Source organism: Micromonospora sp. NPDC047740 (genome assembly GCF_043204735.1).
GTDB lineage: Bacteria > Actinomycetota > Actinomycetes > Mycobacteriales > Micromonosporaceae > Micromonospora.
On sequence record NZ_JBIDCT010000014.1, the window covers coordinates 168,057 to 224,917 of the forward strand.

Below are 56,861 nucleotides of genomic sequence, written 5' to 3' on the forward strand. Positions count from 1 at the left end.
CACCCCGGTTTCCGCGTACGGATGCGCGGGGTGCGGGCGGGACAGCGACATCGCCATGTCCAGGTAGTCGGCCCCGGCGGCGAACGCGCCCTCGAAGATCGGCATGACGAAGCGCGGGTCGACCGCGTTGAGCACGTGGGTGATCCGGTGCTCGCGGCAGAGCGCGGCGACCGCCTCCGCCGACGAGGCGTCGAGCGGGGCGGCGACGAACCGGGTGTCGTAATCCGCGATGGCCCGGCTGGCCCGGCCGAGGTCGTAGTCGGCGACCACCATCGTCTCGAAGAAGGAGCGGCGGGCGGCGATAGCGACGGCGGCGGAGCCGACGCCGCCGGCGCCGACGAGCAGGATGCGCATCAGGAATCGAACCCCAGTCCAAGACGATCGAGCGTACGGAGCCACCCGTTGCGCCGCCCCTGGCGTGCGTCGGCGCGGGCGAGCGACCAACGGGTGAGGTTGATGCCGGCGGCGCGGAACGGCTCCGGCGGGAACGGCACCGGCTTGCTGCGCACCAGGTCGAGCCGGGTCAGCGGGGTCTCCTCCCCGCCGAGCAGGTCGAGCATCACCCGGGCGCCGAACCGGGTCGCCCCGACGCCGAGCCCGGTGAACCCGGCCGCGTACGCCAGCCGTCCCTCGTACGCGGTGCCGAAGAACGCGCAGAACCGGGTGCAGGTGTCGATCACCCCGCCCCAGCGGTGGCTGAACCGGAGACCCGCCAACTGGGGAAAGGTGGTGAAGAAGTGCTCGGCCAGGGCGGTGAAGGTGGCCGGCCGCTGCGCCAGCTCCGGGGCCATCCGGTTGCCGTAGTGGTAGACCGCGTCGTACCCACCGAAGAGGATCCGGCCGTCGGCGGTGATCCGGTAGTAGTGGAACTGGTTGCCGACATCGGCCAGGCCCTGCCGGTTCGCCCAGCCGATCGCCTTCCGCTGCACGGGCGTCAGCGGCTCGGTCATCAGCGCGTAGTCGTAGACCGGGACCAGCCAGGCGCGCAGCCGGCGCAGCAGCGGCGGGAACGCGTTGGTGGCGAGCACGACCTGCCGGGCCCGGACCACGCCGGGCACCCCGTCCGGGCCACCGGCCGTCGTCGCGCGCAGCGCGCCGCCGTCCCGGCACAGGCCGGTGACCCGGGTGTGCTCGTGCAGGCGTACGCCCAGGTCGAGGGCGGCGCGGCGGAGCCCCCAGGCGAGCTTCGCCGGGTCGAGCAGGGCCACCCGGTCCCGGTCCCACAGCCCGCCGAGGTACGTCGGCGAGTCCACCTCGGCGCGTACCTCGTCGCGGTCGAGCAGCCGGACGTCGTGGCCGTACCGGCGGGCCAGCTCGGCGTCCTCGGCGAGCCCGGCGAGCTGGTACGGCTCGACGGCGACCGCCAGCTCGCCGGTCCGCTCGAAGTCGCAGTCGATGTCGTGCCGGGCCACCGTGGCGGCGACGGCCGCCAGGTTCTCCCGGCCGAGCCGCTCCAACTCGTCGATCTCGCCGGGGAACCGGTCGACGCCGTTGGTCAGGCCGTGGGTGAGCGAGGCGGCGCAGAACCCGCCGTTGCGCCCCGACGCCGCCCAGCCGCAGGTGCCCGCCTCGACCAGCAGCACGTCGCGGTCCGGGTCGGCCTCCTTGGCCAGCAGGGCGGTCCAGAGCCCCGAGTACCCGCCACCGACCACCAGCAGATCGGCGTCGTGCGGACCGGCCAGCGGCGGCAGCGGGTCGGGGCGTTCCGGTCGGTCGAGCCAGTACGGGACGGGCGCGGCGTCGGCCAACGCCCGGCCGGTATGCGGGAGTTTCATGATCCGCTCATCGCTGATGGGCGGGGCGCGACGGGGGCCGCGAGGGCCGCCCGCCGGGCTCGCCGGCCGCGCAGCGAGCTGGCCCCGACGAGCAGCAACGCGATCACGAACATCGCCGTGCCGATGACGTTGACCTGCGGCGGGATGCCCCGCTGGGCGGCGCCCCAGACGTACATCGGGAAGGTGACCGTGGTGCCGGCGTTGAAGTTCGTGATGATGAAGTCGTCGAAGCTCAGCGAGAACGCGAGCAGCGCGGCGGCCACGATGCCGGGCAGCACCAGCGGCAGCGTGATCCGCCGGAAGGTCTGCCACTCGCTGGCGTACAGGTCCATGGCGGCCTCCTCCAGCCGCCGGTCCATGCCGGCGAGCCGGGCCTTCACGGTGACCACCACGAACGACACGCAGAACATCACGTGCGCGATGACGATGGTCCAGAAGCCCTGCGGCACCCCGGCGGCCACGAAGAGGGCGAGCAGCGAGGTGCCCATCACCAGTTCGGGGGTGGCCATCGGCAGGAAGATCAGCCCGTTGATCCCGGCGCGCCCCCGGAAGCCGTGCCGGACCAGGGCGAACGCCATCAGCGTGCCGAGGATGGTGGAGACCACCGTGGCGATCAGGCCGATCTCCATGCTGCGGATCACGGCGTCGCACATGTCGGAGGTGGCGCAGGGCTGCGTCCAGTTGTCCAGGGTGAACTCGTTGAAGTCGTAGGACAGCCGGCTGGACGGCCGGTTGAAGGAGAGGCCGGCGACCACCAGGATGGGCAGCGAGAGGTAGCCGAGGACGAGCAGAGCCGCGCCCATCACCCACCGGTCGGCCAGCCAACGGCGCATCAGAACTCACCTTCATTCGCGACTGCGGGGCTCCGCTGCACTGTGCTCCTCGCGCACATCACAGCACCTCCTCGGTGCCGGCCTTGCGCAGGTAGACGAAGACGATCGCGAGGATCGCCGCCATCAGCAGGAACGACAGGGCCGCACCCTGCGGGTAGTCCAGCCGGACCAGGAACGCCGAGTCGATGACGTTGCCGATCATGTATTGGTTCGGGGTGCCGAGCAGCTCGGCGTTGATGTAGTCACCGGTCGCCGGGATGAAGAAGAGCAGCGTGCCGGCGATCAGGCCGGGCATGGACAGCGGCAGGGTGACCTTCTGGAAGGCCCGCAGCGGGCTCGCGTACAGGTCACTGGCCGCCTCCAGCAGGCGCGGGTCCAGCCGCTCCAGGCTCGCGTACAGCGGCAGCACCAGGAAGGGCAGGAAGTTGTACGTCAGGCCGAGCACCACCGCCACCGGCGTGGCCAGCAGCCGGCCGTCCGGCCCGAGCAGGTGCACGTCCCGCAGCAGCCCCACCACCCAGCCGTTGTCCGACAGGATGGTCTTCCAGGCCAGCGTCCGGACCAGGAAGCTGGTGAACATCGGCGCGACCACCGCGACCAGCAGCAGGTTCTTCCAGCGGCCGGCCTTCTGGGCGATCCCGTACGCCAGCGGGTAGCCCATCAGCAGGGCCAGCACCAGCGCGATCGCCGAATAGAGGAACGACCGGAGGAACTGCGGCCAGTACGCCTGCAACGCGTCCGGGTAGTTGCCGACGGCCCAGGTCATCGCGTACCCGGTGGAGAGGGATCCGCCCGGGTCGTAGAGGCTGGCCGCAGCGAGCTGGAGCAGCGGCAGGGCGAAGAAGACCAGCAGCCAGGCCGCGCCCGGCAGCAGCAACAGGTACGGCAGCGCCGGGTGGCGTCCCCGCCGGGGTGGCGGCGCTGCCGCCTGCCCCGACGAGGTCGGTACGTGGGCCAACGCGCTCACGAGAGCACACCCACCGGCGGCTGGTCGAGCAGCGGGGTGGTCTGGTCGTCCGCACCGGATTCGCGCGGCAGCAGGAACGCGTGCCGCGGGTCCCAGTGCGCCACCACCGCGGCGCCGAGCGGCAGTTGGCCGCCGACCCCGCTGTTGGCCGAGAACGCGGACAGCTCGCTGCCCCACGCCGTCCGCACCAGATACTGGGTGCTCACGCCGACGTAGGACGCGTCGGTCACCACGCCGCCGACGTGCTGGTGGCCGGCGGGCACCTGCTCGGGGCGCTCGACCAGGTGCAGCTTCTCGGGGCGTACCCCGAGGAAGACCGACCCCCGATCGACCCGGGCCCGCCCGGCGGGCACCGAGAAGCGCAGGCCGTGCGCGGTGACCAGCACGTCGTCCCCGCTCCGCCCGGCCGCCTCGCCGGCCAGCAGGTTGGACTGGCCGAGGAAGTTCGCCACGAACGCGGTGGCCGGGTACTCGTAGAGATCGGCGGGCCGCCCGAGCTGCTCGATCCGCCCGGCGTTCATCACCGCCACGGTGTCGGCCATGGTCATGGCCTCCTCCTGGTCGTGCGTGACGTGCACGAAGGTGATGCCGACCTCGGTCTGGATCCGCTTCAGCTCGATCTGCATCTGCCGGCGCAGCTTCAGGTCGAGCGCGCCGAGCGGCTCGTCGAGCAGCAGCACCTGCGGGTGGTTGATCAGCGCGCGGGCCAGCGCGACCCGCTGCTGCTGGCCGCCGGAGAGCTGCGCCGGCCTGCGCCTGCCGTACCCTTCGAGCTGCACCAGCGCGAGCATCCGCTCGACCTGGTCGCCGACGTTGCGGATGCCTCGCCGGCGCAACCCGAAGGCCACGTTCTCGTGGATGTCGAGGTGCGGGAAGAGGGCATAGCTCTGGAACACGGTGTTCACCGGCCGCTTGTACGGCCGCAGCCCCGCGATGTCCCGGTCGCCGAGCAGCACCTGCCCGCTGGTCGGCTCCTCCAGCCCGGCGATCATCCGCAGCGTGGTGGTCTTGCCGCAGCCGGAGGCACCGAGCAGGGCGAAGAAGGAGCCCTGCGGGATGGTCAGGCTGAGGTCGTCCACGGCGGTGAAGACGCCGAACCGCTTGGTCAGGTTGGCCAGGCGCAGGTCGCCGGCCGGTGTCTCGTGCCCCATCGTCCTCACGCCCCGATGACCTTCTGGAACTTGGCCTCGTACTCCTTCTCCCGCTGCTCGTCCAGGGCCATGAAGCCCCGGGCCTTCGACAGCAGTGCCTCGTCGGGGAAGATGAGCGGGTTCTTGGCCAGGTCCGGATCGAGCTTCTCCATCTCGGCCTGCGCACCCTTGACCGGGCAGATGTAGTTGACGTACGCGGCGAGTTTCGCGGCCACCGCCGGGTCGTAGTAGTAGTTGATCAGCTCTTCGGCGTTCGCCTTGTGGCTGGCCTTGTTCGGCACCAGCATGTTGTCCGACCAGAGCATCACGCCGGACTCCGGCGACACGAACTTGATGTTGTCGTTCTCGAAGCCGAGCTGGATCACGTCGCCCGACCAGGCGATGCAGGCGGCGATGTCGCCCTTGTTCAGGTCCTGGGAGTAGTCGTTGCCGGTGAACTTGCGGATCTGCCCGGAGTCGACGGCCCGCTTGAGCTTGGCCAGCGCGTCGTCGAACTGGGCGGTGGTGAAGTTCGAGGGATCGTGGCCGTTGGACTGCAGCAGCAGGCCCATGGTGTCCCGCATCTCGGACAGGGCGGTCACCTTGCCCTTGAGGTCGGGGCGGGTGAGCAGCTCGTCGACCGTACGGATCTCCTTGGTCACCTTGGCGTTGTACGCGAGGGCGGTCAAGCCGGACTGCCACGGGACGGAGAGCTGGCGGTCCGCGTCGAAGGACGCATTGCGCAGCGAGGGCAGCAGGTTGGCCTCGACATTGGGCAGCTTGGCCTTGTCCAGCTTCTGGATCCAGCCGAGCCGGATCATCCGGGCGGCCATCCAGTCGGTGAGCACCATGAGATCGCGCCCGGTGGGCTGGCAGCCGGCGAGCTGGTTCTGCACCTTGCCGAAGAACTCGTTGTTGTCGTTGATGTCCTCGTTGTAGGTCACCTGGATGCCGGACTTGGCGATGAACGCCTCGACGGTGGGCCGCTTGGACTCGTCCTTCTCGTCGACGTCGATGTACTGCGGCCAGTTGGAGAAGGCCAGCTTCTTCTCCGTCGCGGAGAGATCCTCGCTCTTGCAGCCGGCCTCGGTCTGTTGGGCGCCCTTCGTGCCGCAGCCGGCCAGCGTGCCCGCCGTCGCGAGCAGTGCGGCCGACCCGAGGGTGCCGGTGAGCAGACCACGCCGGGTGAGGGGCCGGAGGGGACTACGCATGTGACGACTCCTAAGGGGCATCGTCGGCGGCGGGACGGGGGAGGCGCGCCGGCGGGAGGGTCATGGCGATGGACGACTGATCCTGACATGGTGTGACCTCCCTTACAAGGGATTCCGTTGTTGGATTAGCCAGCGACCACGAAATACGCCAGACTGCGCCCGGGCACTACGCTCAGCGCGAAGGAACCGGACAGGGGAGCGGTCGATGGCCAACCGGCAACTGGAGAACGGAAACGGGGCGCGCCGTGTCACCGTGCGCGAAGGCGCCAGTCACGTTCTGCTCGACGACGTGGCCAAGCAGATCATCGAGCAGCTCCAGGAGGACGGCCGACGCCCGTACGCGACCATCGGCAAGGCGGTCGGCCTCTCCGAGGCGGCGGTCCGCCAGCGGGTGCAGCGCCTGCTCGACGCCGGGGTCATGCAGATCGTCGCGGTGACCGATCCGCTCCAACTCGGCTTCCCCCGCCAGGCCATGATCGGCCTGCGTACCGACGGGGACCTGGAGGCCGTGGCCGACCGGCTCGCCGACTTCGAGGAGATCGACTACGTGGTGATCACGGCCGGCTCGTTCGACCTGCTGGCCGAGGTGGTATGCCGCAACGACGAGCACCTGCTGGAGATCCTCCAGAAGCTGCGCGGCGTCCCGGGCGTGCTGGCGACCGAGGCGTTCGTCTACCTGAAGCTGCGCAAGCAGACCTACAGCTGGGGCACGGCCTGAGCCTCGCCACGACACGGTCCGGGTACGGATTCCGTTGCCATCAACCCAACAGCACGCTAATTCCGTCGCCTAGACGCCACTGGGCTACCGATCCCACTTGCTTCGGCGGCACGGACTGTGGGATAACCGTGGGCAGAGCGGCCGGTTTCACCCCTTGACCGGCCCGAGACCCGATGGGGCTGACATGGCCAACGCCACCGACCACCTCTGGATGCATTTCACCCGGATGGCCAGCTACTCCGCCGGCGAGGTACCGACGATCGTGCGCGGCGAGGGCGCCTACGTCTGGGACTCGCAGGGCCGCCGCTACCTGGACGGACTCGCCGGGCTCTTCGTCGTCAACGCCGGGCACGGCCGGACCGAACTCGCCGACGCGGCCGCCAAGCAGGCCGCCGAACTGGCCTACTTCCCGCTCTGGTCGTACGCCCACCCGAAGGCCGTCGAGCTGGCCGAGAAGGTCGCCTCGCTGACCCCCGGCGACCTGAACCGGGTCTTCTTCACCACCGGCGGCTCCGAGGCCGTCGAGGCGGCGTGGAAGCTGGCCCGGGCCTACTTCAAGCGCACCGGCCAGCCGAACAAGCACAAGGTGGTCAGCCGCTACATCGCGTACCACGGCACCTCGATGGGCGCGCTGTCGATCACCGGCCTGCCGGGCATCAAGTCCGACTTCGAGCCGCTGGTCCCCGGCGGCATCAAGGTGCCGAACACCAACTTCTACCGGGCCCCCGAGCACGGCGACTCCCCGGAGGCGTTCGGTCGCTGGGCCGCCGAGGAGATCGGCCGCGCCATCGAGCGGGAGGGGCCGGACACGGTCGCTGCGGTCTTCCTGGAGCCGGTGCAGAACTCCGGCGGCTGCTTCCCGCCGCCGCCCGGGTACTTCGAGCGGGTCCGGGAGATCTGCGACGCGTACGACGTGCTGCTCGTCTCCGACGAGGTGATCTGCTCCTGGGGCCGGCTCGGCGAATACTTCGGCGCCACCCGGTACGGCTACCAGCCCGACATCATCACCACCGCCAAGGGCATCACCTCCGGCTACGCCCCGCTCGGCGCGATGATCGCCAGCGAGCGGCTGATGGAGCCGTTCCTCACCGAGACCGGCATGTTCGCCCACGGGGTGACCTTCGGCGGCCACCCGGTCTCCTGCGCGGTGGCCCTGGCCAACCTGGAGGTCTTCGCCCGCGAGGACCTGGTCGGGCACGTCCGGGCCAACGAGGACGCGTTCCGGTCCACCCTGGAGAAGCTCAACGACCTGCCGATCGTCGGGGACGTCCGCGGCGACGGCTACTTCTACGGCATCGAGCTGGTCAAGGACAAGGCGACCCGGGAGACCTTCGACGACGCCGAGTCGGAGCGGCTGCTGCGCGGCTTCCTGTCCACCGCGCTCTTCCAGGCCGGGCTCTACTGCCGCGCCGACGACCGGGGCGACCCGGTGGTGCAGCTGGCCCCGCCGCTGATCGCCGAGCAGCAGCAGTTCGACGAGATCGAGCAGATCCTGCGCGCCGTGTTGACCGAGGCATGGGCACGCCTCTGACCGCCGGCTCGGGGTCGGACGGGGCCGGGACTCGCGACCGCGCGGACCGGCCCCGTCCCGCGGCCGCCGGCGGGGACGGCGCGAGCCGGGCCGCCGTCGGCGGCACCGACCGGACCCGGGTACGCCGGCTGCCCGACCTCGCCGTCCACGACCGGGCGGCCCTGCACGCCGTCCTCGACGCCGGCCGGGTCGCCCATCTCGCCATCGCCGACGGCGTCCAGCCGTACGCGCTGCCCGTCGCGTACGCCCGGGACGGGGAGCGGGTGCTGGTGCACGGCTCCACCGGCAGCCGCCTCTTCCGGCACCTCGCCGCCGGTGCCCCGGCCTGCCTCACGGTCACCCTGCTCGACGGGCTGGTGCTGGCCCGCAGCGCCTTCGAGTCCTCGATGAACTACCGGTGCGCCATGGTGCTCGGCTGCCTCGGCGTGCTCGACGGCGCCGAGAAGCTGGCCGCCCTGGAACGGCTCTCCGAGCACCTGTTGCCCGGCCGCTGGGCGCGGATCCGGCCGCCCTCGGCCAAGGAACTGGCCGCCACGCTGGTGCTCGCCCTGCCGCTCGACGAGTGCTCGGTGAAGATCAGTGCCGGGCCGCCCGACGACCCCGAGGACGACCTCGACCGGCCGGTCTGGGCCGGAGTGGTGCCGGTCGTCGAGGCGTACGGGACCCCGCAGCCCGATCCGCGGCTGCGGCACGACCTGCCCCCGCCGGAGTGGTGATGCGCTACCAGGACCTGTCGTACTGGCTGTCCAGCGTGGACGAGCCGCTGACGCCACGCCCCGGGCTGCCCGGCGACACCGACGCCGACGTGGTGCTCGTCGGGGCCGGCTACACCGGGCTGTGGACGGCGTACTACCTGGCGGCGGCCGACCCGTCGCTGCGGATCGTGGTACTGGAACAGGAGATCGCCGGGTACGGCGCCTCGGGGCGCAACGGCGGCTGGTGCTCGGCCCTCCTGCCCACCTCGCTGCCCGCGCTGACCCGCCGGCACGGCCGCGACCGGGCGCTCGCCATGCAACGGGCCATGCACGAGACGGTCCGCGAGGTCGGCCGGGTGGTCGCCGCCGAGGGGATCGACTGTGACTGGCGGGCCGCCGGCACCGTGGTGCTGGCCCGCACGGAGGTCCAACTCGACCGGGCCCGGGCCGCCGTCGCCGAGGCCCGCGAGCACGGACTGGCCGACGACGACCTGGTGCTGCTCGACGCCGCCGCGGCCACCGCCCGCTGCCGGGCCGAGGGGGTACTCGGCGGCACGTACACCCCGCACTGCGCCGCGGTCAACCCGGCGAAGCTGGTCCGCGGACTGGCCCGGGCAGTGGAACGCCGGGGCGTACGGATCTTCGAGCGGACCCGGGTCACGGCGGTGCGCCCCGGCGCGGCGGTGACCCCCGCGGGGGTGGTCCGGGCGCCGGTGGTGGTCCGCGCGACGGAGGGATTCACCCCCGGGTTGCCGGGGCAGCGGCGGGCCGTCGCGCCGGTCTACTCGTTGATGGTGGCCACCGAGCCGCTCCCGGCGGAAACCTGGGCGGAGATCGGGCTGGCCGAGCGGGAAACCTTCTCCGACTTCCGGCACGTCATTATCTACGGCCAGCGCACCGCCGACGGCCGGCTCGCCTTCGGCGGGCGGGGCGCCCCCTACCACTTCGGCTCCCGGGTCCGCCCCGACTATGACCGGGAGCCCCGGGTCTTCGCGGCCCTGCGCCGGGTGCTGGGCGAACTCTTCCCGGTGCTCGGGCCGGCGGCGCCGATCAGCCACACCTGGGGCGGGCCGCTCGGCGTCGCCCGGGACTGGACCGCCTCGGTGGGGCTGGACCGGGCGACCGGCCTCGCCTGGGCCGGCGGCTACGTCGGCGACGGCGTCGGCACCAGCAACCTCGCCGGCCGTACCCTGGCCGACCTGATCCGGGGCGAGGCGAGCGAGCTGACCGAACTCCCCTGGGTCAACCACCGCTCCCCGCGTTGGGAGCCCGAGCCGCTGCGCTGGCTCGCCGTGAACGCCGGCCTCAAGCTCATGTTCTCCGCCGACGAGGCCGAACTCCGCACCGGCCGCCCGTCCCGCCGCGCCGCCGCCTTCTCCCGCCTCCTCGGCCACTAACCCCCACCCCTCCCGCCCCTCCCCCGCCCCGCCCGAACTCGGTGATCATGAGGTTGGCGGCGTTCTTGATCTCCGTCACTGCCGCCAACTTCATGATCAACGGCGCGGCGGGAGGGAGGAGCGGGGCATGCGCAGGGGGCCGCGGGGGCGGGCGGCGGGGGGTGCGGGGTTAGTGGGTGGGGGGGATGACGCGGAGGTGGCCGCGGCGGCCGGTCTGCTGGGGGCCCTGGGCCACCGCCTGGTCGTTCTCGGGGGGGCGGGGCGGGGCAGGGCGGGCAGCCTCGCGGACCGCCTCGGCCAGCGCGACCAGGTCGTCGGTGGTGGGCGGCGGCGGCTCGAACTCGCCCTCGTGCCGGACCACGTCCCAGCCGCGCGGAGCGGTCAGACTCCGGGCGTGCGGCTCGCAGAGGTCGTACGTGTGCGGCTCGGCGAAGGCCGCCAGCGGCCCCACCACAGCCGTCGACTCGTTGTAGACATAGGTCAATGTGGCGACCGCTTGCCGGGGGCAGCCGTTACGGGAGCAGCGCCGTGGTGACCTCACGGCGGCAGGGTATCTCCATTACCGGCTCCGGCGCACCGCTTCGCGTTGCGACACGCCCGTCTTGGTGATCACAATTCGTCCGATCGGATCATCGGCACGCCGCACCAGCGACGCAACGGCGGGCCAGCCGGTGGTGCGGGCTACCCTGTGCGTCATGACGAGTCCGGAAAACCGCCGCCCCGGCTCCGGCCGGCGCACCCACCGCGACCGCCACGGGCGCGGGCTGCGGGGGCGGCTGGTGCCGGCCACCGTACCGCTGGCCCGGACCAAGGCCGAGGTCTTCGACGACCTGGTGCTGGACACGGTCGAGACCCTCGAACGACGATTCGCCAAGGAACTAGCCGGCGTCGAGTTCGCGGTCGAGGACGTCCCACCGGATCTGAACGTCTACGACTCGGACGTGCTGGAGGACGGCGAGGTTCCGCTGGCCCGCCTGCTGCCCGGGCGCCCCGGTCGGCAGGAGGTGCCACCCCGGATCGTGCTCTACCGGCGCCCGCTGGAGTTCCGCGCCATGGATCGCGAGGACCTCGCGGACCTCGTGCACGACGTGATCATCGAGCAGGTGGCGAACCTGCTCGGGGTCGACCCCGACGAGCTGGCCTGAGCCGCGCCCGCGTTGCCGCACCCCGGCCGGCCCCCACCGGCCGAGCTGTCGGCCCGAGCCGGGCGGCCCCCACCGCCCAGGCCCGGTACGCGTCAGGCGGCGACCCGCCGCTTCAGCTTCCGCCGCTCCCGCTCGGAGAGCCCGCCCCAGATCCCGAACCGCTCGTCGTGCCCCAGGGCGTATTCCAGGCACTCCGTCTTGACTTCACACCGCGAGCAGATTCGCTTCGCCTCGCGGGTCGAGCCGCCCTTCTCGGGGAAGAACGCCTCCGGGTCGGTCTGCGAGCAGAGCGCCCGCTCCTGCCACTCCGGCGCGTTTCCGAGCAGGTCGGCCACCTCGAGCTGGCCGTCCATCAGATGCCTCCTTGTCGCGCACCGGCGTCATCGCCGCTGCAACCCCCCACGCGAAAGGCGTGCTTGTCCGCCCGGTCGCAATTTGTTGCGTTCCGTGCGAACAACCCCATTCAAATTACACGCGTGTAATGCGTGCGCCGTCAAGCCGAACTTGATAATGGAGTCGCCCTCCCGACACGTTCCGGTCGGCCATCTCAGCCGTCCGGGCCTCGCAACCTGCCCTATCGATTCAGACCCCGGACGAGTAACGCCTTCTCCGGCGAGTTGTCCGAAGTTTTCTGCCGTGGCGTACCGGAGTGGACACCGACGGAGGCCCCCGGTGGAGGCTCCGGCGGGCCGTACCCGGGCGGCCGTCGCGACACCGTCCAAGATCAGCATTCTGGTGCGCAAAGATAACGCGGCTCCCGCCGTATCGCCCGTCGAGCCCGGAATCGCCGACCGCGCCCCGTCCAGATCGTGGACGGAGCGCGACGGCGAACGGGACCCGGACGATCAGTTCGCCCCCGGCGATGCGCTGGTCGGCCGGACGAACTCGGCGATCGCGCCGCCGGTGACGGAGATCGGGCCGGCCAGCGTCCGGTCGTCCCACCAGACGGTACAGAGACCCGCCACCAGTACCGGTTCGACGGCACTGTGGAACACCCCGTCGCGGATGTGGCGCTCCCGCACCCCCGAGTGGGGTGCGCGACCCGACCCGGCCGGCCCGGCTGCCACGTCGGTGGCGCTGAGCCCGGAGTGACCGCGGCTGCCGCCGCGTCCCGGGGTGAACGCCTGGCCCACCAACGGCACGGGCAGCGACACGGCCCGCTCGGAACGCCCGACGAACTGGGCGAACCGCTGGTCCTTCGAGGGCAGGCAGCCGGTTCCAGAGGTCCATCCTGGACACCGGCACGACGGTCTCGTTGCCGCTGTTCAGCGACGAGATCGGTCCGGTGTGGTAAAGAAAGCTGCTCGGAATCGTGATCTCGGTGGTGAATTCGAAACGACAGGTGACATCCGGATAACCGTCGCCGTCGTTGTCGATGTGAATCCCGTTCCGGACGTCGTCGCCGAACTCGAAGAAGTTCGGGCCACCCGCCGCCGGCATCCACTGGTACGGCCGCCAGCGGAAAAGGTCCGCCGTCAGGCGCCGGCGTGACCGTACGCGGTCGTCCGCTTGCGGGCCGGCCGGCCCGCCGCCGCGGCGATCGCCTTGAGCTGCTCCTCCGTCCGGGCCGAGCCGTTACCCGAGCCGGCCATCCGGGAGATGGCCTCCTCCATCAGCGTGCCGCCCAGGTCGTTGCAGCCGCCCTGGAGCATCGCCACGGTGCCCTCGTCGCCCAGCTTCACCCAGGAGCACTGGATGTTGCCGATCCGGCCGTGCAGCAGCAGTCGGGCCATCGCGTGCACCGCCCGGTTCTCCCGCCAGGTCGGGCCGGGGCGGGCGATGCCGGCAAGATAGATCGGCGCGTTGGTGTGCACGAACGGCAACGCGACGAACTCGGTGAACCCGCCGGTGCGGTCCTGCACGCCGGCCAGCACCCGGAAGTGGGCGAGCCACTGGCCCGGGTGGTCGACGTGGCCATACATCATCGTGGAGCTGGACCGGATGCCCAGCTCGTGGGCGGTGCTCACCACCTCGACCCAGGCGGCGGCCGGCAGCTTGCCCTTGGTGAGCACCCAGCGGACCTCGTCGTCGAGGATCTCGGCGGCGGTGCCGGGGATGGTGTCCAGGCCGGCCTCGCGGAGCTGGAGCAGCCACTCCTTCACCGGTACGCCGGCCTTGGCGGCCGCGGTCACGATCTCCATCGGAGAGAAGGCGTGCACGTGCATCCCCGGCACCCGGGCCTTGATCGCCCGCACGATGTCGGCGTACCCGGTGACCGGCAGCTTCGGGTCGATCCCGCCCTGCAGGCAGACCTCGGTGGCGCCGGCCGCCCACGCCTCCTCGGCCCGGTCGGCGACCTGGTCGACGGAGAGCCGGTACGCGTCGGCGTCCCGCTCCCGTTGCGCAAAGGCGCAGAAGCGGCAGCCGACGTAGCAGACGTTGCTGAAGTTGATGTTGCGGTTGACCACGTACGTGACGTCGTCGCCGACCGCGTCCCGGCGGACGTCGTCCGCGATCCGGCACAGCTCGTCCAGCGCCGGCCCGTCCGCGCCGAACAGCGCCAGCGCTTTCGCCTCGTGCGCCGGATCGAGCAGCGCCGCCGGGTCCTCGGCGGCCAGCCGTAGGCCCGCGCGCAGGTCGGGATCGCTCGATCCGCCCGTCGGTACGCTGACCTTGCCCGCGACCGCCGACCAGTCGCCGTAGACGCTGTCGAAGTCGCCACGCCGGTCCCCGGTCCGCCCGGTGGTGTCGATGGTGGCGTGCAGGTCGGTACGCCCACCGAACACCTCCTCCGGCTCCTGCCAGGGGCGGCCGACCGGGCGGGCCGCCTCGACGGCGAGCCCGGTCGCCGGGTCCGCGAGGGCGATGACATGCGGCAGCAGGCGTGGGTCCAGCCACGGGTCGCCGGCCCGGACGTACTCCGGATAGATGGTCAGCCGCTCGCGCAGGGTGAAGCCGGCCTGCGCGGTCTGCCGGGCCAGCTCGTCGAGGTGCGGCCAGGGGCGTTCCGGGTTGACGTGGTCCGGGGTGACCGGCGAGACCCCGCCCCAGTCGTCGATGCCGGCGCGCAACAGCAGCGCGTACTCGCCCTCGATGAGGTTCGGCGGGGCCTGGATGCGCGCCTTCGGGCCGAGCAGCACCCGGGCCACCGCCATCGTGGCGGCCAGGTCGTGCAGCTCCGCGTCGGGCATGCCGCGCATCGCGGTGTCCGGCTTGGCGCGGAAGTTCTGCACGATCACCTCCTGGAGGTGGCCGTACTCCCGCATGGCCCGGCGGATCGCGAAGAGGGCGTCGACCCGCTCGGCCAGGGTCTCCCCGATGCCGATGAGGATGCCGGTGGTGAACGGCACGCCGACCCGGCCGGCGTCGTCGAGCACCCGGAGCCGGACCGCCGGCTCCTTGTCCGGCGAGCCGTAGTGCGGGGCGCCCGGCTCCGACCAGAGTCGCGTCGCGGTGGTCTCCAGCATCATGCCCATGCTCGGCGCGACCGGCTTCAGCCGTTGCAGCTCCGACCAGGAGAGCACGCCCGGGTTGAGGTGTGGCAGCAGGCCGGTCTCCTCCAGCACCGCCACGGCGCAGGCCCGCAGGTAGTCGAGGGTGGACCCGTAGCCGCGCTCGTCCAGCCACTGCCGGGCCGCCGGCCAGCGCTCCTCGGGGCGGTCGCCGAGGGTGAACAGGGCCTCCTTGCAGCCCTGCGCGGCGCCCTCCCGGGCGATCGCCAGCACCTCGTCCTTCTCCAGGTACGCGGCCGGGAGCCGGTGCGGCACCGTGGCGAACGTGCAGTAGTGGCAGCGGTCCCGGCAGAGCCGGGTCAGCGGGATGAAGACCTTCTTGGAGAAGGTGACGACCCCGGGGCGGCCGGCCTCCCGCAGCCCCGCGTCGCGTACCTCGCCGGCGATCCGGAGCAGCTCGTCCAGCGCCTCGCCGCGCGCGGTGAGCAGGGCGCTTGCCTCGTCGACGTCCAGCGCCCGGCCGGTCGCGGCCCGGCCCAGGGCCCGCCGGACGCTCGCCTCGGTGGGGACGGACCCGGTGCGATCAACCATCCGTCCACCCTATGCGCTGCCCATCCACCCCACGCCGTGCCCGCGCCCGGTGGACGCCGTCGGCTACGTCGGCTACGTCGGCGCCGTGGCCGCCGACTCACGGAAAGGGTGGCCTCCCGGCGTGGGGCGGCCACCCTTCCCGTGCGAGTGCTGACCGTGATCTCAAGCGGTCAGCGCGGGTGGTTCGGGTCGTCCCGGTCGAAGCGCTGGGTACGGTCGCTGTCCGGTGTGGTCGGTTGGCCGGGCTCGGCTGGCTGGCGCGGGATGGCCTGGGTCGGCTCTGCCGACGGCGGCTGACCGAAGGGCGGCGCCGGGTGCGGTGCCGGCTGCGGAGCCCCGAACGGCGGCGCGGACTGCGGGGCGTGCGGCGGGGCGGTGTTGAACGGCGGCGCCGACTGCGGCTGGCCCGGCTGGCCGGGCGGCGGGTAGCCGCCGGGCTGGTTCGCCGGCCCGCCGGGCGCGTACCCGCCCGGGACGGGGTAGCCACCCGGCTGGCCGGGCGCGGGGTAACCGCCCGGCTGACCGGGCGCGGAGTAACCGCCCGGCTGGCCCGGCGCCGGGTAGCCGGCCGGCGGCTGCGGCCAGCCCGGCTGCGGCTGCGGCTGCCCGTACACGCCGGGCTGCGGCTTCGGCCGGGGGACGTAGTAGAGGGTGCGCCAGACCTTGAAGACCACGAAGGCGGCGACCCCGAAGATCGCCACCCAGGCCAGCCGGGTGAGCAGGCCGAGGAAGGCATCCAGCACCTCGGCCTCGGCGAGCCGGCCGACCAGCCAAACCAGGAAGGTCAGCGCGCCGAAGAACGCGGCGAGGGCGTACTCGCCGAGGGCCGCCTGGGTGATCAGTTTGGCCTTGGGCAGCGCCGGGCGTACGTGGGTGGCGAGCAGGACGGCCAACACCGGCAGCACGGCCGACTCGACGCCGACGAAGATGAAGAAGGCACTCCCCGCCCGACCGCTGAAGGTGCTGTAGCCGTCCATCGGCACCAGCAGGCGCAGCAGGCCGACGAAAAGCAGCACGGCGTTCGCGCCGAGCAGGACGAGCGCGGCCAGTTCGCGCAGTGGCTTGGTCAACTGGCTGGCCTGCGTGGCGTCGCCGGACGCGGGCTCGGCGGGGCTGGTCACGAACTCCCCCTGGGGACGAAAACGGACAGGTGCCGACTGAGCCTAGCCTGCTTCCTACTGGTTGCTCATAGTTGAGCGGTTCGGACGGTTCGCTTCCGCTTCCCGCACAGTCCCCCGGCCACTGACCGGGCGACGGCGGCGCGTAGGGAAGGATGGAGCCATGCGCATCGTGGTACTGACCGGCGGGATCGGGGGCGCGCGGTTCCTGCTCGGGGTCCGCGCGTACGCCCGGGAGGTGGGGGCCGAGGTGACCGCCGTGGTCAACGTCGGCGACGATCTGCTGCTGCACGGGCTGAAGGTCTGCCCCGACCTGGACAGTGTGATGTACACGCTGGGCGGCGGCGCCGACCCGGAGCGGGGCTGGGGCCGGGTGGGCGAGACCTGGACGGTCAAGTCCGAGCTGGCCGCGTACGGCGCGGAGCCCGCCTGGTTCGGCCTGGGCGACAAGGACATCGCCACCCACCTGGTCCGGACGACCATGCTCAACGCCGGCTACCCGCTGTCCGCCGTGACGGCCGCGCTGGCCACCCGGTGGGAGCCGGGGCTGACCCTGCTGCCGGCCACCGACGACCGGCTGGAGACCCACGTCGTCGTCGACGGGGACGAGGGGCAGCGGGCGATCCACTTCCAGGAGTGGTGGGTGCGGTACCGGGCGGACATCCCGACGCACCGGTTCGTCTTCGTGGGCGCGGACACGGCGAAGCCGGCGCCGGGTGTGCTGGAGGCGATCGGCTCCGCCGACGTGGTGCTGATCGCGCCGAGCAACCCGGTGGTGAGCATCGCCCCGATCCTGGCCGTACCGGGTCTGCGCGACGCGGTGACCGACGGGCCAGCCCCGGTGGTCGGCGTGTCCCCGATCATCGGCGGCGCGCCGGTACGCGGCATGGCCGACCGCTGCCTCGCCGTGCTCGGCGTGGAGTGCAGCGCGGCCGGGGTGGGCGGCCTCTACGGCGGCCGGTCGGCGGGCGGCCTGCTCGACGGCTGGCTGGTGGCGCCCGAGGACGAGGGGACGCTGGTGCCGGACGCCTCCGTACGGTCGGCACCGCTGCGGATGATCGACGAGGCGGCGACGGCGGCGATGGTCCGGGCCGCGTTGGAGTTGGTGTGAGACTGGAAATCCTGCCCGTGCCGGGCATCGGCGACGTGACCGAGGGCGACGACCTGGCGGCGATGATCGCCACTGCGGCGCCGTGGCTGCGCGACGGGGACGTGCTGGTGGTGACCAGCAAGATCGTGTCGAAGGCGGAGGGCCGGCTGGTCGACGTGCCGGCGGACGGGCCCGACCGGCTCGCCGCGCGGGACGAGGTGCTCGCGGCGGAGACCGCACGGGTGGTGGCGGCCCGGGGTGCCACCCGGATCGTGCAGACCCACCACGGGTTCGTGATGGCCTCCGCCGGCATCGACGCCTCGAACGTGGACAAGACCCGGCTGGTGCTGCTGCCCCGGGATCCGGACGCGTCCGCCCGCGCGCTGCGGGCCGCGCTACGCGACCGGTACCACCTGGACGTCGCGGTCATCATCAGCGACACCATGGGCCGGCCGTGGCGCAACGGCCTGACCGACGTGGCGCTCGGCGTGGCCGGGATGCCGGCGATCCGCGACCACCGGGGGGAGATCGACCCGTACGGCAACGAGCTCCAGCTGACCCAGATGGCGGTGGTGGACGAGCTGGCCGCCGCCGGTGAGCTGATCAAGGGCAAGTGCGACCAGGTACCGGTCGCGGTCGTCCGCGGCTACCTGGGGGTGGCGGGGGCCGACGACGGCGAGGGTGCCCGGGTGCTGGTCCGGGAGGCCGCCCTGGACCTCTTCTCGCTGGGCACCGCCGAGGCGAAGGCGGCCGGGCTGCGCGAGGCCGCGCTCCTCGCCGACGGCCCGGGCCCGTCGCCGGCCGACCCGGCCGCCGTCGACCGGGCGATCGCCGCGGTCACCGGGGTGGTCGCGCCCGGCACGGTCTTCACCCAGGTCACCGACGCCGAGGTACGCGCCGGCATGGTCGCCGGCGTGCCCGGCTGGCCCGCGCACGCGAGCGGACTCGTGCTCGGGGCGCCGCCGGCCCCGGTCGACCAGGGCGACCTGGTGCGCTTCGGCGCCGACCTGCAGCGCCTGCGGACCGCGCTGGCCGCGGAGGGCATCTCCTCGGCGGTGTTCCCGCCGCCGGCCGGCAGCACCGCCAGCGCCGCCCTGGCCCTCTGACCACCGCTCCGGTCTCGGGCCCGTCCCCCACTCGCCGACCCGGCCGGGCCCCTGATGCCGCGCCACGTCGCCGAGCCGGCGGGGTCCGGATCCCGCCGACCCCGCCACCTCGCCGACCTGGCGGCAGCCAACCGGCCCGGCGCAATTGGTCAGGCGTCGAGGACGGCGCGGCCGAGCGGGGTCAGGGTGTGCAGCACGGTGTTGCGGTCACGGTGGCTGACCAGCAGTCCGGCGTTGCGCAGCACGCTGGTGTGCTGGCTGGCCGCGGCGGCGGAGATGCGCAGCCGGCGGGCCATCTCGCCGGTGGTGCATCCCTCGTCGGCGGCTTCCAGCACGGCGGCGCGGGTGCGGCCGAGCAGGGCGGCCAGGGCCTCCCGGCTGGCGCCGTCGGCGTCCCGCCGGACACCGAGCCCGGGCGCCGGGGTGAGCCCGCCGAGCCGGTCGACCGGATAGACCAGCACCGGCGGCAGCGCCGGGTCGACCAGCGCGACCGGGGTGCGCGCGCAGAAGAACGACGGGACCAGCAGCAACCCCCGGCCGTCCAGGTGCAGTTCCCGGGTGTCCGGATAGTCGAGGACCTCGAGCACCCCGTCCGCCCACCGCATGCTGGGCCGGAGGCTGGCCAGCAGCCCTTCGGCCCCGCCGTCGAGCATCGCCCGGGCCCGCCGCGCCCGGTCCGCCTCCACGGCGGCCTGGATCCGGGACCAGTACGGGGTGACCGCGAGTTCCTGGTAGCGGGCCATCGAGCCGGTGAGGTGGCGCAGCACCTCGGGTTCGCCCCGGGCCAGCCCGGCGGCCGGGGCGGGCAGGACGTTCTCCTCGGCCAGCCGGGTCAGGTCCCGGTGCAGCATGTCGACCGGGGTGCCCCGGACCGCTTCCAGCCCCGCCGCCAGGCCGTCCTTGCTGGCGTACGGGGTGAGGAAGTCGGGGAAGTAGCCGCGGGGTGGGTTGAGGGCCAGGAGGAGACGGAAACGTTCCCCGGCGCTCTCCTCCATCCGGAGGGTGTTGGCCACGGTGCGTCGCCATGGCGTCAGCAGGGGGTCACGTCCACGACCCTGGAGCAGGTGCAGGCTGAGGACCAGTTCCCAGACCGGGTCTGCGGCGGGTGCCACCCTGGTCCGCAGGATGTCCTCGCTCGAGAAGATGATCTTCAGCATGGAGCGCTCCCGGGGGCGGACAGAGGGAGAGCCCGCCACCAGTGGCACTGTACCCGGCGGCACTAATCTCCATCTTTAAGCGTGGGCTGAAAAACCTCGACGCCAACGGGGCCGGTTGGGCATGCTTCCCTTGCCCATCCGGCTCGGGACGGTGGTTGCACCCCACCCGGGACCCGGGGAGACGGACGACCGGACGGCATCACGAGGGTCTGCGGCGGGTTCTCCGCAGAGATGCCATCCGGTCGTCCGACCTGGCGCGGTCGTCTCAGTCGATCCAGAGCGCCACCCGGTGGTCCTCGTCCGTCACGTAGTAGCAGCGCCCGTCCAGCTCGGCCAACCCCTCCACGTGGTGGAACGGCGCCAGCTCGGCCACCAGCTTGCCCGCCACCCGCGCGTCCGGCGTGACGTCCCACCGGAACCGGACGTGCCGCGAGGTCACCGCACCACCGTGCGGATGATCGTCCAACAGCACCGAACCCTTGCCCAACGCGTCGATCGACCCGATCACCGCCGCGTACCCGCCGTCCGGGGTGGGGGTGACGGCCCGGAAGCCGGTCAGCGCGCCCGGCGGGGTCACCCCGGTCAGGGCGTACGCCCCGACCGGCCGGGGCCAGCCCGGTTGGGCGCCGAACATGTCGGGCACCCCGGCCAGCTCGACCAGGATCGGCTCCCCCTCGGCGGTGACCGGGAAACGCAACCCGAGCAGCACCGTCCCGGTCGGCGTGAACGCGGCGGCCTCGACGTTGAGCGGCACGTCGTCGGGCGCGAGCCGGCGCACCCAGCTCTTGGCCCGGGCGGTGCCCCGGGCCAGGGTCTCCACGATGAACCGGTGCCGGACCCGGTCGCCGGGCGGCAGCGGGGTCAGCGGGGCCGCGGCCAGGGCGTCGTTGACCGCCCGGTGCAGCCGGAACTGATTGCGGACCACGTGCACCGGCAGTGTCCCGTAGGCGGCGTCCTCCTCGCGGAACCGGGCCACGAACGCGCGGCGGGGCCGCAGCGGGCCGGCCTTCGACCCGAAGTGCGAGCCGAAGACGTACACCCAGCCGTCGTGGTGGGCGAGGGCCTCGCCGTCCTCGGTGCGGCCGTTCTCCCGGCCGGCGTCGGCGGCCACGTGATGCGCCACCCACTCGCCGTCGTGGCGTTCCACCAGCAGGGCCAGGCAGCGTTCCACCGGGCCCTCGTCCAACACGGTCCAGAAACCCCGGCGGGCGCCGTGGGCGCGCAGCAGCGCCGGGGAGCGTACCGGCAACAGGTCGCTGGCCTCGTTGCCGGCCACGACGAACTCGACGAGTCGCAGGGTCACCGGGCCAGGGTACGAAGACCGCGCTCGTAGAGTGTCGGAGTGCCCGAGACCCGCACCGACCTCCCGACGTACGCCGACCTGCACGCCGACGCCACCGCGCTGCTGAGCCACTGGACGCCGACCAGCCCGGCGGCCGCCCTGGCCCGGGACCGGACCCTGGAGCTGCTGTCCGCCGGGCCGGTGGCGATGAGCCGCGCCCACCGGGCCGGGCACGTCACCGCGAGCGCCCTGGTGCTCGACCACACCGGCGCGCGGGTGCTGCTCTGCCTGCACGGTAAGTTCCGCAAATGGGTACAGCTCGGCGGGCACTGCGAACCCGGTGACCCGACCCTGGCCGCCGCCGCGCTACGCGAGGCCGGCGAGGAGTCCGGGATCGCCGGGCTGACGGTCGACCCTGAGCCGATCGACGTGGACATTCACCCGGTCGCCTGCCAGGGCGGGTCACTGCACTACGACGTCCGGTTCACGGTGCTCGCCCCGCCGGGGGCGACCGAGCGGGTCAGCGACGAGTCCGAGGCGCTGGGCTGGTTCCCGCCGGACCGCCTGCCCGAGCCACTGGCCGACGGGACCGTCCAGCTCGTCGCGCCGGCCCTCGCCGCCCTGGCCCGCCGGGCCGCCGGCTGACCCGGCGGCCCGGCGGGGGCGCACGACCCGGTCAGACCAGGCCCTCCTCGCCGCGCTCCTTCAGCTCGTCGACCAGCTTCTTCACGTCCTGGGCCCGGTCCCGCGGGCAGACCAGCAGCGCGTCCGGGGTGTCCACCACGATCAGGTCGCGGAGGCCGAGGGCGGCCACCAGCCGGCCGGAGTGCGGCACCACCACCAAGCCGCTGCTGTCCCGCAGCAGGACTTCCGGCTTGGCGTCGGCGCCCAGCACCACGTTGCCGTCCGCGTCAGCGGGCAGCACGTCGCCGAGGGTGTGGAAGTCGCCGACGTCGTTCCAGCCGAAGTCACCGGGTACGGTGGCCACCCGCCCGGCGGTCGCCGCGCCCTCCATCACCGCGTAGTCGACGGAGATCTTCGGCAGGGTCGGCCAGACGGTGCCGAGGACGTCGTCCTGCTCCGGAGTCCCCCACGCCGCCGCAATCGCGACGATCCCGGCGTGCAGGGCCGGCTGCTGCCGGGCCAGCTCGGCCAGGAAGACGTCCACCCGCCAGACGAACATGCTGGCGTTCCAGAGGTGCCGTCCGGAGCGGACGTATCCCTCGGCCACCTCGGCGGCGGGCTTCTCCTTGAACTCGAGCACCGGACGCAGCGGACCGTCGCCCGTCGGCTCGCCGGTCTCCAGGTAGCCGTAGCCGGTCTCCGGCCGGGTCGGGGTGATGCCCACCGTCATCAGCAGCCCCTGCTCGGCGCCGCGGATCGCCTGGCGTACGGTCTCCGCCCACGACGCGGCGTCGCCGATCAGGTGGTCGGCGGCGAACGAGCCCATCACCGCCGTCGGCTCGCGCTCCGCGATCACGGCCGCCGCCAGCGCGATCGCCGCACACGAGTCGCGCGGCGAGGGCTCGACCAGGATGTTCTCCTCTGGCAGGCCAGCCAGTTGCCGGGCCACCGCCGCGACGTGCGCGGCCCCGGTGACCACCAGCGTGCACTCGGGTGTGGTCAACGGCGACAGTCGGTCCACCGTCGCCTGGAGCAGCGAGGCCGGGGTACCGGTCAGCGGGTGGAGGAACTTGGGATGGCCGGCCCGGGACAGCGGCCACAATCGTGTGCCACTGCCCCCCGCCGGGATGACGGCGTAGAACATCAGCACATCATGCCCGAACCACCACGGCACGGACGCCACGTCGGGCGGACGAGCATCCGACAGGTCAGGCCCGAGCCCGGCTCCACGCGGCGATGTGCACCTCCGCGCTGGACTCCCAGGTGAACTCCTTCGCCCGGTCGAACCCGGCCTTCGCCAGGGAGAGCCGGCGCTGCTCGTCGTCCAGCAGGGCGGTCAGGTCGGTGGCGATCTGGTCCGGGTCCTCGCTGGTGTACGCGACCGCGTCGCCACCCACCTCGGGCAGGGAGAGCCGCGGCGTGGTCAGCACCGGCGCGGCACACGCCATCGCCTCCAGGATCGGCAGCCCGAACCCCTCGCCGTACGACGGGTAGGCGGCGACCAGCGCACCGCCGAGGAAGCCGGGCAGGTCGGCGTAGCGCAGGTAGCCCGGGCGGAGCAGCCGCAGGTGCGACGGAACCTCGGCCACCGCGCGGTCGATGTCGTCGTCATGCCCCTGGCCCCCGGCGATGACCAGCGCCGGCGGGTTGTCCCGGTCGGCCACCGCGCGGGCCCAGCCCCGGATCAGGTTGGGTACGTTCTTGCGCGGCTCCTTGGCCCCGAGGAACGCGACGTAGCTGCTGCTGCCCAACCCGAGGCGCGCGCGGACCCGGGCCTTCTCCTCCTCGCTCGGGGCGTGGAAGGCGGCCTGGTCGACCCCGTGGTAGGCCACGTCGATCCGGGTCGGGTCGGCGTCCAGCAGGCGGATCAGCTCGTCCCGGGTGGCCTTGCTCGGCACGATCACCCGGTCGGCGCGGCGCAGCGACGTCTTGATGGCGCTGCGGAAGAACGTCCGCCGGGACTTGTCGTAGTGCTCCGGCTCGGTGAAGAAGGTCGCGTCGTGCACGGTGACCGTCACCGGGCAACCGGCCCGCAGCGGGCAGGTGTAGAAGGGCGAGTGCAGCACCTCCGCCGCCACCTGCTGGGCCAGCAGCGGCAGGCCGGTCTGCTCCCAGGCGAGCCGGGCCGGACGGTGCGCGACCGCCGCCGGGGCGGGGATGACCTCGGCCCCGGGCAGCATCCGGGTGTAGCGCTCCAGGTCGGTGCGGAGGCTCACCACGACGAGATCCACGCCGGAGCCGCAGACCCGGCCGAGGGCGCCGAGCAGACCGTCGACGTATCTACCGACGCCGCCACGGTCGGCGGGGACACTCGTGGCGTCGATGAGCACGCGGGGCGGGCGACCGGCGGTCACGGGGCGACTCCTCAGGCTGTCGGCTGTGGGGAACAACACTGTCGGCAAGCCTACGCCGGGCCGGGGTCCCGGCGGTGACTGCGACCCGACGGTACGCCGACTTGTCCTTGCCATCGAGTACGGGCCACCGGCGCGTATCGTTCGCGACGATGGCCGACAACATTGCCCGGGTCTTCGCCGACGCGATCGCGACCGACCCCACGCGCCCCCTGCTGACCTGGTACGACGACGCCACGGGCGAGCGCACCGAGCTGTCCGGGGCGACCTTGGCGAACTGGGTGGCCAAGACGGCCAACCTGCTCGTCGACGAGGTGGCCCTCGCCCCCGGCGACCCGGCGGCCGTGCTGCTGCCCCCGCACTGGCAGACCGCCGCCGTGCTGCTCGGCTGCTGGTCGGCGAAGCTGACCGTGGTCGACGCCCCGGGTGCCGTGGACGTGCTCTTCGCCGCGGCGGACCGGGTCGACGAGGCGAATGCCTGGTCGGCCGGCGAGCGGTACGCGCTCGCGCTCGACCCGTTCGCCCTGCCGATGCGGCAGGTGCCGCCGGGCTTCGCCGATTTCGTGTCGGCGGTACGCGGCCACGGCGACCACTTCACGCCGTACCCGCAGGGTGGCGACGGGGACGCGGAGCTGCTGGCCCGCGCGGAGGCCCGGGGCGCGGAGCTCTGCCTCACCCCGGGCGACCGGCTGCTGGTCGACACCGGGCGGCACCCCGACCCGGTCGACTGGCTCCTCGCCCCGCTGGCCGCCGGCGCCAGCCTGGTCCTCTGCGGCAACCTCGACCCCGCCCGCCTCGACTCGCGCACCGCCACGGAGAAGGTCACCCGCAGCGTCTCTGATCAGCTTAGCGATCCTGAGTCGGATTGAGTTTCCGGGATCGTTTCCCACCGTGGTGGGGTCGCGTGGGCGTGGAGATGGAATCCCGCGCCCAGTGCGGCTCCTCGTGGCCGGTGGCCGGTGGTGGTGGGTGTGCTGGTCGTGTTCACGCTCTGGTGTCGGTGGGCTGCGCGGGGCAGCTTCCGGTCCGTTGGTGCGTGTCCCTCCGGACGCTTTCCCGCTCGGCTGTGGGGCCGGGTGGGGGAGGGTGCCCTGCGTCGCCTGGGCGCGGGGCGTGGTGGCTTGTGTCGGGTGGGGCCGGCCTTCGACCGGTCCCACCGGCTGGCATTGGAGCTCGGGGTGACGACGGCTGCGGCTTCGAGCTCGTCGACGACCGAGCGGATCACCATCTGCCCGCTGGTCTTGTCGATGACGGTCTTGCCCTGGTGGGTGAGGCCGCGGGCGGCGATGCGCCGCCAGGCGCCGTGGTCGCGGTCGCCCTGCCAGCGGCAGGACTGGTTGGGGCAGATGGCCCACTTCCACCCGGGTGTGGTGGGCCGGTCGGGGGCTTTGCGGTGCTGTAGCGGGGTCAAACATTGGGGGCAGTGTTTGGACGTGTTGTGGGCGGGGACGGTGACCACGGCGATACCGTGCTCGGCGGCGAGGTGCCGCATCCGGTCGGTGATCTTTCCGCGGACCTGCTGGGACAGGCGCGTGTTCAGGCTGTGCCCCATGCCCTTGGCTTCCATCGAGCGCAGGTCTTCCAGGTAGATGACGGACGCCCGCGCGGCGATCGCCTGGTCCACCGTCCAGCGGGCGGCAGCCCACGCCAGCGCGTCGTTCAAGTTCGAACGGCGGGCGGAGACGTGGCGGATCTCGCCGGCCAGCACCTCGTGTTTCGCGCTCAGCTGCTCGTCGGGGCGGCCGCCGAGCAGCCGCTGGTAGTGGTCGGCCTTCGCGTGCAGCCGTTCTGACAGGCGCCGGAGGCGGTGCTGCTTGGCCAGGACCCCGGCGGCCCGGAATTGTCCACCAGCCCCCAACGCCGTGATCCGCCCGTCCTTTCCCAGTCGCAGGGCTCCGGCGCTGAGGAGCGTGTTGAGGCCCCAATCCACACCGACCGCCACCGTGTGACCGGTGGCCCGGGCCTTCGGCACGGCATGCGTGTACGCCATGTCGGCACGCACCGTCCCGTCGGTGATGCGCAGGGCCGGCAGGTGCAGCACCGCCGAGGCGGGAACCGTGGACGGCAGCCTGATCGGACACTCGACCCACGTCCAGTCCCGATACGTCCGCGGATCCGGACGTGTGGGCAGTTGCAAGCGCAGCAGTGCTTTCGCCGGGTCGGTGTCGCTGCGCTCGATCGTGGCCTGCTGCCGATCACACGCGGCCAGCAGCAACATCCGCCCGATTCTCGGGACGCCTTCGAGTTCGAACACATCCACCGGCAGCCGACCGTTGACCTTGGCGAACGTGGCGGCCTGCCGGGTGCGGCCCTTGATGACATTGGATGGCAGATACTCGCCGCCGGGGATCGAGGACCGAACCTGATCCCACTCCGCAGGGGTGCGCTGGCGCGGATCAGCCGGCCACGCCGCCAGGACCCCGGCGGTCACGTCAGCGCGCCACTTCACCGACCGTAGCGCACGTCCCGCCTGCTCCTGCGCCATCCGCACGACCCGGTCATTGACCCTCACACCCCCAGGCGGGGCGACCGCCCAACCCAGGCGCCGCAGCGCCATCCACGCGTGCGACGGCAACCGCCGTCCACCCGCATCCACCCCGGCCGCCAGCACCTGCACATCCACGGTGTTCCAGTGCTCGCCGATCAGCGCGGCCACCATGCCCGCCACCAGATCGGCACACCAACCGACCCGCTGCGCCAGCACCGCCTGAGACAACGCCTCGCCGGTCTCCTCGTCCACGCCGGTGCGCAGCAAGGCGCGGGCACACGCGGTGCGGGCGGCCTCACCCTCGGCCAGCCGCAGCTTCCCGCTCACCGACTCAACGCCTCAACACCGATCCACAAAACCGGCCCTACCGCCGACCCACACCACCAGAACCCTCCCCGAGCCAACCCAAACGTGATGCGCCACGGGGTGAACACCGACACGCTTCCCGGCCCTGGAAAGCCGAAAACGTTCCACACAGGCCAATCTATGATCACTGATCATCGATAATCAAATCGGTGAGCCTCGCCTGAGCGGGTGCCGCCCGGGGCGCTCCCCGGCCGGCACGCACCGTCAGGCGGGAGCGGACTCGTCGGTGTGGGCGCGGCGCTGGGCGAAGGCCGCGAACGCGGTCAGCGACTCCGGGTTGGCCAGGGCGCCCTTGGCCGCGGCGTGGTCGACCGGGGTGCCGGTGAGGATCTTCTTGACCGGCACCTCCAGCTTCTTCGCCGAGAGCGTGCGCGGGACCGCCCGGACCTGGTGGATCTCGTCCGGAACGTGCCGGGGCGACAGGGCGCTCCGCAGCTCGCGGCAGATCTTCTTCCGCAGCTCGTCGTCCAGCTCCAGCCCCTGGTCCAGCACCACGAAGAGCAGCAGCTCACCCGCCCCACCCTGGTCGTCCTCGAGGTGCACCACCACCGAGTCGACCACCTCGTCCAGCCCCTCGACCACCGAGTAGAACTCGGCGGTGCCGAGGCGTACGCCGCCCCGGTTCAGGGTGGCGTCCGAGCGCCCGGTGATCACGCAGCCGCCCCGCTCGTTGACGGTGATCCAGTCGCCGTGCCGCCAGACGCCCGGGTAGACCTCGAAGTACGCCTCCCGGTAGCGGGTGCCCTCCGGGTCGTTCCAGAAGCCCACCGGCATGCTCGGCATCGGCGCGGTGATGACCAGCTCGCCCAGCTCCCCGATGACCGGGGTGCCGTCCGCGGAGCGGGCCTCGACCTTCGCGCCGAGCGCCCGGCAGGCGATCTCCCCGGCGTGTACCGGCAGCAGCGGCACGCCCCCGACGAAGCCGGTGCAGACGTCCGTGCCGCCGGACAGCGACTGGAGCTGGAGCCGGTCGCCGACGGTCTCGTACACCCAGGTGAAGCCCTCGGCGGGCAGCGGCGCGCCGGTCGAGCCGAGACCGCGCAGCGCGGCGAGGTCGGCGATTTCCTTCGGGACCAGGCCGGCCTTGCGGCAGGCCAGCAGGAACGGCGCGGAGGTGCCGAAGTAGGTGGTGCCGGTCTGCTCCGCCAGCCGCCAGAGCGCGCCCAGGTCCGGGTGGCCCGGGTTGCCGTCGAACAGCACGATGGTCGCGCCCACCGCCGGACCGGAGACCAGGAAGTTCCACATCATCCAGCCGGTGGTGGTGAACCAGAAGAACCGGTCCGCGGGGCCCAGGTCGTGGTGCAGGGCCAGCATCTTCAGATGCTCCAGCAGGATGCCGCCGTGGCCGTGCACGATCGGCTTCGGCAGGCCGGTGGTGCCGGAGGAGTAGAGCACGTAGAGCGGGTGGTCGAAGGGCACCGGGGTGAACGTCAACGGCTCGTCGGTCTCCGCCGCCAGCTCCGCCCAGGAGATCCCACCCTCAGGTGGCGTGCCGGCCGGGTCGAGGTAGGCGATGCCGACGGTGTGCTCCAGCGACGGCAGCGCGGCCCGGATGGCGGCCACCTCGCCCCGCCGGTCCACCGGCTTGTCGCCGTACCGGTAGCCGTCCACGGCGACCAGGACCTTCGGCTCGATCTGCTGCCACCGGTCGGTGACGCTGCGGGTGCCGAACTCGGGCGCGCAGGAGGAGAAGATCGCGCCCAGGCTGGCGGTGGCGAGCAGCAGCACGAAGGTCTCCGGGATGTTCGGCGCGTACGCCGCCACCCGGTCACCCTGGCCGACGCCGAGCCGGCGCAGCCCGGCCGCCACCCGGCGGACCCGCTCGCGCAGCTCCGCGGCGGTCAGCGTCTCCGGCGCGCGGGTCTGCCCGTGCGCGATCACCACCGGGTCGTCGTCCCCCCGGCCCGGCATCCGCAGCACGTTCTCCGCGTAGTTGAGCGTCACGCCGGGGAACCAGCGGGCGCCCGGCATGGCCGGGCCGGTGAGCGTGGCGGTCGGCGGGGTGTGCGCCACCACCTCGAAGTAGTCCCAGATCGACCGCCAGAAGGCGTCGAGGTCCGTCACCGACCAGCGCCACAGCGCGTCGTAGTCGGCGAACTCCAGCCCCCGGTGCTCGGCCAGCCAGCGCAGGTAGTCGCCGATCCGGGACCGCTCGCGCACGTCAGCCGGCGGCGTCCACAGCACGTCACCCACTGCTCCACCCTCCCTGAGGCCCGTCACGACACTGTGCATGGGCCGTGGCGCCATCTTGCCCTACCCAGCGTCGCCATTCTCCGCACCGGGTGCCGGTCGGGGGGCGTGCCCGCCCCACATCTCCGCCCGTCCAACAGTGTGGCTGGGCGGGGAGGCGTCCCGCCAACGCCGCGCGCGGTGGCGGGATGCCCGGTGCCTCCTCAGCCGGCCCGGTGGGCCTGGATCGCCCGGCGGCGGGCCAGCCGGTGGGCGCGGCGGATCTCCGCCTCCCGGTAGCGGCGCTCGTCCTCCGGGGTCTCCGGCAGCACCGGCCGGACCGGGCGCGGTGCGCCGCCCACGTCCACCCCGACGAAGACCAGGTACGCCGTGGCGACCGGGACCGGCTCGTCCTCGGCCGAGTCCCAGCGCTCGGCGACCACCTTCACCCCGACTTCCATCGAGGTGTGCCCGGTCCAGTTGACCTGGGCGTGCGCGTGCACCAGGTCGCCCACCCGGACCGGCTCCGAGAAGACGATCTCGTCGATCGAGGCGGTGACCGCGGTGCCACCGCTGTGCCGGGCCGCGGCGGCCCCGGCCACGTCGTCGACGAACTTCATCAGTACCCCACCGTGCACGGTCCCGTACAGATTGACATCGACTGCGGTCATGATCCGGCTGAGCGTGACCCGCGAATACGAGGTCGGCTTGCCCACCGGCCCGGTGGAGGGGTGATCTGTCATGCCGGAAACGGTACGGTGCGCGGATGCGACATCTCTGGAGCTTCCTCGCCGGGTTGGTGGTGGCGCCCGTCACCTGGGTGCTCGTCACCCTCGGTCAGGACGGGTCTGCAGGCACCGTGCACCGCTGGGTGGAGATCGGCACCTACAGCACGCCCAACCTGATCGAGCCGGCCGTGTACCTCGGCGTCGCCGGCATCCTGCTCGGCCTGCTCGGCACCCTGCGTTTCTCGCCGCTCGGTCCGCTCGTGGCCGGGCTGCTGCTGGTCATCCCGTACCTCGGGCTGTTCGTCGCGCCATTCACCGTCCGGGACCGGATCCCCGAGGGCTGGAAGATGCTCGGGGACCCGCTGCCACTGCGTCAGCCGGTGGAGAACGGCACACTGTTCCTGATCGGCATGCTGCTGCTGATGGCCGTGCTCAGCGGGCAGCGCTGGCGGCAGTGGCCCGGGCGGCCGGCGGCCGAGGCGGAGCTGACCCCGGCCGACAAGCCGATCGAGCAGACCCAGTCGTTCAGCTGGCCCCCGGCCGACACGACGGACACCGCCCCGCCGACGCTGGGTTACCCCGACGCCACCCCCACCGAGCCCCTGCCCCGCCGCACCGCCGGCGAGTCGCCGTGGTCCGCGCCGCCGCGGGCGACCGGCCGACCGGAGGGCACCACCGAGACCCGTTGAGCACCGCGGGCGGGCCGGGGTCCCGGCCCGCCCGCCCGATCACCGCGGCCGGCCTGGTCAGCCGTTCTCCAGGGTGAGCAGGCCGCGGCGGAAGGCGGCGGCGACGGCAGCGGCTCGGTCGTTGACGCCGAGCTTCGTGTAGATGTGCAGCACGTGGCTCTTCACCGTGGCCTCGCTGATGAACAGGCGCGCGGCGGCTTCGCGGTTGGTGGCGCCCTCGGCGATGAGGCGGAGGACCTCCAACTCCCGGGCGCTCAGCGGGTCGGCGGGCGTGCGGACCTGGCCGAGGAGGCGGGTGGCCACCGACGGGGAGAGCACGGCTTCGCCCCGCGCCGCCGTACGGACGGCACGGACGAGCTCGTCGCGGCCGGTGTCCTTGAGGACGTAGCCGGTGGCCCCGGCCTCGATGGCGGGCACGACGTCCCGGTCGGTGTCGTAGGTGGTGAGGACGAGGACGCGGGCCGCGATGCCGAGCCTGGCGAGTTCCTTGATCGCGGCGACGCCGTCCATCCTGGGCATCCGCAGGTCCATGAGGATCACGTCGGGGTTCAGCGCCCGCGCGAGGGCGACGGCCTCGGCACCGTCTCCGGCCTCGCCGAGCACCTCGAATCCCGGGTCGCCGGCGAACATGCCGCGGATGCCGTCGCGCACGACCGGATGGTCGTCGACGATCAGCAGCCGGATCAGCGGCTCAGCCACGGGCCACCGCCGGAACGCTCGCGGAGATCGCCGTGCCGACGCCGGGTTCCGACTCGATCGCCAGCGTGCCGGCCAGCCGGCTGACCCGCTTGCGCATCGAGGCCAGACCGAAGCCGCCGCCGTCCCGGACCCGCTCGGGATCGAACCCGGCGCCGTCGTCGCGCACGTCCAGGGTGACCACGTCCTCCATGTACGACAGGGTCAGCCCGACCCGGGACGCGCCGGCGTGCTTGGCCGCGTTGGCCAGGGCCTCCTGCGCGGTGCGCAGCAGCGTCTCCTCAACCTCGGGATGCATGGGCCGGACCGTACCAGTGGTGGCGAAATCCACCCGTACGCCGTTGAGCTCGCCCCACCGGGTGACGATGTCGCGCAGCGCCTCGGGCAGCGGCGCCGCCGCCAGCTGGCCCGGTCCGACCGCGTGCACCGAGCGCCGGGCCTCGGCCAGGCTCTCCCGTGCCAGCCGTACCGCGTTGTCCACATGACGCCGCCAGTCCTCGGCCTGCTGCGCCGCCTGGAGCTGGGTGATGATGCCGGTCAGTCCCTGGGCGAGGGTGTCGTGGATCTCCGCCGCCATGCGCTGCCGTTCGTCGAGCACGCCCCCCTCGCGTGCCTGGACCAGCAGTTGGGCGTGCAGTCCCGCGTTCTCCCGCAGCGCCTCCTCGAGCTGCGCCACCATGCGCTTGCGTTCGGCGCTCCGCTCGGCCGTGACCTCGCCGACGAAGCTGAACAGGCCGACCAACGCCACGATGGCGGCGATGAAGAACAGGTAGGTGAGGATTCCGGACGGGGTCGGATCGGGCAGACCGCCACCGTAGGCCGCGACGCTGATCGTCGCCGTGGCGGTCACCCCGACGAACCGCCAATATCCCTTCAGGTACTGCCAGGAGTGGAGGTATCCGACGAAACCGAAGAAGCTCGCAAACCATATCTCTCGTGTGCAGAGCACTCCGATCAGCACCACGAGCCCGGCCACGTAGACCGCGCCGCGCGGCACCAGCCAGATCCAGGCGGCGGCGAACGCGGCCAGGCCGAGCGTCGCCCCCGACCTGCCGGCCGTCAGCAGGGCGAGCACCGTGGAGGTCGCCAGCAGGACGTACGGCGCCGCCGCCAGCTGCCGCTCCAGCAGCCGCTCCCACCGGTCGAGCCGCCTGGTCATCGCTCACTCCCAGCGGAAGTACTTCGCCGCAGCGATGCTGACGACCAGTGCGTACGCGGCCAGCACACCGAGCAGCAGGGGACTGGGAGCGGCGTCCGCCCAGACGTCCCGCAGGCACTGCCGGAATGCGCCCAGCGGGGTGTACTCCCCGATCCGGGCCACGATAGCGGGCATCTGATCCGTGGGCTGCATGAGCCCGGCGAGGTAGGCCATCGGGAAGTACAGCAGGACACCGATCCCGTTGGCCGCCCGGCCGTTCGGCGCCACCGCCGCGATGAGCAGGCCGACCGCGAACATGGCCGCCGTACCGAGCAGGAAGGCCAGCACACCGGGCAGCACCCGGGTGGGCAGGCGGGCGCCCAGGACGGTACCCGCCACCGCCAGCAGCAGGGCGCACGCGGTCAGGGCGAGGACGAACTGCAGGAGCAGCTGCACCACCAGCAGGTTTCCGGGGCGGACCGGCGTGGTGGAGAGCCTGCGCAGGATGCCCCGCTCGCGATAGGTCGCCATGGTGGTCGGCAGCAGGTACAGACCCACGAGCCCGACGGCGATCGCCAGCGCCATCGGCAGGAGCACGGTGTCACCCCGCTCGATGGAGCTGCCGAAGACCACCAGGATGAAGAGCGGGATGAGCAGCGCGAACATCGCCCCAGGTTCCCTGGTCAGCAGCTTCAGTTCGACGATGGCGAGCCTGGTCATGGTCTTCCTCCGTCAGTGGGTGGCGTCGAACGAGCGGCCGGTCAGGGCGACAAACGCGTCGTCGAGGGTGCGCTTGTCGATGCGCAGATCGCTGACCAGGACGTGGTGGCGGGCGAGTTGGGCGGTGACCGCCGTGGCGAAGTCACCCCTGCCGGTCACGACCACCCGGTTTCCCGCCCGGGTCACGCCGGTCACCCCGGGCAGCCCGCCCAGCTCGACCATGTCCCCAGCCATCACCGTGAACCGCATCTGGTGCTCGGCATCGATCCCGTCGACCAAGCCGGACGGGGTGTCCATCGCGACGATCCTGCCGCCGTCGAAGACGGCGACGCGGTCGCAGAGCTCCTCCACCTCGTCCATGAAGTGGCTGACCAGCACCACCGTCACGCCGCTCGCCCGGACCCGCTTGATCAGCTCCCAGGTGGTGCGGCGCGCCTGCGGGTCCAGCCCCGTGGTCAACTCATCGAGAAACGCCACCTGCGGATTGCCCACCAGCGCCAGCGCAATGAACAGCCGTTGTTTCTGGCCACCGGACAGCTTCCCGAAGCGGGCGTTGCGCTTCTCCGTCAGCGCCCACTTCTCCAGCAGCTCACGCCAGTCCCGGGGTTTGGCATAGAAGGAGGCGTACAGGTCGAGCACCTCCCACACCAGGATGTTCTCCGGCAACTGCGTGTGCTGGAGCTGCACCCCGATCTGTTCGCGTACCTTGCGCCCGTCCTTCGCCGGGTCGAGGCCGAGCACCCTGATCGACCCGCCGTCGGGCCGCCTCAGCCCCTCCACGCACTCCACGGTGGTGGTCTTGCCGGCGCCGTTCGGCCCGAGGATGCCGAAGATCTCGCCCTCCTCCACCGAGAACGACACCCCGTCCAGAACGGTCAGGTCCGCGTACCCCTTGCGGAGGTCGTTGACTTCGATGACTGCCATGGCTCAAGCATCTTTTGCCTGTCTCCGGGGCGAATCGATCTGCCAGCCATGCTCAGCCGGGGATCCTGCTGACCAGAAAATCCACCGACTGGTTGATGCGCGGCCTGAACTGTGGCGCCGCAGTGACCTCCTCGAAGACAGCGAACCCCGCCTCCCGCGAACGGGAGACGGGGTTTCCGCAGGTCAACGCCTACTTCATCAGCTGGCGGGCCATGACGATGCGCTGCACCTGGTTGGTGCCCTCGTAGATCTGGGTGATCTTGGCATCCCGCATCATCCGCTCGACGGGGTAGTCGCGGGTGTAGCCGTACCCGCCGAGCAACTGCACGGCGTCGGTGGTGATCTCCATGGCGGCGTCGGAGGCGAAGCACTTCGCGGCGGCGCCGAAGTAGGTGAGGTCCGCGTCGCCCCGCTCGGACTTGCCGGCGGCGGCGTAGGTGAGCTGCCGGGCGGCCTCCAGCTTCATGCCCATGTCGGCGAGCATGAACTGGATGCCCTGGAAGTCGGCGACGGGCTTGCCGAACTGCTTGCGCTCCTGGGCGTACCCCTTGGCGTAGTCCAGCGCGCCCTGGGCGATGCCGACCGCCTGAGCGGCGATGGTGACCCGGGTGTGGTCCAGGGTCCGCATGGCGGTGGCGAAGCCGGTGCCCTCCGCGCCGATCATGCGGTCCGCCGGGATCCGCACGCTGTCGAAGTAGACCTCACGGGTGGGCGAGCCCTTGATGCCGAGCTTCTTCTCCGGCGCGCCGAAGCTGACCCCGGGGTCGGACTTCTCCACCACGAAGGCGGAGATGCCCTTCGACCGGGCTGTGGGATCCGTCACAGCGAAGACGGTGTAGTACTCGGAGACCCCGGCGTTGGTGATCCACCGCTTCACGCCGTTGAGCACCCAGTGGTCGCCGTCCCGGACCGCCTTGGTGGTCATCGAGGCGGCGTCGCTGCCCGCCTCCGGCTCGGAGAGGCAGTACGAGAACATCGCGTCGCCGGCCGCGACCGGGGTCAGGTACTTCCGCTTGAGCTCCTCGGAGCCGGCCAGGATCAGCGGCATGGTGCCCAGCTTGTTCACCGCCGGGATCAGCGAGGACGCGGCGCAGGCACGGGCCACCTCCTCGATCACGATGGCCGTGGCCAGCGCGTCCGCGCCGGCACCGCCGTACTCGACGGGGATGTGCGGGGCGTGGAAGTCGGCCGCCCGCAGCGCGTCGTACGACGCCTTGGGGAACTCACCCGTCTCATCCGCCTCGGCGGCCTGCGGGGCCACCTTCGCCGCACAGACCTCCCGCACCGCCTCCCGGATCGCCTCGTGCTCCTCCGGCAATCGGTAGACGTCGAACGACTGCTCCGCGGCCATGTGGCCCCTCCCCTTCACCGCTAAGATGCGCAAGCCGAGCGCTTTGAGTGCCGCCGACCGCACAGAGTGAAGGATAGCGACCGAGGATTCGGGGCTCCTTACCGACGCGTAGGCTCGTGCATGATGGGCGTCGAAGCCGAGCGATGACCACAGCACCACAGGAAGTCCCCCACCGGCGCCCGGCCAGGCGCCGCAGCAGAATGCGACGCAAGGAAGCGCCGCCAGTGCGAGCGGAGAGACAGGCGTGACGATCCCCTACCCGAACACCCAGCCGGTGCCGGCCATCGCCGCGGTGACCCCGCCCTCGGGTGCCGCTCGACCCCGGGTGACCTTCCTCGGCACCGGCTACCTCGGTGCGACGTACGCCATCTGTTACGCCGAGCTCGGCTACGAGGTGCTCGGCTTCGACGTCGACGCCGACAAGATCGCCAAGCTGAACGCCGGCGAGGTCCCGATCCACGAGCCCGGCCTGGACGAGCTGCTCCGGCGCAACCTGGCCGCCGGCCGGCTCCGGTTCAGCACCGACATCCAGGAGACCGCCGACTTCGGCGACGTGCACTTCATCTGCGTGGGCACCCCGCAGCGGGCAGACGGCATGGGCGCCGACCTGTCGTACGTCGAGGCCTCGGTGACCAGCCTCGCCCAGCACCTGACCCGCAAGGCGCTGATCGTCGGCAAGTCCACCGTCCCGGTGGGCACCGCCGAGTGGGTGGAGCAGCTGGTCGGCAAGCACACCCCGGCCGACCTGGGCGTCGAGGTGGCGTGGAGCCCCGAGTTCCTCCAGGAGGGCTTCGCCGTCGACGACGTGCTGCGGCCCAACCGGATCGTGGTCGGCGTCAAGAGCGAGTGGGCCAACGGGATGCTCTACGCCGCCCACAAGGGCGTCTTCGACCTGGCCGCCACCGAGGACCGCGAGGTGCCGCTGGTGGTCACCGACTTCGCCACCGCCGAGCTGGTCAAGGTCGCCGCGAACGCCTTCCTCGCCACCAAGATCTCCTTCATCAACGCGATGGCCGAGGTCTGCGAGGCCGCCGGCGGCGACGTCACCCAGCTGGCCCGCTCGATCGGGTACGACCCCCGCATCGGCAACCGGTTCCTCCAGGCCGGGCTCGGCTTCGGCGGCGCCTGCCTGCCCAAGGACATCCGGGCCTTCCAGGCCCGCGCCCAGGAGCTCGGCGCCGGCGAGGCGCTGCGCTTCCTGCACGAGGTAGACCTGATCAACCTGCGCCGGCGGACCCGGGTGGTGCAGCTCGCCGCCGAGCTGCTCGGCCGCCGGTCGGGCCCGGCCGGCCCGGACCTCTCCGGCACCCGGATCGCGGTGCTCGGCGCCACCTTCAAGCCGAACACCGACGACGTCCGGGACGCCCCGGCGCTGGCGGTCGCCTCGCTGCTCGGCAAGGCCGGCGCCGACGTGCACGTGTTCGACCCGCAGGGCATCGAGAACGCGCGCCGGGCGGTACCCGAGCTGACCTACGAGACGAGCATGACCGAGGCCGTGCGCGACGCCGACCTGGTCTGCGTGCTCACCGAATGGGCCGAGTTCCGCAACGCCGACCCGGTCGCCCTGGGTGAGCTGGTCAACGGCCGCAAGGTGGTCGACGGTCGCAACTGCCTCGACTCCACACTGTGGACGCAGGCGGGCTGGGAGTACCGCGGCATGGGTCGACCCTGACCCACGGACCGTTCCGGCTCGGCGCGGCCACGCCCCGACCCGGAACGGTCGACCGGTACCCCTCCCGGCTCCGCACGTGCGCCGCCGGGCCGCGACCCGGCAGGGTCGACCGGCCCGGCGGTCTTTTGTTGCGCCGAACGCGCCGGCAACGGTCGAAATCCGCGCCCGGTCAAGGCATGCTGCGACAGTGGAGGTCCACAGTGCGGGCCGGCCGGACGGAGGGGTGTCGTGCAGTCCTTCAGGTGCGCCTCGTGCGGACGGGAGATCAAGCCGGCCGTGGTCTGCCCGCACTGCGGCGCGGACCAGCCACAGTGGGCCGAACACCTGGCCGACATCGAACGCTCGATCGCGGAGATGAAGGCCCGCGACGCCGAGATCGCCCGCGAACAGCGGCAGATCGCCGCCAAGCTGCAGGCCGCCCTCTTCCAACGGGACATCCTCGCCCACGCCGGCGAGGAACGGGTCCGGCAGTCCACCCGGCCCCGCCGGGTGCTGCGCCGCCGGCCCGGCCGCCGCCCGCCCACCGCCACCACGGGCGCCCCGCCCCGGGTGCCCCGCCAGGGCACCCCGCCGCCCGGCCCGGACGACCTCCCGCCCCGCGCCAGACCGCACTGGCTCGACGCGGACAACCCCGAGCATCCGCCGGAGGCGTCCTCCCGGGAGGTGCAGAACATCCCCCTCGGGCTCGGCGCGCTGCTCCTCGGCGTCGCCGCGGTGGTCTTCGCCGCGGTCGCCACCAGCTCGCTGGACGCGCTGGCCCGGCTCGGCGTGCTGCTGGTGGCGACCGTGCTGATGCTGCTCGCCCCGCCGGTGCTGGCCCGCCGAGGGCTCACCTCCACCGCCGAGACGATCGCCTCGGTCGGCCTGCTGCTGCTGCCGCTGGCCGGGTACGCACTCTGGGCCGTCGACCGGATCGGCGGCACCTCCGGCTCGACCTTCGCCGGGTCGATCTTCCTGGTCACCACCCTCATCGCGTTCGGGTACGCGCACTGGACCGGCCTGCGCGCGCCCCGCTTCGCCACCGTCCTGGCCGCCCAACCGGTGCTGCCGCTGCTGGCATACGAGCGGATCACCGGGCCGGCCGGCTGGGCCCTGGTGCTGGCCGTGGTGGCCGTCGTCGACCTCGCGCTGGCCCGCTCGGCGGTGGTCCTCGAACGGCCGGTCCGGCGGGACCTGCCCGCCCCGGCGCCGACGCCCACCCCGCCCCGGCAGCGCAGTGCCGACGACCGCCCGGAGACGGACCCGGAGGAGTCGGCCGAGGTGCTCGGCGCGGAGCCGGCCGACGAGGGCGCCGCCACGCCGGCCCGCCCGGTGCCCTGGCTGCGGGAGCTGACCTGGCTGCTGCACGGCGGGACGGTCGCCGTCGCCTTGGCGTACGCGGTCACCGCGCTGCTGCGGGCCGCCACCGTACCGGTGGCCGCCGGCGCGGGCGCCGTGCTGCTGTTCGCCGCGCTGGTCGGGCTGGCCGGGACGCTCGTGCTGCGCCGGCCGCCGTTGCCGGACCTGGGCGCGGGCATCGTCACCCTCGCGGTGATCGGCGCACTGGGTCGGGTCGCCTCGGTCGCCTACCCCGGCCGGTCGCTGCTGCTCATCGCCGCGGTGATCGCGCTGACCGGGTTCGCCGTCCGCGGCGTACCGGAACAGGCCCGGCGCGGCCCGCAGCTCGCCTCGGCGGTGGCGCTGACCGTCAGCGGCCTGGTGGTGGCCGGGGGCGCGCTACGCGCCGGGCTGGCGCCGGTACGCGCGGCGCTGCCCGCCTGGTCGGCGGACCTGAGCCAGTGGCACGCCGAACTGGCGGCGGCGGTCGGGCCGACCGGCTGGCAGCTCGCCGCGAGCGCCCTGCTGCTCACGGTCGCCGCGGTGGTCGCCCTGCCGCCGGAGATCCGGCGTGACTTCGCGGTGGTCGGGGCGGCGCTGACCGCCCTCGCCGTACCCGCCTCCCTCGGGCTGGGCTGGGCGGCCGCCTGCTGGCCGATGGTGCTGACCGCGGTGGGCATCGGCGTCCTGGGGCTGGCCGCCGGCTCCGAGCGCTCGGCCGTGGTGCACGCCGTCACCGCCGCCGCGCTGGGCGTGATCGGCGCCGGTGCCGCGCTCGCCCGGCCGGCGCTCACCGCCGCCGCGCTGACCACCCTCTGCCTGGCCGGCGCGCTGGTGTCGCTGGCTCCCCGGGTCCGGATCGCCGCTGCCGCGGCGGACACGGTCTGCGGCTGGGCGGCCGGCGGGGCGGCGTTCGCGCTGCCGGGGGCGGTGGCCGCGTTCGTCGCCGCCACCGTGCCGGCCGGCCCGGCGCCCACCCCGGCGAGCCTGCGCGAGGTGACCGTCCCGATCCTGGCGGCGAGTTTCCTCGGCGTCTGTGTCAGCCTCGGCTACGCCGCCCTCGTCCAGGTCGCGCAGCGGCACCTGAGTGCGCCGCACGCGATCGGCACCGTGCTGGGCGCGGTGGCGGTCGCCGCCGCCGGGTTCGGGGCACCCGGCGCCACCACCGCCGACGCCTGGGTCGGCGGGCTCCTGCTGCTCGCCGCCGCGCTGCTGGCACTGGCCCCCCGGATCGACGCCGGCCGCCGCTCCGACCTGACCCTGGACGGGTCGGACCTGGCCCTGGCGGCCACCACGGCGGCGCTGATCGCCACCCTGGTCCGGATCGCCGCCGTGCTCGCGCCCGGCGGTCAGCTGGTGGTGGCGGCCGGGCTGGTGCTGGTGGTCGCCGTCGCCGCCCGGGCCATGCCCGAGGAGTGGCGGCGCGGGCCGATCCTCGGCATCGCGGTCGGCGGCACGCTGATTGGTCTGATCGCCGGCTGGAGCGCGCTGCGCGGCGGGGTCGGGGTGCTGGCCACGCCCGGCCCGATCTGGTCCGGCGACCTGAGCGGCTGGCCGGCCGCGCCGACGGGCGGGTCGGCCGGCCAGGCGCCCGTCGCGCTGGCCCTGCTGGCGGTCGCCGCCGGCATCCTGCTGCCGCCGCCCTGGAAGTACGACGTCGCCGGGGCGGCCGTCGTGCTCGCCACCATCGGTGCCCCGGCCGCGTTCAACCTGCCCTGGTGGTCGCCGGTGCTGGTCGGCGCCATGGTCGCGACGGTCTTCGGGATGGCGGCGGTCGCCTCGCTGGACCCCCGGGCCGCGCTGTCCCGGGCCACCGCAGCGGGGGTGGTCGCCCTGCACGCCGCCGGCGCCGGCCTGGTCCGCCCGTGGACCACCGCGCTGGCACTCGGCAGCATCGTGCTGATCGGCGTGGTGGTGGCCATCCTGGCCCGGGTGCTCGCGCCGTCGCTCGTCGAGGACGTCCGCACCGAGGGGATGCCGCCGCACCTGGTGCAGGTGGGCGGCGCGGCGGCGGGCGCCGCCATGCTCGCCCTGCCCGGGGCGGTGGCCGCCCTGGCCGCCGAGTTCGGCCGCCCCCCGCAGGTGGTGCTCACCGCCGCGCTGGCCGCGTCCAGCATCGGCCTGGCCGCCGTGGCGGCGGCCCGCCGGCAGATCCCGCAGTACCTGCCGTACGTGAGCGTGGCGGTGGTGGGCGCCGCGACGATCAGCGCGGTGGCCGCCGTGATCACCCGCCTGCCCTCCGGCGTGTACGCCGCCGCGGCGGCGCTGCTCGGCGTGCTCGCCGAACTGGTCCGCGCCGCCACCACCCCGCCGGTCGGGTCGGCCCGGCCGGTACGCCGCTGGTCGGTACTGCTGGACGGGGCGATGCGCCGGCTGCCCGACGACGGCACCGAGCTGCGCTGGCGGGTGAGCCCGGCCGCCGGGGCCCTCGCGGCGGCGGTGCCGCCCACCGCGCTGGCCCTGGTGACCCTGGCGCCGCCGCTGCTGGTGGCCCTGGTCGAGCCGTTCCGGGTACTGCCACGGATCTGGCAGGGTGCGCCGCCCGAACTGCTCACCCCGCCCGCGTCGGCGGTGGACCCGAGGCACGTGCTGACCGCCCTGCTGCTCACCGCGACGGCGGCGCTGGCCGCCACCGGGTTCAGCGGCGGCCGACGCTCCCGGGCCGTGCCGGTGGTGCTGCCCGGCGCGGCGGTCACCCTGCTGATCACGCCGGTGGCGCTCGGCCAGGGCTGGCCGCAGACCGCGCTGGCCGGGTTGGCGGTCTTCACCATCGCCATGCTCGGCCTGGCGCTGACCCCACCCCCGCCGCTGGTCGAGCCGGCCCGCTCGCTGCGGATCGCCCGGGTGCTGGTGTTCGCGATCGGCCTGGCCGCCGGGGGCGCCGGGCTGGCCGGCAGCCTCGCCACCCGGGAGCTGACCCTCTTCACGCTGGGCGGGGCGGTCGGCGTGGGCGTGGTCGCCGCGCTCTTCGGCACCACCCAGCGGGCCCGCATCCTCGGCTGGCTGTTCGCCTCACTGATGGCCGAGCTGTTCGTGCTCACCCTCGGCCTGGTCGCCGGGCTCGCGGCGGTCTGGTCGGCGTTCGGGGTGCTGGCGGTCGGGGCGGCGCTCCAGGTCTTCGCCGCCACCCTGCCCCGGCTGCGCCGTCCCGAGGCGTACCGGGAGTCGGCCACGGTGGAGTGGAGCGGGTACGCGGCCGCACTCATCGCGCTGGCGCTGGCGTACGACTCGCCCCGGCACATCGCCGCGCTGCTGGCCGCCTGGGGTGCCGTCCTCGGGGTGGCGGCCGGACGTCCGGGCCGCCGGCCGGTGGAGCGGCGGATCCTGTTCTGGTCGGTGGTCGCCTGCGAGATCACCGCCTGGTGGATCCTCATGCGGGTGGCCGACGTGGCGCTGCCCGAGGCGTACACCCTGCCGTTCGCCCTGCTCGCCCTGCTGGTCGGGGTGCTGGAACTGCGCCACCGGCCCGACCTGTCGAGCTGGGTGGCGTACGGGCCGGCGCTGGTCGCCGCGTTCCTGCCGACCCTGGCGATCGTGCTGGCCACCGACACCAGCATGCTGCGGCAGGTCCTGCTGCTGCTCGGTGCCGTGGCGGTGCTGATCTTCGGGTCGACCAGCCGGCAGCAGGCGCCGGTGATCGTGGGTGCCACGGTGACCGCGGTGACCGCGGTGCACGCGTTGATCAGTCTCGGCCCTTGGCTGGTGCTGATCCCGGTCGGCATCCTCCTGCTGGTGCTCGGCGCGAGCAACGAGCGCCGCCGCCGGGCCCAGGAGCGGCTGCAGACCGCCCTGCGCGGCATGCGATAAATCGGAGGGGCTGGCGTCCACCGCTCAGCGACCCAGGCCGACGCGGGCCTGGTGCGGGAGGCCCGGCACCGCCGATCAGGCGAGCGTGGCGCGGAGGTTCGCCTCCTTCTCGGCGACCAACTCCTCCAGGCTCGCCTGGTACGCGGCCATCCGCTCGCGCAGCACCGGGTCCGACGCGGCCAGGATCCGCACGGCGAGCAACCCGGCGTTTCGCGCGTTGCCGATCGACACCGTGGCGACCGGCACGCCGGCCGGCATCTGCACGATGGACAGCAACGAGTCCATCCCGTCGAGGTACTTGAGGGGCACCGGCACGCCGATCACCGGCAGCGGCGTGACCGAGGCGACCATGCCGGGCAGGTGAGCCGCCCCGCCGGCCCCGGCGATGATCACCTTGAGCCCCCGGTCGGCGGCGGTCCGGCCGTACTCGATCATCTTGGCCGGGGTGCGGTGCGCCGACACCACGCCGACCTCGTACGGCACCTCGAACTCGGCGAGCGCCTCGGCGGCGGCCTCCATGGTCGGCCAGTCCGAGTCGCTGCCCATGATCAGCCCGACGGTGCTCACTGTTTCCCCTCCCGCAGCCAGCGGGCGGCTCGCGCGGCCCGGGCCCGTACGTCGTCCAGGTCGTTCCCCAGCACGGTGACGTGCCCGATCTTGCGGCCGGGCCGGACCTGCTTGCCGTACAGGTGGACCTTGGCCCCGGGCTCGGCGGCGAAGAGGTGGTGCAGCCGCTCGTCGATGGGCATCCCGCCCGGCTCGCCGCCGAGCACATTCGCCATCACCACAACCGGCGCGGTGAGCGAGGTGTCCCCCATCGGGTAGTCGAGCACGGCACGCAGGTGCTGCTCGAACTGGGAGGTCCGGGCCCCCTCGATGGTCCAGTGCCCGGAGTTGTGCGGGCGCATGGCCAGCTCGTTCACCACCAGGCCGGCGGGCGTCTCGAACAGCTCCACGGCGAGCAGGCCGACCACGCCGAGCGCGGTGGCCAGGTCGATGGCCAGCTGCTGGGCGGCGACCGCCAACTCCTCGGGCAGGTCGGGCGCCGGGGCGAGCACCTCGACGCAGATCCCGTCCCGCTGCACGGTCTCCACCACGGGGTAGACGGCGACCTGCCCGAACGGCGAACGGGCCACCTGCACCGCCAACTCCCGGCGCAGCGCGACCCGCTCCTCCACGATCAGCCGGGTGCCCCCGGCGAGCAGGATCGCGGCCAGCTCGGCGGCCTGGGCGGCATCGTCCACCAGCCAGACGCCCCGGCCGTCGTAACCGCCGCGGGCCGCCTTCAGCACCACCGGCCAGCCGGTGGCCTCACCGAAGGCGATCAGATCGGCGGGCTCCTCGACCGGGCGCCAGGCCGGGTTCGGCGCGCCCAGCTCGCCGAGCCGCTCGCGCATCACCCGTTTGTCCTGCGCGTGCACCAGCGCCTCGGCCGGCGGGAAGAGCTTCACCCCCTCCTCGGCGAGGGTGCGGATGTGCCCGGTGGGCACGTGCTCGTGGTCGAAGGTGACCACGTCGCAACTCTTGGCGAACGTCCGCAGGGCGGCGAGGTCGGTGTGGTCGCCGTACTGGACGTCGGCCGCGACCAGGGCCGCGCCGTCGTCCGGGGCGAGGGCCAGCACGTGCAGCGACTGGCCGAGGGCGATGGCGGCCTGGTGGGTCATCCGGGCCAGCTGGCCACCGCCCACCATGCCGACGACAGGCAGTCCGGTACGGGAATCCATAGCGCCGCCAGCCTATCCGGGCGGACACCCGACCCACCCCGGAGGGCGGCCCATGCCGCCTCGTCGACGCGGTGGTGTCCGGTTGATCCCGGACACCACCCCATCGTCACGTTGGAGTCGACGGGCTCAACGCCCCGCTGGCCGGCCGACGAACCTGGGCCGGCCGCCGGGGTGAGTCAGCCGGCGAGCTGGGCGACCAGGTCGTCGACCGAGGTGACCGGCCGGTCGCAGACGAACCCCCGGCAGACGTACGCGGTGGAGCGCCCATCCAGCGCCGGCCGCTCGGCCAGCAGCGGCACCCCCGGCTGGTCGGCCCGACCGGCCACCACCACGGCCCCGGGCGGGGCGTGCCGGCAGGCGGCGGCCACCAGCGGGTCGCCCGCCGGGTCGTCGGTCACCACCGCGATCTCGTACGGCCCGGACAGCAGCGCCTCCCCGACGGTGGCCGCGTACCCGGTGAACCGGGCGTGCCGGCCGACGATCGGCGCGACCGTCGACAGGGTGGCCTCGGCGGCCTCCCGGTATCGGGTCTCACCGGTCAACGCCGCGTACGCGACCAGCGCCGCGACGATCGCCGACCGGCCGGACGGGGTGGCGTTGTCGGTGGGGTCGGCCGGCCGGGTGACCAGCCGCTCCGCGTCGTCGGCCGTGTCGTAGAAGCCCCCGTCCGGGGCGGCGAACCGGGCCAGCGCCACGTCGAGGAGCTGGCCGGCCAGCGCCAGCCAGCGCCCCTCGCCGGTGAGCTGGTGCATGGCGCAGAACGCCTCGGCCACGCAGCCGTAGTCCTCCAGCACACCGGCCGGCTCACCGACGACCTTGTCCCGCGACACCCGGCGCAGCCGACCGTCCACGATGTGCACGGTCGCCAAGTGCTCGGCCGCGTCGCGCATCGCGCCGTCGGACACGATGGTGACGCCCTCCATCAGGTTCGCGTCCTCGTCCTCGGGGGACGCGTAGAGCGCGGCGACCTGCTGGAACTCGGCGATCGCGGTGATCGCCAGCCCGTTCCAGGCGGCCACCACCTTGTCGTCCCGGGCCGGCTGGGGTCGGGTGTCCCGGGCGGCGAGCAGCCGCGCCACCACGTCCTGCCAGCGGGCCCGGATCTCCGGGTCGGCGGCGTCCACGTCCCGGGCCAGCCGCAGCACGCTCGTGCCGTGCTCAAAGGTGCCTGACTCGGTCACCCCGAACAGGTCGGCGGCCCAGCGGCCGTCCTCCTCCCCCAGCACCTCGACCAGTTGGGCCGGGGTCCAGACGTAGGTGAGGCCCTCCACGCCCTGGGTGTCCGCGTCCAGCGCGGAGGCGAAGCCCTCGCCGGGGCGGTGCAGTTCGTCGGCGAGGAACCGCGCGGTGTCCCGGGCCACCCGGCGGGCCAGCAGGTCGCCGGTGAGCCGCCAGAGCTGGGTGTAGCACCGCAGCAGGAGGGCGTTGTCGTAGAGCATCTTCTCGAAGTGCGGCACGGTCCAGTGGCCGCCCACGGAGTAGCGGGCGAAGCCGCCGGCGAGCTGGTCGTAGATGCCGCCCCGAGCCATCGCCTCGGCGGTGTGCCGGACGATCTCCAGGCTCCGGGCCGAGCCGGTGCGCTGGTGGTGCCGGAGCAGGAAGAGCAGGTTCATGTGCGGCGGGAACTTGGGTGCCCCGCCGAACCCGCCGTTCGTCTCGTCGTACTCCCGGGCGAGCTGGTCTGCGGCGGCGTCCAGCAGCTCGGCGGTGAGCGGGGCGGTCAGGCCACCCACGGCCTGGGCGCCACCGATCGCCTCCACCACGGCGGCGCCCTGGCGCAGGACGTCCTCCCGCTGGTCCCGCCAGGCAGCGGCGACGGAGCCGAGGAGGCGGATGAAGTTCGGCCGCGGGAAGTACGTGCCGCAGAAGAACGGCGTGCCGTCCGGAGCGGCGAAGACCGTCATGGGCCAGCCGCCCTGGCCGGTCATCGCCTGGGTGGCGGTCATGTAGACGGCGTCGACGTCGGGACGTTCCTCCCGGTCCACCTTGATCGAGACGAAGTCCTCGTTCATGAGCCGGGCGACCGCCTCGTTCTCGAACGACTCGTGCGCCATGACATGGCACCAGTGGCAGGCCGCGTACCCAACCGAGATGATCACCGGGACGTCCCGCCGCTTCGCCTCGGCGAACGCCTCGTCGCACCAGGGCCACCAGTCGACCGGGTTGTCGGCGTGCTGGAGCAGGTACGGCGACGTGGCGTTGGCGAGTCGGTTCACCCGACGACCATATCGAGCGCGCCCCGGCGGCGCGGACCGCGCGCCCGAGGTGCCGCCGGTCGACAGCCGGCGAGCGGTCAGGAGGCGCCGTCGGCGCGCAGCGGGAAGACGTTGCCGCGGGCGCTGTCGAGCAGCGAGCCGAGCACCGCCCCGATCTTCTCGGCCGGCATCGGCTTGAAGAAGTGGTAGCCCTGGGCGGCGGTGCAGCCCAGCTCGGCCAGGGCGGTCCGCTGCTCGGCCGTCTCCACCCCCTCGGCAACCACCCGCAGGCCCAGCTCGTGGGCGAGCCCGACGGTGGTCCGGACGATCGCCGCCGCCTCCGGCGAGTCGGCCATCCGGATCACGAAGGAGCGGTCGACCTTCAGCTCGTCGACGGCGATCCGGGTCAGGAAGGTCAACGAGGAGAACCCGGTGCCGAAGTCGTCGACGGCGAGCTGCACCCCCATCGACCGCAGGGTGGCGAGCACCTCGTCGATGACCTCCAGCTCGCTCATCACCACCGTCTCGGTGATCTCCAGGACCAGGCGGTGCGGCGGTACCTGGTGCCGGCGCAACGCCTCGCCGATCTCCGCCGGCAGCCGCGGGTCGAGCAGGCTGCGCGCCGACAGGTTGACCGAGATCGGCACGTCCAGCCCGGCACGGGCCCACTCGGCCGCCACCCCCAGCGCCTTGTCCAGCACGTACCGGGTGAAGGTGCCGAGCTGCTCGCTGTTCTCCACCGGTCGGATGAAGTCGGCCGGCCCGAGCCAGCCCCGCCGCGGGTGCCGCCAGCGGATCAACGCCTCCACCCCGGTCGGGGCACCGGTCGCCAGGTCGACCGCCGGCTGCAACGCCAGCACCAGCTGGTCGTCGGCCTCCAGGGCCTCCCGCAACTCGGCGAGGAGCGCCAGGTGGTCGGTGCTCGCCGCGTCCCGGGAGCTGTCGTACGCGGCGACGCTGCCACCGCCCTCCTTCGCCTGGTACATGGCGATGTCCGCCCGGCGCAGCAGCTCGGTCAGGTCCGCGGTGCCCGCGTCGGCGACCACCACCCCGACGGCCACCTCGACGGACATGCGTACGCCCGCCACCTCGGTCGGTGCGGCGATCCGCTCGGCGATCTCCCGGGCCTGACGCAGCGCGTACGCCAGCGGAGCGGTCCGGTCGTCGACCACCGGCACCTCGGTCAGCAGCAGGGCGAACTCGTCGCCGCCGAGCCGGCCGAGCAGGTCACCGGGACGGGCCAGGGCGGCCAGCCGGTTCGCGGTCAGCCGCAGCAGCTGGTCCCCGGCCGCGTGCCCGAGCGTGTCGTTGACCTCCTTGAACTGGTTGACGTCGAGCAGCAGCAGCGCCACCGGGTGGTCGTGGGCGAGCTGCCGCAGCGCCTGGTCACCCTTGGTGAGCATGGCGGCCCGGTTGAGCAATCCGGTGAGCTGGTCGTGCACCGCCTCGTACGACGAACGGGCGGTGACCAGCCGCAGCTCGCGGTGGGTCGCCGCGTCGTGCAGGGCAGCGGCCAGGGCGTCGCCGAACGCGGCGACGGCGTCCCGCTCCCGCGCGCTGGGCGGGGCCGACCGGGGAAAGTGGACCCGCAACTGCCCCACCGCCGCACTGCCCACGGTCAGCGGCCGGATCAGCTCGTGGTCGCTCGACTCGGTACGCGCCGAGGGCTGCACCTCGCGGTCGCGCACCTGGCCGCCGGTGTCCGCCCGGTAGCGCCGCCACCGGCCGTCGCCCCGCGCGACGTCCACCTCGACCAGTTCGGCACCGAAGAGGGTGAGCGCCCCGGTCACGGCGGCGGTCGCCACACCCCGCTCGTCGAGCTGGTTGAGCGCGGCGGTGGCCTCGGCGAACGCCCGCCAGGTGCGCCGTTCCTGGTCGGCCCGCAGCCGGTGGCGGTAGGTCTGCTGGAGCAGCCAGAGCGGCGGGGGCAGGAGCAGCAGCCAGCGGGCGTCGATCTCCAGCAGCGCGACCACCACCAGGCCGACGGCCACGTTGCCGACGAACATGAGCAGCTTGCCCCGGAGCGCCGCGAGCAACGGCGGCCCGATCGGCACCCCGTGCCGCAGCGCGAGGGTGGCCCCGCCGAACCAGGCGGTGGTGAGCAGGTAGGTGACCGAGCCGGCGATCAGCGCGACGGCGAGCTCGGGGGTAGGAGGGGCGAGCAGCGGCTGGCCGAGTGCGCTGGCCACCGCCGCGGCGAGCGCGGTGGCGGCGGTCAGCGAACCGGCGATCCGGACCAGTTCCAGCGCTGGCCGACGATCGGCGAGCAGGGACATCGCGGTCCAGGCGGCCCCGGTGCCGAGCAGGGCCGCGGCCGGCAGCCACCCGGCCGGTACGAGGTAGAGACAGACGATGAGGGCCGCCTCGCCCCAGGTGATGCTGACCATTCCGGCGGCGGTGCGGAACCGCAGGCGGGCGAGCTGCGCCACGGCGAACGCGGCCACCGCGATGCCGAACCCTGCGGGCGCCGGCAGCGGGTTGCCCGGCGGGAGGGACGCGGGCACGGTGAGGCCGAGCACGGCGGCCAGTAGGGCGGTGAGCGCCACGGCACCGGTCAGCAGGAGCACCCCGGGCGGGGTGCCGCGCAGGCCCAGCCGATCCGGAGGGTGACCGTCGCTGCCGGAGGTCACGGGCCCACCCCGTCCGCCGGCGGTCCGAGGGCACGGCTGGCGGCCACTGCTGCCACGGACATCGGCGCCCCCCTTCCGCGCACGGCTGGGGCCTTTCGGTCCCCCCGGCGGAAGGCTAAGCCAAAGCCGGTGGTCGCAACAGGGGGCGAGCACCGGCTTCGACGTGATTCACGTGCTTGCTACCCGTTCCGGCGCTGCTCGGAGCCGTTGGGAGCGTTCGTGGGTGAATCCTGCGCGACGATCCCGTCTGTCGGATCGGCGACGGTCGAGTCGACCCGGTCCCGCTCGGCCGGACCGGCCTGCTGCGGGAAGCGGTCGGGCAGCCGGCGCAGCCGGGCGTTCATGTTGCGGATCAGCAGGATGGTGACGATGGCCAGCAGCACGATGAGGAAGAGGCCCATCGGACCGGCCAGGCCACCGGTACGGGTGTCACCGAAGTTGTTCTCCGCGAGCACCTGGGCGGTGGTCAGCATGGTGTTCCTCCGATGTGCGGTTGCCGACCAGCGTAGCCCCCTGGCGGATCAGTGGGCATCGCACGTCTCGCGGACCCCGGCGAACAGGTCGGACTCGGGCAGCGGGCTGTCCACCAGCGAGCGGGCGAGCTGGAAGTCCTCGGTGGGCCAGGCGCGCCGCTGGAGCTCCATGGGCACGTGGAACCAGAAGCCGTCCGGGTCGATCTGGGTCGCGTGGGCGCGCAGGGCGTCGTCGCGGACCGGGAAGTATTCGGCGCACTCCACCCGGGTGGTGATCCGCGGCCCCTTGTCGGGACGGTCCTCCCAGCGCTTGAGCCACTCCTCGTACGGCGACTCGAGCCCGGCGGCGAGCATCGCCTCGTGCAGGGCCATGATCTTGCCCTTGGAGAAGCCGATGTCGTAGTAGAGCTTCAGCGGCTGCCAGGGCTCACCCAGCTCCGGGTGGCGCTCCGGGTCACCGGCCGCCTCGAACGCGGCGACGGTCACCTTGTGGGTCATGATGTGGTCGGGGTGCGGGTAGCCGCCCTCCTCGTCGTACGTGGTGACGACGTGCGGACGGAACTGGCGCATCAGCCGCACCAGCGGCGCGGCGGCCACGTCCACGTCCTGGAGGCCGAAGCAGCCCTCGGGCAGCGGCGGCAGCGGATCGCCCTCGGGCAGCCCGGAGTCGACGAAGCCGAGCCAGGCCTGCTCGACGCCCAGGATCGCCCGGGCCGCGTCCATCTCGGCGCGGCGGATCTCGCCGATGTTGGCCCAGACGTCCGGCCGGTCCATCTTGGGGTTGAGCACGCTGCCCCGCTCGCCGCCGGTGCAGGTCACGACCAGGACATCCACCCCCTCGGCGACGTATTTCGCCATGGTCGCGGCGCCCTTGCTCGACTCGTCGTCGGGATGGGCGTGCACCGCCATGAGACGCAGTTGCTCTGCCACCTTCGGCACTCCTCGTCTGTGCCGGCCGGCCGGGCCCCGCTCGGGCCGACCGGCTGACCTGCCGGAATCTCCCCCCGGGCCCGCGGAAACCCCGTGCCGGCCGGTCGGCGCCGCCGCCGACCTGCCATCCTTGGTAATGCCCGGGCTGGGAAGATGGACTCTGCCATTCTTGCCGATGCCCACGACAACAACGCCAGGAGATACCCGCCGGTGAGCGAGACGCACGCCACAACCGCACCGGGTGCGCCGGTCTTCCCGCCCGGCCGGTACGGCCGTCGCCGGGAGCCGGGGCGCCGCCGTCCGCTCCTGCTGGCGCTGTCGGCGGCCGTCCTGCTGGCGATGCTGGGGCTGGTCGCCACCAGGCTCTACACCCAGTACGGCGACCCCGAGTACCGGGCCCAGGTGATCACCTACACCGGGATCACCGACTCGCGGGTGGTGGTCGACTTCCGGGTCACCGTGCCCCCGGGCGGCTCGGCGACCTGCGCGCTGCGGGCCCGCACGCACGACGGTGCCGAGGTGGGCCGCGCCGAGGCCACCGTGACCGCCGGCCACGGTGAGCGGCACGTCACCGCCCGGCACGAGGTGCCCACCACCGCCCGCCCGTTCATCGGCGAGGTCGTGCGCTGCCGGCCGGCCGGCTGAGCCGACCGTCTCACCTGCTCGAACACCTCACGACGGGTCCCGGCACCGGCACCCGTGGTGATCGGCGACACCCCGACTGGGCCGGCACTGGTAACTTGATAGTTCACCTGTCAGCCAGTCCGCACAACCGAGGAGACCGCCTGTGTCCACCAATGGCAACGAGGCGCCCGCCACCTGGCTGTCCCAGGACGCGTACGACCGCCTCCAGGCCGAGCTCGACGAACTGATCGCCAACCGGCCGGTCATCGCCGCCGAGATCAACGCCCGGCGGGAGGAGGGCGACCTGCGGGAGAACGGTGGCTACCACGCCGCCCGCGAAGAGCAGGGCAAGGCCGAGGGCCGCATCCTCTATCTGAAGGAGCTGCTCCGCACCGCCAAGGTCGGCGAGGCGCCGACCGCCGACGCGGTATCGCCCGGCATGGTCGTCACCATCTACTTCGACGACGACGCCGACGACACGGAGACCTTCCTGCTCGGCTCCCGGGAGATCGCCTCCACCACCGACCTGACCGTCTACAGCCCCGAGTCCGCGCTCGGCAAGGCGATCCTGGGCGGCAAGGCGGGCCAGACCTGCACCTACACGGCGCCCAGCGGCGCCGACATCAAGGTGACGGTCGTCAAGTTCGAGCCGTTCTCCGGCTAACCGCCAACCGGACCCGCGCCGGATGGCTCGGGTCCGACCCGACCGAGGCTGACAGGCTCCTCGGACCCGAGCCACACCAAACCGCCCCGGCCTCCCGGCCGGGGCGGTTTCGCATTCGCGGGCCCCGGACCGGATCACGACTCGCCGGCGAACACCACCTGGTAACCGCTGGCGCGCAGGGCGCTGATCAGGGTGTCGGAGTGCTCCACGCCGCGGGTCTCCACCGACAACGCCACCTCCACCTCGCCGAGGCGCAGGTGCGGGTTGGCCCGCTGGTGTTCCACATCGACCACGTTGGCCCGGTGCTCGGCGATCTCGTGCAGCAGCGAGGCGAGCTGGCCCGGGCGGTCCGTGCAGCGCACGGTGAACCGCAGGTAGCGGCCGGCCGCGGCCAGGCCGTGCTCGATCACCCGGAGCATGAGCAGCGGGTCGATGTTGCCGCCGGAGAGCACCGCCACCACCGGCGCCTCCACCTGGACGGTCCCGGCCAGCAGCGCGGCCACACCGACCGCGCCGGCCGGCTCCACGACCTGCTTGCCGCGTTCCAGCAGCATCAACAGGGCCCGGGAGATGTCCTCCTCGGAGACGGTGACGATGTCGTCGACCAGCTTGCGGACGTGGGTGAAGGTCAGCTCGCCGGGACGGCCGACCGCGATGCCGTCGGCGATCGTGGAGAACGACGACAGGCGGACCGGCTCGCCGGCCTTGAGCGAGGGCGGGAAGGCCGCGGCGGTGGCCGCCTGGACCCCGATCACCCGTACGTCGGGGCGCAGCGCCTTGGCCGCCACCGCCATCCCGGAGATCAGACCGCCGCCGCCCACCCCGGTCACGATGGTCTTCACGTCCGGGCACTGTTCGAGGACCTCCAGCGCCACCGTGCCCTGACCGGCGATGACATCCGGGTGGTCGAACGGGTGGATGAACACCGCTCCGGTCCGCTCGGCGAAGGTCTGCGCCGCCACCAGCGACTCGTCCACCGTGTTGCCGACCAGCTCGACCGTGGCGCCGTACCCCTTGGTGGCGGCCACCTTCGGCAGCGGCGCGTTCACCGGCATGAAGACGGTGGCATGGGTGCCGACCAGGCCGGCGGCGAGCGCCACCCCCTGCGCGTGGTTGCCGGCGCTCGCCGCGACCACGCCGCGGGCCCGCTCCTCCGCCGAGAGCCGGGAGATCCGCACGTACGCCCCGCGCACCTTGTACGACCCGGCACGTTGCACGTTCTCGCACTTCAGCCACGCCGGCCCGCCCAACGCCGCGCTGAGCGGCCGGGAGGGCTCCAGCGGGGTGGTGCGGGTGACGCCGGCGAGCAGCTCCCGCGCGGCCCGTACGTCGGCGAGACCGACCAGTTCCGTCATGCCCCGATCGTGCCACCCGCCCCCGGCGGAACCTGCGGCGACGCCACCGTCGAATCGGTCACCCCTGGAGGCGGCCCGGTGACGGGCTGCGCCGGGTAGGGGTGGCCCTGCGGTGCGCCGGGCGTCGGCCAGTCGGGGTGGGCGGGCCAGGCCGGCCGGCCGAGGGCGATCCGCTGTTCCTGGGCGGTAGAGATCCGCCGGATCAGCACGATCAGCGACCCCGCGGCGACCAGGCAGGCGATCAGCGGGAGCAGGTGCCACCCGAGCACACCCTGGTAGTAGTCGACGTACCGCTGGAACTCGGGGTCCAAGGCGGGGTCCTCGGGCAGGCGGGCGTACGCCTGGTCGTCGCGCCGACTGACGAAGCGCTCCCCCAGGCTGAAGGCCAGCCACGCCCCCCACCAGACGAAGACCAGCCCCGGGGTGAACCGCTTCCAGAGGCTGTCCCGGGCGAGGTTGGCGACCACCCGGGCGGGCACCACGAAGTTGGCGAACGGCACCAGCCAGCCGGCGATCGCCCAGCCGGCGCCGAGGTGGGGCAGCGCGCCCGGGAAGGCGTCCAGGTTCTTCCGGGCCCGCCAGGTCCAGACGATCACCAGCACGGCGGCGGTCACGTACGCCAGCAGGAACGGCAGCGAGAGCACCACCTCGACCAGCACCGCGCCGAGCAGCACGTCCGGGTCCTGGCTCTCCCTCGCGCGCCCGGCTAGCACGGCACCGACCAGCGGAAAGAGCGCCACCACCAGATAGAGCAGCGCGGTCGCACCGACCGCGACCGAGGCCGCCAGGCCGATGCCCCGCACCGAGTACGTCGGTACGCCGGGGGTGACGGCGGGCTGGCCGTGTGGGGTGTGGCAGTTCTGACACTCGTTGTCGGTGGGAGACGTCTCGTCCCCGCAGGTGTGGCAGCGCATGGATGACCGTCCAGGGGTGCGTGGGTGCGCACACGCTAGACGATCAAGCGTGGGCCGGCGACCCCGTGCCGATCCGGGGGTAGTCGGGGGCGTGCCGCTGCCACGGCGCCTGCATCTCGAACTGCCCGGCCACGCCGAGCAGCAGCAGCTCCGAGCCAGGCGGGCCGACGAACTGCACGGCGACCGGCAGGCCGTCCGGGCGGCGGCCGACCGGCACCACGATCGCCGGCAGCCCGGCCATGTTCCACGGGCCGGCGTATGGGGCGTACCGGATGTTGGCCTTCATGTTGGCCAGCCAGGACCGGCCGGACCAGCCGTCGGCCGCCGGCGGGGGGCCGGCCAGCGCCGGGGTGAGCAGCAGGTCGATCGAGTGGTCGGCGAAGAAGTTCACCGAGCGTTCGCGCCAGGCCGCCCGGTCCGCCTCGCGGACGTACCCCCGGCGCTGCGCCCACTCGCCCAACGCGATGTGCCGGCGGCTGCGCCGCTGGAGCCCGCCCCGCTGGAGCCCGGCGGCCTGCGCGTCGGCGGCGGCCGCGGCGAACCAGGTGGCGAGACCCTTGAGGCCGAGCGCGGTCGGATAGACCGGCTCGGCAGGGACGGCGTCGTGCCCGGCGGCGGCGAGCAGCCGGCCGGCGGCGGCCACCGCGTCCCGGTTGGGTGCGTCCGGCGAGACGCCACGGACCGGCGAGCGCAGCGACACGCCCACCCGCAGCCGCTGCGGAGGCACCAGCTTGTCGGGGCGGCGGCCGGCCAGCACGGAGAAGGCGACCGCCGCGTCGGCGACCGTGGTGGCCAGCATGCCGTGCTCGGCGAGACCGAACCAGTCGTCCGCGCCGAGCTGGTAGGGGATCACACCCCGGCCGGGCTTGAGCCCGACGAGGCCGCAGCACGCGGCCGGGATGCGGATCGAGCCGAGGCCGTCGTTGCCGTGCGCCATCGGCACCAGGCCGGCGGCGACCGCGGCGGCGGCGCCGCCGGACGAACCACCGGGGGTGCGCCGCAGGTCCCACGGGTTGCGGGTCACCGCCGTCTCGTCGTCGGTGAGCGCCCAGAGGCCGAGTTCCGGCATCCGGGTCACCCCGAGGATCACCGCGCCGGCGCCGCGCAGCCGCCGGACCATCTCGTGGTCGGCCTCCGCGACCGGGGTACGCGCGGCGGCCGAGCCGTTCCAGGTCGGCAGACCGGCGACCGGGGTGTTCTCCTTGACCGCGACCGGCACCCCGGCCAGCGGGAGGTTGGCCAGGTCCTCCTGCTCATCGACCTTCTCCGCCTCGGTGATCGCCTCCCCGCCGCGTACCGTGCGGAACGCGGCGAGGTGGGCGTCGGCGCGGGCGATGTGATCCAGGTGGTCGGCCACGACCTGGGTGGCGGAGACGTCACCCCGGCGTACGCCCCGGGCGATCTGCTTGGCGGTCGCCCCCACCCAGGTCGTCGGCATGATGTCCGGCACGGCCATCCTCCCCAGCCAGCGGTCAGCCCAGTGCCTGCTCCAGATCGGCGAGCAGGTCGTCGACCGTCTCGATGCCGACAGACAGTCGCACGAGATCGCCGGGAACTTCAAGCGGCGAGCCGGCAGCGCTTGCGTGTGTCATCCGTCCCGGGTGTTCGATCAGGGACTCGACGCCGCCGAGCGACTCGGCGAGCACGAAGAGCTTGGCCCGGTTGCAGATCGCCACGGCGTGCTCCTCGCCGCCCGCGGCGCGGAAGGAGATCATGCCGCCGAACCGGCGCATCTGCTTGGCGGCCACCTCGTGGCCGGGGTGCGCGGGCAGACCCGGGTAGAGGACCTCGCCGACCTTGGCGTGACCGTCCAGGTAGGCCGCGATCCGCTCGGCGTTGTCGCAGTGCCGGTCCATCCGTACCCCGAGGGTCTTGATGCCGCGCAGGGTGAGCCAGGCGTCGAACGGCCCGTTGACCGCGCCCATCGCGTTCTGGTGGTAGCGCAGCTCGTCGCCGAGCCCGGTGTCGGCGACGACCAGCGCGCCACCGACCACGTCGGAGTGTCCCCCGATGTACTTGGTGGTGGAGTGGACCACCACGTCGGCGCCGTGCGCGATCGGCTGCTGGAGGTACGGCGACGCGAAGGTGTTGTCGACCACCAGCAGCGCCTCCGCGTCGTGCGCGACGGCGGCCAGGGCGGCGATGTCAGCGATGCCGAGCAGCGGGTTGGTCGGCGTCTCCACCCAGACGATCTTCGTAGCGCCGGGGCGGATGGCGGCCCGCACGGCGTCCGGGTCGGAGACCTTCGCCGGGGTGTAGCTGAGGCCCCAGCGCTCGGCGACGCGGGCGAAGAGCCGGTACGTGCCGCCGTACGCGTCGTCCGGGATCACCACGTGGTCGCCCGGCTTGCAGACGGTCCGCAGCAGGGTGTCCTCGGCGGCCAGGCCGCTGGCGAACGCGAGCCCGACCGGCCCGCCCTCCAGCGCGGCCAGGCACTCCTGGAGCGCGTCCCGGGTGGGGTTACCGGATCGGCTGTATTCGTAGCCCTGCCGGGGCGCGCCGACGGCATCCTGGGCGTAGGTGCTGGTCTGGTAGATCGGTGGGATCACCGCGCCGGTGCGGGCCTCCGGGTCCTGGCCGGCATGGATGGCGAGCGTCTCGAAGCCGTGACTCATTCCCGAGACGTTAGTCCGCCGCCCCGTCCCAGTGCGTGGAACCCCGCCGCGGGTCGCACCGGTCGTGGTGTCGGTGGCACAGGCCATACTGACGCGGTGACGTCGAATGCACCGCTGCCGTCCCGGCTGACCGGGGCAGCCGACCGGATCCCGCCCTCACTCCGACTCCTGACAGGCCCTGACCAGGGGACCGTGCGTCTCCCGGTGCAGCTCGCTTGGTCCGGGCCGGCCGACTACGACGTCGGCGACCCGCACGAACGGCTGACGCTCTACTGCCTCCTGCTCGACTGCGGTCAGCGGGACGACATCGTCCGGTACGTCAACCCCACCCTGCTCCGCCGCGACTGGCCGCGGATCAAGCGCCTGACGGCGCGTCGCCTGACGGCGCTGTGGGAGCGCAGGCTCCCCGAGCTCTGCGCCGGCTGAATGGACGCGCTGCACCGCCGGCTCCTCGAGGTCGGCTTCGCGGCCGGCGACGACCTGGGTCTGGTGCTCGCCGGTGGCTACGCCATGTGCGCTCACGAACTGGTGAACCGCCCCTCCCAGGACATCGACTTCG

General features: G+C 73.1%; 49 protein-coding genes and 1 pseudogene (2 of these 50 cut by a window edge). 16 read left to right on the forward strand and 34 right to left on the reverse strand.

Annotated elements, in window-relative coordinates; genetic code table 11:
• The 6 genes in view from ACGF4F_RS25490 to ACGF4F_RS25515 are tightly spaced (at most 58 nt apart) and all read right to left on the reverse strand, a layout consistent with a single transcriptional unit that may run on beyond the window.
• On the reverse strand, positions 1-354 hold the beginning of the coding sequence (locus tag ACGF4F_RS25490; protein ID WP_357436548.1) for a saccharopine dehydrogenase C-terminal domain-containing protein. 849 nt of this gene lie to the left of the window's left edge; 354 of the gene's 1,203 nt are visible here — the first part of the coding sequence; it begins with the start codon at positions 352-354; the stop codon falls past the left edge of the window.
• A complete protein-coding gene (locus ACGF4F_RS25495) occupies positions 354-1,775 on the reverse strand; it encodes an FAD-dependent oxidoreductase (protein ID WP_357436546.1) in 1,422 nt (473 codons plus the stop codon). The genes ACGF4F_RS25490 and ACGF4F_RS25495 overlap by 1 nt, the downstream gene beginning before the upstream one ends.
• Positions 1,772-2,608 carry an ABC transporter permease gene (locus ACGF4F_RS25500; protein ID WP_073832826.1) on the reverse strand — a complete coding sequence of 279 codons (837 nt, stop codon included), beginning with the start codon at positions 2,606-2,608 and terminating at the stop codon, positions 1,772-1,774. The genes ACGF4F_RS25495 and ACGF4F_RS25500 overlap by 4 nt, the downstream gene beginning before the upstream one ends.
• Positions 2,609-2,666: 58 nt before the next feature.
• Complete coding sequence (locus ACGF4F_RS25505) at positions 2,667-3,575, reverse strand: ABC transporter permease (RefSeq protein ID WP_357436544.1); 909 nt, start codon at positions 3,573-3,575, stop codon at positions 2,667-2,669.
• Entirely contained in the window at positions 3,572-4,726 is a 1,155-nt protein-coding gene (locus tag ACGF4F_RS25510; protein WP_357437153.1) for an ABC transporter ATP-binding protein, read from the reverse strand. The genes ACGF4F_RS25505 and ACGF4F_RS25510 overlap by 4 nt, the downstream gene beginning before the upstream one ends.
• Positions 4,727-4,731: 5 nt before the next feature.
• On the reverse strand, positions 4,732-5,916 hold the full coding sequence (locus ACGF4F_RS25515; RefSeq protein WP_357436543.1) for a spermidine/putrescine ABC transporter substrate-binding protein: 1,185 nt from the start codon (positions 5,914-5,916) through the stop codon (positions 4,732-4,734).
• A gap of 205 nt (positions 5,917-6,121) precedes the next feature.
• On the opposite strand from ACGF4F_RS25515, the gene ACGF4F_RS25520 reads away from it, so the two are divergent.
• From ACGF4F_RS25520 to ACGF4F_RS25535, 4 genes are all read left to right on the forward strand, one after another.
• Complete coding sequence (locus tag ACGF4F_RS25520) at positions 6,122-6,634, forward strand: Lrp/AsnC family transcriptional regulator (RefSeq protein ID WP_357436542.1); 513 nt, start codon at positions 6,122-6,124, stop codon at positions 6,632-6,634.
• Between the two features lie 184 nt (positions 6,635-6,818).
• On the forward strand, positions 6,819-8,165 hold the full coding sequence (locus ACGF4F_RS25525) for an aspartate aminotransferase family protein (RefSeq protein WP_357436540.1): 1,347 nt from the start codon (positions 6,819-6,821) through the stop codon (positions 8,163-8,165).
• Positions 8,150-8,881 carry a pyridoxamine 5'-phosphate oxidase family protein gene (locus ACGF4F_RS25530; RefSeq protein ID WP_357436538.1) on the forward strand — a complete coding sequence of 244 codons (732 nt, stop codon included), beginning with the start codon at positions 8,150-8,152 and terminating at the stop codon, positions 8,879-8,881. The genes ACGF4F_RS25525 and ACGF4F_RS25530 overlap by 16 nt, the downstream gene beginning before the upstream one ends.
• Positions 8,881-10,257, forward strand: coding sequence for an FAD-dependent oxidoreductase (locus ACGF4F_RS25535; protein WP_357436536.1), 1,377 nt, complete (start codon positions 8,881-8,883; stop codon positions 10,255-10,257). The genes ACGF4F_RS25530 and ACGF4F_RS25535 overlap by 1 nt, the downstream gene beginning before the upstream one ends.
• Before the next feature lie 169 nt (positions 10,258-10,426).
• Here the strand turns inward: ACGF4F_RS25535 and ACGF4F_RS25540 are convergent, their stop codons facing one another.
• Complete coding sequence (locus ACGF4F_RS25540; protein WP_357436534.1) at positions 10,427-10,798, reverse strand: DUF3499 domain-containing protein; 372 nt, start codon at positions 10,796-10,798, stop codon at positions 10,427-10,429.
• Between the two features lie 154 nt (positions 10,799-10,952).
• Here ACGF4F_RS25540 and ACGF4F_RS25545 point away from each other — a divergent pair, with 154 nt between their 5' ends.
• Entirely contained in the window at positions 10,953-11,402 is a 450-nt protein-coding gene (locus ACGF4F_RS25545) for a metallopeptidase family protein (protein ID WP_091260118.1), read from the forward strand.
• A gap of 92 nt (positions 11,403-11,494) precedes the next feature.
• On the opposite strand, the gene ACGF4F_RS25550 is transcribed toward ACGF4F_RS25545, so the two are convergent.
• The 5 genes and pseudogenes from ACGF4F_RS25550 to ACGF4F_RS25570 form a co-directional block, all read right to left on the reverse strand.
• Positions 11,495-11,755: a WhiB family transcriptional regulator gene (locus ACGF4F_RS25550; protein WP_013284161.1), complete on the reverse strand. Its 261-nt coding sequence runs from the start codon at positions 11,753-11,755 to the stop codon at positions 11,495-11,497.
• Between the two features lie 492 nt (positions 11,756-12,247).
• A complete protein-coding gene (locus ACGF4F_RS25555) occupies positions 12,248-12,556 on the reverse strand; it encodes a phospholipase (protein WP_357436533.1) in 309 nt (102 codons plus the stop codon).
• Between the two features lie 100 nt (positions 12,557-12,656).
• Positions 12,657-12,833 (reverse strand): annotated as a pseudogene (locus ACGF4F_RS25560) (DUF4331 family protein); the annotation flags it as partial.
• A gap of 44 nt (positions 12,834-12,877) precedes the next feature.
• A complete protein-coding gene (locus tag ACGF4F_RS25565) occupies positions 12,878-15,385 on the reverse strand; it encodes a bifunctional FO biosynthesis protein CofGH (protein WP_393080881.1) in 2,508 nt (835 codons plus the stop codon).
• 170 nt (positions 15,386-15,555) lie between these two features.
• The gene (locus ACGF4F_RS25570; RefSeq protein ID WP_357436530.1) at positions 15,556-16,506 is read right to left on the reverse strand and encodes a hypothetical protein; all 951 of its coding nucleotides are present in this window, start codon (positions 16,504-16,506) and stop codon (positions 15,556-15,558) included.
• 160 nt (positions 16,507-16,666) lie between these two features.
• On the opposite strand from ACGF4F_RS25570, the gene cofD reads away from it, so the two are divergent.
• Together cofD and ACGF4F_RS25580 are read left to right on the forward strand one after the other, a co-directional pair.
• On the forward strand, positions 16,667-17,614 hold the full coding sequence (gene cofD, locus ACGF4F_RS25575; protein ID WP_357436528.1) for a 2-phospho-L-lactate transferase: 948 nt from the start codon (positions 16,667-16,669) through the stop codon (positions 17,612-17,614).
• A complete protein-coding gene (locus ACGF4F_RS25580; RefSeq protein ID WP_357436526.1) occupies positions 17,611-18,699 on the forward strand; it encodes a coenzyme F420-0:L-glutamate ligase in 1,089 nt (362 codons plus the stop codon). The genes cofD and ACGF4F_RS25580 overlap by 4 nt, the downstream gene beginning before the upstream one ends.
• Positions 18,700-18,848: 149 nt before the next feature.
• On the opposite strand, the gene ACGF4F_RS25585 is transcribed toward ACGF4F_RS25580, so the two are convergent.
• The gene (locus ACGF4F_RS25585) at positions 18,849-19,856 is read right to left on the reverse strand and encodes a winged helix-turn-helix domain-containing protein (protein ID WP_357436524.1); all 1,008 of its coding nucleotides are present in this window, start codon (positions 19,854-19,856) and stop codon (positions 18,849-18,851) included.
• Positions 19,857-20,121: 265 nt separating this feature from the next.
• Entirely contained in the window at positions 20,122-21,159 is a 1,038-nt protein-coding gene (locus ACGF4F_RS25590) for a hypothetical protein (RefSeq protein WP_357436522.1), read from the reverse strand.
• A gap of 39 nt (positions 21,160-21,198) precedes the next feature.
• On the opposite strand from ACGF4F_RS25590, the gene ACGF4F_RS25595 reads away from it, so the two are divergent.
• Positions 21,199-21,783 (forward strand): NUDIX domain-containing protein, encoded by a 585-nt coding sequence (locus tag ACGF4F_RS25595; protein WP_357436520.1) that lies wholly within the window; start codon positions 21,199-21,201, stop codon positions 21,781-21,783.
• A 31-nt stretch (positions 21,784-21,814) separates the two neighbouring features.
• Here ACGF4F_RS25595 and ACGF4F_RS25600 read toward each other — a convergent pair whose 3' ends face one another.
• Entirely contained in the window at positions 21,815-22,906 is a 1,092-nt protein-coding gene (locus ACGF4F_RS25600; protein ID WP_357436518.1) for a sugar phosphate nucleotidyltransferase, read from the reverse strand.
• Positions 22,907-22,970: 64 nt separating this feature from the next.
• On the reverse strand, positions 22,971-24,116 hold the full coding sequence (locus ACGF4F_RS25605) for a glycosyltransferase family 1 protein (protein WP_357436516.1): 1,146 nt from the start codon (positions 24,114-24,116) through the stop codon (positions 22,971-22,973).
• Between the two features lie 149 nt (positions 24,117-24,265).
• Between ACGF4F_RS25605 and ACGF4F_RS25610 the strand changes: the two genes are divergently transcribed.
• Positions 24,266-24,982, forward strand: a complete 717-nt coding sequence (locus ACGF4F_RS25610; RefSeq protein WP_393080890.1) for a TIGR03089 family protein — start codon at positions 24,266-24,268, stop codon at positions 24,980-24,982.
• On the opposite strand, the gene ACGF4F_RS25615 is transcribed toward ACGF4F_RS25610, so the two are convergent.
• The 3 genes from ACGF4F_RS25615 to ACGF4F_RS25625 all read right to left on the reverse strand — a co-directional run bounded on the left by ACGF4F_RS25615 (position 24,955) and on the right by ACGF4F_RS25625 (position 29,879).
• On the reverse strand, positions 24,955-26,928 hold the full coding sequence (locus ACGF4F_RS25615; protein WP_393080893.1) for a zinc ribbon domain-containing protein: 1,974 nt from the start codon (positions 26,926-26,928) through the stop codon (positions 24,955-24,957). The genes ACGF4F_RS25610 and ACGF4F_RS25615 overlap by 28 nt on opposite strands.
• Positions 26,929-27,171: 243 nt before the next feature.
• On the reverse strand, positions 27,172-29,160 hold the full coding sequence (locus tag ACGF4F_RS25620) for an acetoacetate--CoA ligase (protein WP_357445271.1): 1,989 nt from the start codon (positions 29,158-29,160) through the stop codon (positions 27,172-27,174).
• Positions 29,161-29,360: 200 nt separating this feature from the next.
• Complete coding sequence (locus ACGF4F_RS25625) at positions 29,361-29,879, reverse strand: acyl-CoA thioesterase (RefSeq protein WP_073832844.1); 519 nt, start codon at positions 29,877-29,879, stop codon at positions 29,361-29,363.
• 23 nt (positions 29,880-29,902) lie between these two features.
• Between ACGF4F_RS25625 and ACGF4F_RS25630 the strand changes: the two genes are divergently transcribed.
• Positions 29,903-30,553, forward strand: a complete 651-nt coding sequence (locus tag ACGF4F_RS25630) for a hypothetical protein (RefSeq protein WP_357445274.1) — start codon at positions 29,903-29,905, stop codon at positions 30,551-30,553.
• Positions 30,554-30,610: 57 nt separating this feature from the next.
• Here the strand turns inward: ACGF4F_RS25630 and ACGF4F_RS25635 are convergent, their stop codons facing one another.
• The 5 genes from ACGF4F_RS25635 to ACGF4F_RS25655 form a co-directional block, all read right to left on the reverse strand.
• Complete coding sequence (locus ACGF4F_RS25635; protein WP_357445277.1) at positions 30,611-31,252, reverse strand: response regulator transcription factor; 642 nt, start codon at positions 31,250-31,252, stop codon at positions 30,611-30,613.
• Positions 31,245-32,408 (reverse strand): sensor histidine kinase, encoded by a 1,164-nt coding sequence (locus tag ACGF4F_RS25640; protein ID WP_357445280.1) that lies wholly within the window; start codon positions 32,406-32,408, stop codon positions 31,245-31,247. The genes ACGF4F_RS25635 and ACGF4F_RS25640 overlap by 8 nt, the downstream gene beginning before the upstream one ends.
• A gap of 3 nt (positions 32,409-32,411) precedes the next feature.
• Positions 32,412-33,107 (reverse strand): ABC transporter permease, encoded by a 696-nt coding sequence (locus tag ACGF4F_RS25645; protein WP_357445283.1) that lies wholly within the window; start codon positions 33,105-33,107, stop codon positions 32,412-32,414.
• 12 nt (positions 33,108-33,119) lie between these two features.
• The gene (locus ACGF4F_RS25650) at positions 33,120-34,031 is read right to left on the reverse strand and encodes an ABC transporter ATP-binding protein (protein ID WP_357445286.1); all 912 of its coding nucleotides are present in this window, start codon (positions 34,029-34,031) and stop codon (positions 33,120-33,122) included.
• 190 nt (positions 34,032-34,221) lie between these two features.
• Positions 34,222-35,382 (reverse strand): acyl-CoA dehydrogenase family protein, encoded by a 1,161-nt coding sequence (locus tag ACGF4F_RS25655; RefSeq protein ID WP_393080901.1) that lies wholly within the window; start codon positions 35,380-35,382, stop codon positions 34,222-34,224.
• Between the two features lie 244 nt (positions 35,383-35,626).
• Here ACGF4F_RS25655 and ACGF4F_RS25660 point away from each other — a divergent pair, with 244 nt between their 5' ends.
• Positions 35,627-37,054, forward strand: a complete 1,428-nt coding sequence (locus ACGF4F_RS25660; RefSeq protein ID WP_357445292.1) for a UDP-glucose/GDP-mannose dehydrogenase family protein — start codon at positions 35,627-35,629, stop codon at positions 37,052-37,054.
• Positions 37,055-37,282: 228 nt separating this feature from the next.
• A complete protein-coding gene (locus ACGF4F_RS25665; protein WP_393080905.1) occupies positions 37,283-42,178 on the forward strand; it encodes an SCO7613 C-terminal domain-containing membrane protein in 4,896 nt (1,631 codons plus the stop codon).
• 75 nt (positions 42,179-42,253) lie between these two features.
• On the opposite strand, the gene purE is transcribed toward ACGF4F_RS25665, so the two are convergent.
• From purE to mca, 6 genes are all read right to left on the reverse strand, one after another.
• Positions 42,254-42,745 carry a 5-(carboxyamino)imidazole ribonucleotide mutase gene (purE, locus tag ACGF4F_RS25670; protein ID WP_357445298.1) on the reverse strand — a complete coding sequence of 164 codons (492 nt, stop codon included), beginning with the start codon at positions 42,743-42,745 and terminating at the stop codon, positions 42,254-42,256.
• Entirely contained in the window at positions 42,742-43,902 is a 1,161-nt protein-coding gene (locus tag ACGF4F_RS25675; protein ID WP_393080908.1) for a 5-(carboxyamino)imidazole ribonucleotide synthase, read from the reverse strand. The genes purE and ACGF4F_RS25675 overlap by 4 nt, the downstream gene beginning before the upstream one ends.
• Positions 43,903-44,078: 176 nt before the next feature.
• Positions 44,079-46,118 carry a thioredoxin domain-containing protein gene (locus ACGF4F_RS25680; protein ID WP_393080911.1) on the reverse strand — a complete coding sequence of 680 codons (2,040 nt, stop codon included), beginning with the start codon at positions 46,116-46,118 and terminating at the stop codon, positions 44,079-44,081.
• Between the two features lie 77 nt (positions 46,119-46,195).
• Complete coding sequence (locus ACGF4F_RS25685) at positions 46,196-48,691, reverse strand: bifunctional diguanylate cyclase/phosphodiesterase (RefSeq protein WP_357445388.1); 2,496 nt, start codon at positions 48,689-48,691, stop codon at positions 46,196-46,198.
• A 215-nt stretch (positions 48,692-48,906) separates the two neighbouring features.
• Positions 48,907-49,200, reverse strand: a complete 294-nt coding sequence (locus tag ACGF4F_RS25690) for a hypothetical protein (protein ID WP_357445307.1) — start codon at positions 49,198-49,200, stop codon at positions 48,907-48,909.
• A 48-nt stretch (positions 49,201-49,248) separates the two neighbouring features.
• The gene (gene mca / locus ACGF4F_RS25695) at positions 49,249-50,130 is read right to left on the reverse strand and encodes a mycothiol conjugate amidase Mca (protein WP_357445311.1); all 882 of its coding nucleotides are present in this window, start codon (positions 50,128-50,130) and stop codon (positions 49,249-49,251) included.
• A 210-nt stretch (positions 50,131-50,340) separates the two neighbouring features.
• On the opposite strand from mca, the gene ACGF4F_RS25700 reads away from it, so the two are divergent.
• Together ACGF4F_RS25700 and greA are read left to right on the forward strand one after the other, a co-directional pair.
• Complete coding sequence (locus ACGF4F_RS25700; RefSeq protein WP_393080916.1) at positions 50,341-50,775, forward strand: DUF4307 domain-containing protein; 435 nt, start codon at positions 50,341-50,343, stop codon at positions 50,773-50,775.
• Between the two features lie 142 nt (positions 50,776-50,917).
• Positions 50,918-51,418, forward strand: a complete 501-nt coding sequence (gene greA / locus ACGF4F_RS25705) for a transcription elongation factor GreA (RefSeq protein WP_073832860.1) — start codon at positions 50,918-50,920, stop codon at positions 51,416-51,418.
• Between the two features lie 134 nt (positions 51,419-51,552).
• Here the strand turns inward: greA and ilvA are convergent, their stop codons facing one another.
• The 4 genes from ilvA to ACGF4F_RS25725 are packed head-to-tail and all read right to left on the reverse strand — an operon-like array spanning position 51,553 to position 56,302.
• Positions 51,553-52,773, reverse strand: a complete 1,221-nt coding sequence (ilvA, locus tag ACGF4F_RS25710) for a threonine ammonia-lyase (RefSeq protein ID WP_357445319.1) — start codon at positions 52,771-52,773, stop codon at positions 51,553-51,555.
• Complete coding sequence (locus ACGF4F_RS25715; protein ID WP_393080921.1) at positions 52,770-53,687, reverse strand: DUF4328 domain-containing protein; 918 nt, start codon at positions 53,685-53,687, stop codon at positions 52,770-52,772. The genes ilvA and ACGF4F_RS25715 overlap by 4 nt, the downstream gene beginning before the upstream one ends.
• Positions 53,688-53,730: 43 nt before the next feature.
• Positions 53,731-55,143 (reverse strand): amidase family protein, encoded by a 1,413-nt coding sequence (locus ACGF4F_RS25720; protein ID WP_357445325.1) that lies wholly within the window; start codon positions 55,141-55,143, stop codon positions 53,731-53,733.
• A gap of 16 nt (positions 55,144-55,159) precedes the next feature.
• The gene (locus ACGF4F_RS25725) at positions 55,160-56,302 is read right to left on the reverse strand and encodes a cystathionine gamma-synthase (protein ID WP_073832864.1); all 1,143 of its coding nucleotides are present in this window, start codon (positions 56,300-56,302) and stop codon (positions 55,160-55,162) included.
• A gap of 204 nt (positions 56,303-56,506) precedes the next feature.
• Between ACGF4F_RS25725 and ACGF4F_RS25730 the strand changes: the two genes are divergently transcribed.
• Both ACGF4F_RS25730 and ACGF4F_RS25735 read left to right on the forward strand, forming a co-directional pair.
• Complete coding sequence (locus ACGF4F_RS25730) at positions 56,507-56,728, forward strand: hypothetical protein (protein WP_357445329.1); 222 nt, start codon at positions 56,507-56,509, stop codon at positions 56,726-56,728.
• Positions 56,729-56,861: the 5' portion of a nucleotidyl transferase AbiEii/AbiGii toxin family protein gene (locus tag ACGF4F_RS25735; RefSeq protein ID WP_393080926.1), read on the forward strand. It continues 560 nt past the right edge of the window; 133 of the gene's 693 nt are visible here — the first part of the coding sequence; the start codon lies at positions 56,729-56,731; its stop codon lies beyond the right edge, outside the window.

Excerpts from the sequence above, each read along its gene's own strand:
- ACGF4F_RS25715 (WP_393080921.1), bottom strand. The coding sequence starts at position 53,687 with ATGCGCTGCCACACCTGCGGGGACGAGACGTCTCCCACCGACAACGAG.
- ACGF4F_RS25495 (WP_357436546.1), bottom strand. The coding sequence starts at position 1,775 with ATGAAACTCCCGCATACCGGCCGGGCGTTGGCCGACGCCGCGCCCGTC.
- ACGF4F_RS25585 (WP_357436524.1), bottom strand. The coding sequence starts at position 19,856 with ATGCTGAAGATCATCTTCTCGAGCGAGGACATCCTGCGGACCAGGGTG.
- ACGF4F_RS25600 (WP_357436518.1), bottom strand. The coding sequence starts at position 22,906 with ATGTTCTACGCCGTCATCCCGGCGGGGGGCAGTGGCACACGATTGTGG.
- ACGF4F_RS25565 (WP_393080881.1), bottom strand. The coding sequence starts at position 15,385 with ATGGTTGATCGCACCGGGTCCGTCCCCACCGAGGCGAGCGTCCGGCGG.
- ilvA (WP_357445319.1), bottom strand. The coding sequence starts at position 52,773 with ATGACGGAACTGGTCGGTCTCGCCGACGTACGGGCCGCGCGGGAGCTG.
- ACGF4F_RS25525 (WP_357436540.1), top strand. The coding sequence starts at position 6,819 with ATGGCCAACGCCACCGACCACCTCTGGATGCATTTCACCCGGATGGCC.
- ACGF4F_RS25535 (WP_357436536.1), top strand. The coding sequence starts at position 8,881 with ATGCGCTACCAGGACCTGTCGTACTGGCTGTCCAGCGTGGACGAGCCG.
- ACGF4F_RS25510 (WP_357437153.1), bottom strand. The coding sequence starts at position 4,726 with ATGGGGCACGAGACACCGGCCGGCGACCTGCGCCTGGCCAACCTGACC.
- ACGF4F_RS25625 (WP_073832844.1), bottom strand. The coding sequence starts at position 29,879 with ATGACAGATCACCCCTCCACCGGGCCGGTGGGCAAGCCGACCTCGTAT.
- ACGF4F_RS25650 (WP_357445286.1), bottom strand. The coding sequence starts at position 34,031 with ATGGCAGTCATCGAAGTCAACGACCTCCGCAAGGGGTACGCGGACCTG.
- ACGF4F_RS25725 (WP_073832864.1), bottom strand. The coding sequence starts at position 56,302 with ATGAGTCACGGCTTCGAGACGCTCGCCATCCATGCCGGCCAGGACCCG.
- ACGF4F_RS25530 (WP_357436538.1), top strand. The coding sequence starts at position 8,150 with ATGGGCACGCCTCTGACCGCCGGCTCGGGGTCGGACGGGGCCGGGACT.
- ACGF4F_RS25515 (WP_357436543.1), bottom strand. The coding sequence starts at position 5,916 with ATGCGTAGTCCCCTCCGGCCCCTCACCCGGCGTGGTCTGCTCACCGGC.
- cofD (WP_357436528.1), top strand. The coding sequence starts at position 16,667 with ATGCGCATCGTGGTACTGACCGGCGGGATCGGGGGCGCGCGGTTCCTG.
- ACGF4F_RS25520 (WP_357436542.1), top strand. The coding sequence starts at position 6,122 with ATGGCCAACCGGCAACTGGAGAACGGAAACGGGGCGCGCCGTGTCACC.
- ACGF4F_RS25720 (WP_357445325.1), bottom strand. The coding sequence starts at position 55,143 with ATGGCCGTGCCGGACATCATGCCGACGACCTGGGTGGGGGCGACCGCC.
- ACGF4F_RS25655 (WP_393080901.1), bottom strand. The coding sequence starts at position 35,382 with ATGGCCGCGGAGCAGTCGTTCGACGTCTACCGATTGCCGGAGGAGCAC.
- ACGF4F_RS25610 (WP_393080890.1), top strand. The coding sequence starts at position 24,266 with ATGGCCGACAACATTGCCCGGGTCTTCGCCGACGCGATCGCGACCGAC.
- ACGF4F_RS25630 (WP_357445274.1), top strand. The coding sequence starts at position 29,903 with ATGCGACATCTCTGGAGCTTCCTCGCCGGGTTGGTGGTGGCGCCCGTC.
- ACGF4F_RS25645 (WP_357445283.1), bottom strand. The coding sequence starts at position 33,107 with ATGACCAGGCTCGCCATCGTCGAACTGAAGCTGCTGACCAGGGAACCT.
- ACGF4F_RS25545 (WP_091260118.1), top strand. The coding sequence starts at position 10,953 with ATGACGAGTCCGGAAAACCGCCGCCCCGGCTCCGGCCGGCGCACCCAC.
- ACGF4F_RS25500 (WP_073832826.1), bottom strand. The coding sequence starts at position 2,608 with ATGCGCCGTTGGCTGGCCGACCGGTGGGTGATGGGCGCGGCTCTGCTC.
- ACGF4F_RS25640 (WP_357445280.1), bottom strand. The coding sequence starts at position 32,408 with ATGACCAGGCGGCTCGACCGGTGGGAGCGGCTGCTGGAGCGGCAGCTG.
- ACGF4F_RS25550 (WP_013284161.1), bottom strand. The coding sequence starts at position 11,755 with ATGGACGGCCAGCTCGAGGTGGCCGACCTGCTCGGAAACGCGCCGGAG.
- ACGF4F_RS25675 (WP_393080908.1), bottom strand. The coding sequence starts at position 43,902 with ATGGATTCCCGTACCGGACTGCCTGTCGTCGGCATGGTGGGCGGTGGC.
- ACGF4F_RS25690 (WP_357445307.1), bottom strand. The coding sequence starts at position 49,200 with ATGCTGACCACCGCCCAGGTGCTCGCGGAGAACAACTTCGGTGACACC.